The sequence below is a fragment of the Fulvimarina fulva genome, from assembly GCF_039652615.1.
GTDB lineage: Bacteria > Pseudomonadota > Alphaproteobacteria > Rhizobiales > Rhizobiaceae > Fulvimarina.
In genome coordinates this window covers 113809-161842 of record NZ_JBDJAC010000010.1, presented here as the reverse complement: position 1 = coordinate 161842, position 48034 = coordinate 113809, and the positions used below count along the sequence as shown (strand labels likewise).

39 protein-coding genes, 1 tRNA gene and 2 pseudogenes (1 of these 42 cut by a window edge) are annotated in these 48034 nt (G+C 60.7%); 22 read left to right on the top strand and 20 right to left on the bottom strand.

Annotated features, from left to right (window positions below; translation table 11 throughout):
* The 4 genes and pseudogenes from ABDX79_RS14675 to ABDX79_RS14660 all read right to left on the bottom strand — a co-directional run.
* The coding region (locus tag ABDX79_RS14675) for a beta strand repeat-containing protein (protein ID WP_346221044.1) at window positions 1-2883 on the bottom strand (2883 nt) is incomplete at its 3' end.
* A 616-nt stretch (window positions 2884-3499) separates the two neighbouring features.
* Entirely contained in the window at window positions 3500-4474 is a 975-nt protein-coding gene (gene galE, locus ABDX79_RS14670) for a UDP-glucose 4-epimerase GalE (RefSeq protein ID WP_346221043.1), read from the bottom strand.
* Between the two features lie 304 nt (window positions 4475-4778).
* Complete coding sequence (locus tag ABDX79_RS14665; protein WP_463671180.1) at window positions 4779-7256, bottom strand: YbcC family protein; 2478 nt, start codon at window positions 7254-7256, stop codon at window positions 4779-4781.
* Between the two features lie 507 nt (window positions 7257-7763).
* A pseudogene (locus tag ABDX79_RS14660) lies at window positions 7764-8780 on the bottom strand (proton-conducting transporter transmembrane domain-containing protein); the annotation flags it as partial.
* A 113-nt stretch (window positions 8781-8893) separates the two neighbouring features.
* Here ABDX79_RS14660 and ABDX79_RS14655 point away from each other — a divergent pair.
* Window positions 8894-9802, top strand: a complete 909-nt coding sequence (locus ABDX79_RS14655; protein WP_346221042.1) for a LysR family transcriptional regulator — start codon at window positions 8894-8896, stop codon at window positions 9800-9802.
* 54 nt (window positions 9803-9856) lie between these two features.
* On the opposite strand, the gene ABDX79_RS14650 is transcribed toward ABDX79_RS14655, so the two are convergent.
* The 5 genes from ABDX79_RS14650 to ABDX79_RS14630 form a co-directional block, all read right to left on the bottom strand.
* A tRNA-Arg gene (locus ABDX79_RS14650) sits at window positions 9857-9933 on the bottom strand.
* A 220-nt stretch (window positions 9934-10153) separates the two neighbouring features.
* Entirely contained in the window at window positions 10154-11335 is a 1182-nt protein-coding gene (locus ABDX79_RS14645) for a GIY-YIG nuclease family protein (RefSeq protein WP_346221041.1), read from the bottom strand.
* Window positions 11328-13388 (bottom strand): DEAD/DEAH box helicase, encoded by a 2061-nt coding sequence (locus ABDX79_RS14640; RefSeq protein ID WP_346221040.1) that lies wholly within the window; start codon window positions 13386-13388, stop codon window positions 11328-11330. The genes ABDX79_RS14645 and ABDX79_RS14640 overlap by 8 nt, the downstream gene beginning before the upstream one ends.
* A complete protein-coding gene (locus ABDX79_RS14635) occupies window positions 13381-14670 on the bottom strand; it encodes a PDDEXK-like family protein (RefSeq protein WP_346221039.1) in 1290 nt (429 codons plus the stop codon). The genes ABDX79_RS14640 and ABDX79_RS14635 overlap by 8 nt, the downstream gene beginning before the upstream one ends.
* Window positions 14667-17393, bottom strand: a complete 2727-nt coding sequence (locus ABDX79_RS14630) for a class I SAM-dependent DNA methyltransferase (protein WP_346221038.1) — start codon at window positions 17391-17393, stop codon at window positions 14667-14669. Before ABDX79_RS14630 ends, ABDX79_RS14635 begins: the two co-directional genes overlap by 4 nt.
* Before the next feature lie 133 nt (window positions 17394-17526).
* Here ABDX79_RS14630 and ABDX79_RS14625 point away from each other — a divergent pair, with 133 nt between their 5' ends.
* Both ABDX79_RS14625 and ABDX79_RS14620 read left to right on the top strand, forming a co-directional pair.
* Window positions 17527-18648, top strand: coding sequence for a hypothetical protein (locus ABDX79_RS14625; RefSeq protein ID WP_346221037.1), 1122 nt, complete (start codon window positions 17527-17529; stop codon window positions 18646-18648).
* 630 nt (window positions 18649-19278) lie between these two features.
* The gene (locus tag ABDX79_RS14620) at window positions 19279-20490 is read left to right on the top strand and encodes a hypothetical protein (RefSeq protein WP_346221036.1); all 1212 of its coding nucleotides are present in this window, start codon (window positions 19279-19281) and stop codon (window positions 20488-20490) included.
* Between the two features lie 241 nt (window positions 20491-20731).
* Here the strand turns inward: ABDX79_RS14620 and ABDX79_RS14615 are convergent.
* Both ABDX79_RS14615 and ABDX79_RS19755 read right to left on the bottom strand, forming a co-directional pair.
* A pseudogene (locus ABDX79_RS14615) lies at window positions 20732-20902 on the bottom strand (tyrosine-type recombinase/integrase); the annotation flags it as partial.
* Window positions 20896-21720, bottom strand: coding sequence for a tyrosine-type recombinase/integrase (locus ABDX79_RS19755; RefSeq protein WP_463671177.1), 825 nt, complete (start codon window positions 21718-21720; stop codon window positions 20896-20898). The gene ABDX79_RS19755 and the pseudogene ABDX79_RS14615, both read right to left, overlap by 7 nt.
* 178 nt (window positions 21721-21898) lie before the next feature.
* On the opposite strand from ABDX79_RS19755, the gene ABDX79_RS14605 reads away from it, so the two are divergent.
* From ABDX79_RS14605 to ABDX79_RS14595, 3 genes are all read left to right on the top strand, one after another.
* Complete coding sequence (locus tag ABDX79_RS14605) at window positions 21899-22306, top strand: hypothetical protein (protein WP_346221035.1); 408 nt, start codon at window positions 21899-21901, stop codon at window positions 22304-22306.
* Between the two features lie 260 nt (window positions 22307-22566).
* Complete coding sequence (locus ABDX79_RS14600; protein WP_346221034.1) at window positions 22567-23544, top strand: COG2958 family protein; 978 nt, start codon at window positions 22567-22569, stop codon at window positions 23542-23544.
* 251 nt (window positions 23545-23795) lie between these two features.
* Window positions 23796-24866 (top strand): hypothetical protein, encoded by a 1071-nt coding sequence (locus tag ABDX79_RS14595; RefSeq protein ID WP_346221033.1) that lies wholly within the window; start codon window positions 23796-23798, stop codon window positions 24864-24866.
* 163 nt (window positions 24867-25029) lie between these two features.
* Here the strand turns inward: ABDX79_RS14595 and ABDX79_RS14590 are convergent, their stop codons facing one another.
* Entirely contained in the window at window positions 25030-26022 is a 993-nt protein-coding gene (locus ABDX79_RS14590; protein WP_346221032.1) for a restriction endonuclease, read from the bottom strand.
* A 104-nt stretch (window positions 26023-26126) separates the two neighbouring features.
* Here ABDX79_RS14590 and ABDX79_RS14585 point away from each other — a divergent pair, with 104 nt between their 5' ends.
* Window positions 26127-26321 (top strand): type I restriction-modification system subunit M N-terminal domain-containing protein, encoded by a 195-nt coding sequence (locus ABDX79_RS14585; protein WP_346221050.1) that lies wholly within the window; start codon window positions 26127-26129, stop codon window positions 26319-26321.
* 214 nt (window positions 26322-26535) lie between these two features.
* On the opposite strand, the gene ABDX79_RS14580 is transcribed toward ABDX79_RS14585, so the two are convergent.
* The 3 genes from ABDX79_RS14580 to ABDX79_RS14570 form a co-directional block, all read right to left on the bottom strand.
* Window positions 26536-28068: a tripartite tricarboxylate transporter permease gene (locus tag ABDX79_RS14580; RefSeq protein ID WP_346221031.1), complete on the bottom strand. Its 1533-nt coding sequence runs from the start codon at window positions 28066-28068 to the stop codon at window positions 26536-26538.
* 13 nt (window positions 28069-28081) lie between these two features.
* Entirely contained in the window at window positions 28082-28585 is a 504-nt protein-coding gene (locus ABDX79_RS14575; RefSeq protein ID WP_346221030.1) for a tripartite tricarboxylate transporter TctB family protein, read from the bottom strand.
* 176 nt (window positions 28586-28761) lie between these two features.
* Entirely contained in the window at window positions 28762-29778 is a 1017-nt protein-coding gene (locus ABDX79_RS14570) for a Bug family tripartite tricarboxylate transporter substrate binding protein (protein WP_346221029.1), read from the bottom strand.
* 109 nt (window positions 29779-29887) lie between these two features.
* On the opposite strand from ABDX79_RS14570, the gene ABDX79_RS14565 reads away from it, so the two are divergent.
* Window positions 29888-30124: a type I restriction-modification enzyme R subunit C-terminal domain-containing protein gene (locus tag ABDX79_RS14565; protein ID WP_346221028.1), complete on the top strand. Its 237-nt coding sequence runs from the start codon at window positions 29888-29890 to the stop codon at window positions 30122-30124.
* 145 nt (window positions 30125-30269) lie between these two features.
* Complete coding sequence (locus ABDX79_RS14560; protein WP_346221027.1) at window positions 30270-30980, top strand: VIT1/CCC1 transporter family protein; 711 nt, start codon at window positions 30270-30272, stop codon at window positions 30978-30980.
* 53 nt (window positions 30981-31033) lie between these two features.
* On the opposite strand, the gene ABDX79_RS14555 is transcribed toward ABDX79_RS14560, so the two are convergent.
* From ABDX79_RS14555 to ABDX79_RS14545, 3 genes are all read right to left on the bottom strand, one after another.
* Window positions 31034-32050, bottom strand: coding sequence for a sensor histidine kinase (locus tag ABDX79_RS14555; RefSeq protein ID WP_346221026.1), 1017 nt, complete (start codon window positions 32048-32050; stop codon window positions 31034-31036).
* A 98-nt stretch (window positions 32051-32148) separates the two neighbouring features.
* Window positions 32149-32604: a response regulator gene (locus ABDX79_RS14550; RefSeq protein WP_346221025.1), complete on the bottom strand. Its 456-nt coding sequence runs from the start codon at window positions 32602-32604 to the stop codon at window positions 32149-32151.
* Window positions 32604-34070: a sensor histidine kinase gene (locus ABDX79_RS14545; RefSeq protein WP_346221024.1), complete on the bottom strand. Its 1467-nt coding sequence runs from the start codon at window positions 34068-34070 to the stop codon at window positions 32604-32606. The genes ABDX79_RS14550 and ABDX79_RS14545 overlap by 1 nt, the downstream gene beginning before the upstream one ends.
* A 374-nt stretch (window positions 34071-34444) precedes the next feature.
* Here ABDX79_RS14545 and ABDX79_RS14540 point away from each other — a divergent pair, with 374 nt between their 5' ends.
* The 4 genes from ABDX79_RS14540 (at window position 34445) to ABDX79_RS14525 (ending at window position 37348) form a co-directional block, all read left to right on the top strand.
* A complete protein-coding gene (locus tag ABDX79_RS14540) occupies window positions 34445-35239 on the top strand; it encodes a transporter substrate-binding domain-containing protein (protein WP_346221023.1) in 795 nt (264 codons plus the stop codon).
* A gap of 72 nt (window positions 35240-35311) precedes the next feature.
* On the top strand, window positions 35312-35986 hold the full coding sequence (locus tag ABDX79_RS14535; protein WP_346221022.1) for an amino acid ABC transporter permease: 675 nt from the start codon (window positions 35312-35314) through the stop codon (window positions 35984-35986).
* Window positions 35986-36645, top strand: coding sequence for an amino acid ABC transporter permease (locus ABDX79_RS14530; protein ID WP_346221021.1), 660 nt, complete (start codon window positions 35986-35988; stop codon window positions 36643-36645). The genes ABDX79_RS14535 and ABDX79_RS14530 overlap by 1 nt, the downstream gene beginning before the upstream one ends.
* Window positions 36623-37348 (top strand): amino acid ABC transporter ATP-binding protein, encoded by a 726-nt coding sequence (locus ABDX79_RS14525; protein ID WP_346221020.1) that lies wholly within the window; start codon window positions 36623-36625, stop codon window positions 37346-37348. The genes ABDX79_RS14530 and ABDX79_RS14525 overlap by 23 nt, the downstream gene beginning before the upstream one ends.
* Window positions 37349-37373: 25 nt before the next feature.
* Here ABDX79_RS14525 and ABDX79_RS14520 read toward each other — a convergent pair whose 3' ends face one another.
* A complete protein-coding gene (locus ABDX79_RS14520) occupies window positions 37374-38681 on the bottom strand; it encodes an ABC1 kinase family protein (RefSeq protein ID WP_346221019.1) in 1308 nt (435 codons plus the stop codon).
* A gap of 236 nt (window positions 38682-38917) precedes the next feature.
* Here ABDX79_RS14520 and ABDX79_RS14515 point away from each other — a divergent pair, with 236 nt between their 5' ends.
* On the top strand, window positions 38918-40099 hold the full coding sequence (locus ABDX79_RS14515) for a BaiN/RdsA family NAD(P)/FAD-dependent oxidoreductase (RefSeq protein WP_346221049.1): 1182 nt from the start codon (window positions 38918-38920) through the stop codon (window positions 40097-40099).
* Window positions 40100-40113: 14 nt separating this feature from the next.
* Here the strand turns inward: ABDX79_RS14515 and ABDX79_RS14510 are convergent, their stop codons facing one another.
* On the bottom strand, window positions 40114-41385 hold the full coding sequence (locus ABDX79_RS14510; RefSeq protein WP_346221018.1) for an ABC transporter substrate-binding protein: 1272 nt from the start codon (window positions 41383-41385) through the stop codon (window positions 40114-40116).
* 124 nt (window positions 41386-41509) lie between these two features.
* Here ABDX79_RS14510 and ABDX79_RS14505 point away from each other — a divergent pair, with 124 nt between their 5' ends.
* The 8 genes from ABDX79_RS14505 to ABDX79_RS14470 all read left to right on the top strand — a co-directional run.
* Window positions 41510-42160, top strand: a complete 651-nt coding sequence (locus ABDX79_RS14505; protein WP_346221017.1) for a DUF3280 domain-containing protein — start codon at window positions 41510-41512, stop codon at window positions 42158-42160.
* Complete coding sequence (locus tag ABDX79_RS14500) at window positions 42157-43257, top strand: (5-formylfuran-3-yl)methyl phosphate synthase (protein ID WP_346221016.1); 1101 nt, start codon at window positions 42157-42159, stop codon at window positions 43255-43257. The genes ABDX79_RS14505 and ABDX79_RS14500 overlap by 4 nt, the downstream gene beginning before the upstream one ends.
* 215 nt (window positions 43258-43472) lie before the next feature.
* Window positions 43473-44120, top strand: a complete 648-nt coding sequence (locus ABDX79_RS14495; protein WP_346221015.1) for an amino acid kinase family protein — start codon at window positions 43473-43475, stop codon at window positions 44118-44120.
* Between the two features lie 52 nt (window positions 44121-44172).
* Window positions 44173-45603 carry a DUF6513 domain-containing protein gene (locus ABDX79_RS14490; RefSeq protein ID WP_346221014.1) on the top strand — a complete coding sequence of 477 codons (1431 nt, stop codon included), beginning with the start codon at window positions 44173-44175 and terminating at the stop codon, window positions 45601-45603.
* A 36-nt stretch (window positions 45604-45639) separates the two neighbouring features.
* The gene (locus ABDX79_RS14485; protein ID WP_346221013.1) at window positions 45640-46221 is read left to right on the top strand and encodes a DUF447 domain-containing protein; all 582 of its coding nucleotides are present in this window, start codon (window positions 45640-45642) and stop codon (window positions 46219-46221) included.
* Between the two features lie 261 nt (window positions 46222-46482).
* Window positions 46483-46998 carry a 2Fe-2S iron-sulfur cluster-binding protein gene (locus tag ABDX79_RS14480; protein ID WP_463671176.1) on the top strand — a complete coding sequence of 172 codons (516 nt, stop codon included), beginning with the start codon at window positions 46483-46485 and terminating at the stop codon, window positions 46996-46998.
* Window positions 46995-47966, top strand: a complete 972-nt coding sequence (locus ABDX79_RS14475) for an FAD binding domain-containing protein (RefSeq protein WP_346221011.1) — start codon at window positions 46995-46997, stop codon at window positions 47964-47966. Before ABDX79_RS14480 ends, ABDX79_RS14475 begins: the two co-directional genes overlap by 4 nt.
* Window positions 47967-47971: 5 nt before the next feature.
* Window positions 47972-48034 carry the 5' end (the start) of a xanthine dehydrogenase family protein molybdopterin-binding subunit gene (locus ABDX79_RS14470; RefSeq protein ID WP_346221010.1) on the top strand. Its footprint extends 2163 nt past the window's final position, so 63 of the gene's 2226 nt are visible here — the first part of the coding sequence; its start codon is at window positions 47972-47974; the stop codon falls past the right edge of the window.

Here is a 48034-nt window from a genome sequence, read left to right as displayed (position 1 = left end):
GGACTGTGTGAAGGAGGCCGAGTTGACGTCGACGGTGCCGCCGGTGGTGCCGCCGGACTGGTTGAAGGCGCCGGTGACGCCGAGGGCCGCGTTGCCGTTCACCGTGCCGCCGGACTGGCCGAGGGAGGCGATGGTGTCGTTGCCATTGATCGTCAGCGTACCGGCCGAGACGGTTATCGCGGCCCCCGTCGCAAAGGCACCGCCATCGGTCTGTAGCTGGCCGCCGGCAACGCTGATGCTCGTCGAAGCGATGGAACCAGCACCGGTCAGGTCCAGCGTTCCAGCGTTGACGGTCGTCGCGCCAGTATAGGTGTTGGCGCCCGAGACGGTGAAGGTACCCGTGCCCTCCTTGGTGAGACCGCCTGTCCCGGAGGCGACGCCTGCGAAGGTGGTGGAAGCGTTACTGCCGCCGGTCGTCAGCGTGTTCGCGCCGAGGGTGACGGTGGAGCCGGTCGCGCCTGCGAGCGAGCCGATCGTCTCGCTTCCTGTGAGCGTCAGGTTGGAGGTGCCGTTAAGCGCAACAGCCGCCGTATCGGCGATGGATGCGCCGTCGACCTGGATCACGCCGGCATTGTTGGCTGTGACCGTGGCCGATGCCACCGAACCCGTGATGTCGAGCGTTCCTGCATTAACCGTGGTCGTGCCGGTATAGGTGTTGGCGCCGTTGAGCGTCCAGGTGCCAGCGCCGTCCTTTGTCAGCCCGCCTGTGTTACCTGCGTTTCCGATAACGCCGTTGACCTGGCCGTTTCCTGCGCCGCCAAGGATCAGGTTATTCGTTCCGTTCGCGATGGAGCCGCCGATCGTCAGTGTGCCGGCATCAGAGTTGATGCGCGCCACCGGGGTGGCGGGAGCCGTCGCCGTGCGAGCGAGCGTGATGTCTCCGTTGTATTGATTGTTCCCGGATATGTTTCGAAGCGCGGGTGCACTGGCGTCGCTGGTTCCGTTGAAAGTCAGCGCCTCGCCGTTGATCGCGATATCCCCCTGGAGGCCGAGAGTTGCCCCGTTCGCAACGGTCGTGCCTGTGCCTGTGCCGCCGAGTGCGCCCGCGCTGGCAGCGATTAGTGTGCCGTTGGCAACCTCGGTCGCGCCCGTATAGGTGTTCGCCCCGTCGAAGATCTGCACTGCACCACCATTTGTGATGAAGACGCGACCGGACCCGCTGATTTCACCGGAATAGGTGGAGGTCTGCGCAAAACCGGCACCGGGGCCCGTGATGGAGAGGGTATTGTCGGCCAGCTGCGTCTGCGAACCCGCAACGCCGTTCAGGGCACCAATTCCTTGCGTATAGGTCCCCGCGGTATCGGTGAGCGACAACCGCGATGTCCCGTTCAGGTTGACGATCGGGGCGTTCGGAAACGCACCGCCGTCGACCTGGATGACGCCGGCATTGTTGGCGGTGACGATCTTCGATGCAACCGAGCCCGATCCCGAAATATCGAGCGTACCGCCATTGACGGTAGTCGTGCCGGTATAGGTGTTGGCGGCGGACAGAACGAGAGTGCCATCGCCTGATTTCGTGAGGCTTCCGCTGTTCGTGCCGTTGCCAGTATCATCTGCGATGACGTTGGCGACGGTTTGCGTCTGTCCGGCTGCTTGTGTGAAGGTCACGCCGGAGTTTTGGAGATAAAGACCGGCTCCGTCAGCCGTGCCGTTCTGGCCGCCGTTCGAGCCGTTGCCAGCTGTCACCGAACCCCCGGTGATCGCACCGGCGCCGTTAATGGTCAGCGCCCCTCCATTCATGACGAAGACAGCACCGCCAAAACCAGCGCCGCCGCCGCCGCCGCGAGAGCCGCCTGCGCCTGCGCCGGCACCGAATCCGCCGGTTCCTTGCTGCCCTGAGCTGCGATCGCCGCCGCCGCCTGCTCCGAAGCCGCCGTTGCCGGCTACCCCGCTACTGTAACCGCCGCCGCCGCCGCCGCCGCCATATCCGCCGTTTCCGCCGGTGCCGTTATCCGAAGGGCCACCGCCGCCGCCGCCGAAACCGCCGGTACCACCGGCTGCGTTGGTGCCGCCCGAACCGCCGCCGCCACCACCGCCGCCGCTGAAATCGCCTCCGTTACCGGCTGCCGCACTCGTCGTGCCACCTGTTCCGCCGTTTGGTCCGCCGCCGGCGCCCCCAGTCGAGCCGGAACCATTCGCGCCGTCTGCGAAAGCGCCGCCGCCGCCACCGCCTGCCGACAGGCTCGACGTTGGCGGATTTCCGCCATTCCCGCCGAGGCCGCCGCCGCCGCCGCCGCCGCTATCGTTTGAGACCGCTCCGATGGCGCCGCCTGTCCCGCCTCGAGCCGCATTGTTGGAAAACGAGACATTTTCGATCGAGGCGGTTGCGCCGTCCCTTACGAAGAGCGCTCCGCCCGCGCCGAGACCACCGCCACCGCCACCTGTATCAGCATTATCCGCTGCGCCGCCGGTTCCACCTATTGCATTGCCGTCGACGAGCGATCCGTTCTGCACGTTGAGGGTGCCGGCATTCGCAAAGAAGATGCGTGTCGCGTTGTTGCCCGAGATGCTGTTGCCGCCAAGGTCGACGGTGAGGTTGTCGGCAGCATCGTCGCCGATGACAGGTAAAAAGCCCGATAGGGTGATATTCTGGGTGACGGTTATCGTATCCGCCTCGCCGTTCGCATTGGCGGTTTGGATCGCGTTCGCAAGTTCCGTTTCATTCGTGACGGTGAATGTCGCGGCGACAGCCGGCTGGGCCGCCATGGCGGCGGAAAAGCCGACAGCGGCTACGAACGCCAGCACGACCGGGCGACCGAAGCGGGGACCGCTCACGGAGCGCTGGCGGATGCCGGTCTGAAATGTCGAGCGGGAGACGGTGAAGGCTTTCGTGAGTCCGGCCTTAGACGCACGGTTCGCAACGACCCGCGTGACGCTTGACATAACTGACTGATTCATAATCGTCCCCTGAACGCCGATCCTGTCGGCGCCGCTTTTCAAAATCCGACCCTGCGAAACCCCCGCATCGCAGTGCTTTCCGCGTAAGGTGTAAGCGATCCAACGCAATTGGGCCTATGGCGCGCAAGCAACACAATTGACCTTTCGTTAAGCTGAATTTCGGATTCAGCTTCCGGGGTTGGAACCACAATCTGCATTAGACAGTGGCTCTAACGCCTCTTCGAACGCAATTTCAGCCAAATTCGACTTGGATCTGGACGTGAGCAGCCTCAGGAGCAGGCCTCGAGGCTCGCTCCTTTCGAGGGCCGAATGGTCATTGGACCGTCGGCCGAAAACCTCGATGATGGTTAACCTCGATTGTCACTTGAGCGTGCTCATTGCGATCAAATGATTCGCGGTCCTTAATGCCTCGAAGCCAGCGCGATTCGGGCAAGTCGATACAGTGTGCCGCGATCCTGCGGGTGGTCAGAAGCGCGACCGGTTTGGACGGCGCATGCCCGATTCCAGGGTTCTCGGAACCGCTTCGAAGAGCACTGATCCGATAGGGCAGGCCGGGTTTGCGCGGCGATCAGGAGCATGGGCGATCAGCCCGTCAAAGTTGTCAGCGCGGCGCCGTGTGCCAATTCCAGGCGCTCTGAACGATCGCGTCCAAGTCGTATTTCGGTGCCCAGTCGAGCACGTCGCGCGCCTTCCGGTTGTCGGCCACAAGAACGGGAGCGTCACCTTCCCGGCGCGGGCCGGTCCGAAGAGGAAAGGGACGTCCGCAGACGCGCTCTACCGCCTTCACCAGTTCGAAGACGGTCGTTCCGTGTCCGGTGCCGAGATTGAGGGTGACGGCGTCTCCGCCGTTCAACAGATAGCTGACCGCTCGTGAATGCGCCCGGGCGAGATCGGCCACATGGACGTAATCGCGAACAGCGCTGCCATCGCGAGTGTCGTAATCGGTGCCATTGCACACGAACTGATCGCGGCGCCCGAGAGCGACATCGATTGCGATCGGCACGACATGGGTTTCCGGATCATGCCGCTCGCCGATCCGCCCCTCGAAATCGGCGCCGGCTGCATTGAAATAGCGAAGAATGACCGGCTTCAAATCCCGATAGGCGGCGCAATCGCGAAGGATGGTCTCGACAAGTAATTTCGAGTGGCCATAGGGGTTGATCGGAGCCTGCGGGTGATCTTCCGACAGTGGAACGGTTTTCGGCAATCCGTAGGTGGCACAGGTCGAGGAAAATACGATCTTGTCGATCCCGTTTCGCTCTGCCGCAGTCAGCAGGGAGATCGTGCCGGAGACGTTGTTGCTGTAGAATGAGAGGGGGTCTTTGACGGACTGGCCAACCTCGATCAGGCCGGCGAAATGCACGATTGCTTCGGGGTGGTATTTGGCCATGACGTCGCTCAGGCGATCGGTGTCGGCGAGCTCTCCCGTCTCCAGGGGTCCCCATTGCACGAACTCCGCATGGCCGTTCGACAAGTTGTCGTAGGTCACGGGGAGACAGCCCTGCTCCGAGAGGTCGAGGCACGTATGAGACCCGATATATCCGGCGCCACCAACCACCAGAATGGCAACCGTCATTGTCATATCACCCTGTTGAGTCTTGTCGACTCCGCCTGTAGCCGTTGTGGACGGCCAAGTCACTGACAGCTTACACATCATATCAAGCGCGAAGGTCCGCTTTTTCGACTGAGGCGACCTGTGCGCCAAGGCACGCTTTATGCCGACGCTCCCATCGGAGCGCCACAAAATCTGCTGGTCCAACGCAAAGGTTTGAAGCGAAACGCCGACGCTGACTTATCGCATTTGGCTCTCGCTCAGGATGGGGCTCGCAAGCCCATCCTGAGCGCTTCATCCGCAAAGAGCGTCGCTTGGTTCTTTGGCTCTAAGCGGCCTCCTCCTGACAAACGGCGGTCGCCTCAGTATCGACAGGCTCCCAGCCGAGGTCGCCGGTATAGCGCCAGGCGAGCCGACCGGTCTCATCGATGGCGAAGAGGTGGAGCCAGCGATTGTCGAACAGCTTGCGCACACCCTCATGACGCGAAAGGATGTCACTCATCGCTTCGCGCGGCGCTTCGATGCAGACCGTCAGGCGCAATGGATCGTGAATATACCGCTCGCCGTCGTGGATCGACTGCCAGGGCAACCCAGCCCGCATGAGCCCGCCATTGCCTTCGAAGACGCCGATGCCGCCCACGACATTGTGCAGAAGCTTGTTGCCTGCGCCGAACTGGCGAGGTGCAACCGTCGAACCGTAGTATTGCAGGCTGATCCAGCTCGCGACGACAACCGGCGCGGTCATGATCAGTTCGAGCACGCCAAAGCCGCGCTCACTATCCTGGCGCCAGTCGTAGTCGTGCAGGAATGTGCGACCTTCTAGGCTGCGCCCGGCCGTGCGCGTCCGTGGTGCGGCGATGAAGGCCTTGCAGCCAGAGAGGCCCCATTCCGGGCGTACCTCCGCCCAGTTGCGGGTCCGCATGTGGATGTCACTCTCGTCCTCGGCCCCCGGCAGCCGGAGAGCACGCTCGCCGCGCGAGATCTTTCCGGCGGCCTGAAGCCACTGGCGAACGGCCTTCAGGTCCGCGCGATGGCCTTCGGCCTTCACGTCGCCCTCATAGAGCGCGACCGTATCGCCGGTCGTATCGTGAAGGGCGCCGACGAACAGCGTATCCGCCGGCACGACGATCCCGCGCTCTGCGAGCCCTTTGCGCACCTCGGCCTCGTTCAGAAGGCCTGCCAGAAGCCGGGCGTTCACATCTCCAGAATAGCCGCCGCAGGCCCCGCAATGGAGACCGCTCGCATGGGGATTGTTGACGACGCGCGCACCGTGGCCGACGAGGAGAACGATCCGCGCGAACCCGGTCGTCAGCGACATGGCCCGCAGGATGGTTTCGGCCGCCGTGATGCGGCTTTCCGGATCCAGCTCGGGGGTGAAGCGCGGCGCCGGATCGGCCGGCACGGGCGCGTGGGCGAGCCCCAACCCGTCGCGCACCAGCTTGCCGACATAAACCGGCCCCATCGCCTCCACGAAGGCGAAAGACGAAACGGCGGCCAGCTTGAACCGGCCCCAAGCCCGCTTCGCCCGCGCCTTGTAGCGCGCGGCGAGATCATCGTTCCTGCTCTCCGGCCCGCCGGACGACGAGCCCACCGCCGGATTGAGCAGAACGGGAAGGTGCCGCTCCTCGATATCGGAGGCGAACCGGCGATGGGCGGTGGACAGGCCGAAGAAGCCCGCAAAGCCAAGCGTCTGGATCGACGGATCGATGGTCTCGAGTGCGCGCCGGAAGACCTCCGAGCGCACATCGATGCAAAAGGCGGCCTGCATCGCAGGACGTCCCTCGAAGGTGATGGGCGCGACCTTCGTCAAACTGCCCGCCAGCTCGCGTTGGGCTGCCCGTTCCGCCGCTTCCTGTACGATCTCGTCGACAACCTCATCGGCTGTCGGTCGCACCGGCGTCGCGTGCCGGCGGCGCACCGCAGCCCATTCGCCACCGATCTTTGCCTCGTACTGAACCAGCAGCGCTTCTTCCCACAGGAGGCGCATCGCCAGCATATCGGTCAGCGTTGCGTCGGTCGCACCCGCAAGGTCCGCGCGCCAGAGCTCGTAGCGGGCATATTGAGCCCAGCCGCCGAGGGAGATCAGCAGCTGATGGAAGTAGCTGTCGAGGCCGGCTTCGGTGAGGCCGAGACGCGTGGCGACACGGGCGATCGCCTCTTCAGGCCTTTGCGGCGCGTTCGCGACGAAGTCCGAGAACTCGCCAAGCCCCATGATTTCGGGCGTCAGGTCATAGATGGTATGGGCACACCAGGCGGACCATGCCGATCTGCCGCGCGGGGCTGCCCACAGGGCCTGGCCCTTGTCGAAGTATCCGCTCGCCCAGATGCCGAACCGGTTCGCGATGATGCCGGGCCAGTCTATTCCGCTCGCGCCGGCCGCGAGGTCGGCAATGGTCGGCAGAGCAGAGACCCGTGGATGTTCGCGTGCGAGCGCATCCTTCAGGGACGCTAGATCGGCCGGCTTCTCCTCATGAGACGAGGCTTCGAGCGCCCCTGCGAGATCGATGTCCAGAATCTCTCCGGCTGCCATCTTGTCGCGATACCAGGATCTGGGCATCGTGACCGGAATGTCGCCCAGGCGGCCGAGGCGTGCTCCTGTTTCCGCCAGGGTCTCGTTCGTCTGGCCGAGAAACGGATTGACCGCGACGGACGAAGCCAGTGGCCAGAGCGGCGGAATTTGCCGCGCGGACTTCTTCGCGGCCTCCGTGATGACACCGTGCGCGATCTCCACGGCTGGGCCTTTATCTAAATCCTGCGGCGTTTCGGTCGTCGTCGCGGGCCGCCGGCGGATCGACCAGTTCTTCATGAGCCGGTCGACGACGGCATTGGCATAAAGGCCGTTGGTCAGATGCACGCGAAGGCCGGCTGCCGCCGGATGGTTTGACCAGAGGGGAAACAGGGCCTGCGCGTAGGCAACGAGGCCGAAGCTCAGAACGGCAAGGACGATCAGGGCCCATTCCAGCGGGCCGGGTTCCGGTGTCCGTGGCAGCATGCCGGTCGTCAGCCATTCGGTGCCGGATTGCAGCAGGAAATAGCTGACGGATGCGCCGATGGCATAGAGCGCGGTCCGCCAGGTCAATTCGCGCGGCGCTGCGTCCGCCAGTCCCTGAGCGATGAGATAGGCGACGCCGAAGATGAGAATGGCTCCGAGGGCGATCGCCTGCGGCGACTTCGTCTCGAACCCGATGGCGAAGCCGATCACCGCGTAGATCGCAAGGGCCAGCGCGAAGGCCCGCAGCACGGCCCGTCCGTTCGGGATCGCGATGGGACCGGGCCTGCGAAGCGAAGCCACCAGATCGACGGCGGTCCCCGATATCAGGAAGGCATGGGCCTTGTAGAGCGAGTGCGCCACGACATGCAAAAGCGCGAGCGAGAAGAGGCCCAGCCCGCACTGCATCGTCATGAAGCCCATCTGTGCGATCGTGGACCAGGCCAGCGAGTTCTTGACGCCCGACTGGGAGAGCATGGAAAGGCAGCCGAAAAGGGCCGTGAAGCCGCCGACGATGACGAGCACGGCAAGGACGCCCGGCGCAAGGAGCATCACATCGGCAAACCGGATCAGCAGGAAGCCGCCGCCGTTGATGACGCCGGCATGAAGCAGCGCCGAAACCGGCGTCGGCGTTTCCATGACCTCCGTCAGCCAGCCATGGGAGGGGAACTGGGCCGATTTCAGAAGGGCAGCGATGGCGAGAAGTCCCGCCGCCCAGGTCACGCCGGCCGGGGCGATGCCGTCGCTCGCGGCGGACAGGATCGCTCCGATATCCAGCGTGCCGTAGCCGACAAGAAGCGTGATGGCAGATCCGAGGAGTGCCGCATCGCCGATGCGCGCGATGATATACTTCTTGCGTGCGGCGCGCTGGGCCTGAACGCGCGTCCCGTAAAACACGAGGAGCCGGTGCAGGCAGAAGCTGCTGGCGATCCAGGAGACGACGAAGCAGGCGAGATTGCCTGACTGCACGAGGAGCAGAACCGTGGCAAGCGTCGTCGCCATCCAGCCCAGAAACGCCCCCTGCCGATCCTCGCCGTCGAGATAGGAGCCCGAATAGCGGATCACGATCCAGCCGACGAAGGACACCAGCGTCATCATAGTCGTGCTGACCACGTCGAGCCGGACCGAAAAGCCGATCGACCCAAAGCCGATCACCGGCCCGGTGCCGGCACCTTCGACGATCAGCAAAATAACGGAACCGATCGAGGCGACAAAGGCCAGAATTGCGGCTGCCTCGCTGATCTTCGCGACAAGCGGGGGGCGGCGGCCCGGCCTGATAAACGCGAACACCGCCGCTGCCAGGAGAACGGCGGGGGCAAGCAACAAAACGAAACTCTGCATCATGGTCGGCTCTCTGCTCGTTTGCGTCGACGATATGGACGGCGACATAGAGCGAGCGGTAATTTAAGAAAAATACATTGTTGTTGCGATATCATTCTGTTTTATAGAACGTTATGAACGAGCTGAACTTCCACCACCTTCGCTATTTTCAAACCGTGGCGCATGAAGGCAATCTAACCCGCGCGGCCGAACGCCTGAACGTATCCCAGTCGGCGGTCTCGACGCAGATCCGGCATCTTGAGGAGCGCCTGGGCCAGAAGCTGTTCGAACGGCAGGGTCGCGGTCTTGTCCTCACCGAGGCCGGGCATATCGCGCTGGACCATGCCGATGCGATCTTCGCTGTGGGCGATGAGCTCGTGAATACGCTTGCCGAGCGGTCTGCCGGTCAGCGCCGGGTCCTCAGGGTCGGGTCGCAAGCCACCCTCTCGCGAAATTTCCAGATTGGATATCTGCAGCCACTGCTTGGCCGTGACGATGTCGAGGTGGTCATCCGCTCGGGCGCTCTTGGCGATCTCCTGCAGAACCTTGAGGCCCACCGGCTCGACGTGGTTCTCGCCAATATCTCGCCGCCGCGTGATGCGGCGACGCCCTGGATTTCCCATGCGATCGCCGAACAGCCGGTGAGCCTGGTCGGTGTTCCCGAACGGGTCGGCAAGGGGGCGACATTCGAGGATCTCTTGTCGCGCGAGCCGCTTGTGTTGCCGACGATCGACAGCAGCATCCGGGTCGGGGTCGATGCCCTGTTCGACCGGCTGCGTATCCGTCCACGGATTGCGGCGGAGGTGGACGACATGGCGATGATCCGGCTGCTCGCGCGCGAGGGGACGGGGCTCGCGATCGTACCGCCCATTGTCGTGAAGGACGAGCTGGAGCGCGGCGAACTGCTGGAGGTCGAGCGGTTTCCGCAGCTGACCGAAACCTTCTACGCCATCACGCCGACACGCCGCTTTCCCAATCCGTTGTTAGGCGAGGTGATGGCGGATGAACGCCATCAGGCCAAGACACCAGCCCCTGCTGAATAACGCTGTCCGCCTAAGCCAGGCGAAAGCGGTTTCCATCGATGGACCTTGGGAGAATGGCGCACCCGACAGGATTCGAACCTGTGACCTCTGCCTTCGGAGGGCAGCGCTCTATCCAGCTGAGCTACGGGTGCACGAGAGCGCAAAGCGCTCTGACGTGACGCATAACGGATCGTTCGGTTCGCGGCAAGACGAGAATTATGCGCAGTTCTCCTTCGGCAGCGGTCACAGGTTCAAATCCTGCCCGGCGCGCGCGATTGCTTGAGTCGCAGGCGCAGGAAATCCGAGTGAGCGAAGCTTGATGTGGCGGCAGCGTGCCGGCTTCAGTCGCTTACCGGATAAAACAGCCGACTCTCACATCTCCAACAACCGCGCTTGCTGAGCATCATACGTGTAGCAATGAAGCTTGCCTGCCTGCAGCTTTTCAATGGTTTCACGAATGACCGGTAGGGGCACGATGAACCATTCGCGCGGTTTGATCGGGTTACCGAAACGATCATGGATCGTCAGGTCGAGCCGGCCCGGCGCGAAGAAGCGGTGGAGCAGGTTTTCCAGCGCCACGCGGTTGATGTCGATCAGCTTGAATGTCGATGCAATCTCGACCGGCGCCATCAAGAAGGTTGGGTCGAGCTCGGCGTTCGTAATGCGCTTTTCGACGGAACCGCCGGTGACGCCGATCTTGTGAAGAACCGAACGCATTTCGGCGATCTTCGAGTCGTTCGACAGGCTGCGGAGAACGTAGATCGTGCCGGTTTCGCTCCCTTCGACTTGTTCTTCCCTTTCAAAGAGCGGACCTGCCTCGGGCTCCGTTATACGTCGGCCTGTCGGGTCCTGGGTGAGGGCCTTCTGCAGCGATCGGGCGAGGAGATTGTTTTCGGTGCCGTTGTCGTAGATGACACGAAGGCGGCAATCGCGATTGCCGGAGTCGTTGAGGAATTCCGCGCCTGCTTCGGCGACATAGGTTATCAACCCTTCGACAATGAAAAAGCGGCCCTGCTCGATTTCCGACTTACGCTCGAATTTTCGCGTCTGCCGCGCACCGCTTTCGAGATCCGCCTTCATCGACCGGAACAGCGGCGCGAATGTCTCGAAGTCGGCGCAGGGCTGGCGTGTCGCGATCTCATCGGCAGCTTTCCGCTCGGACGCTGAACGAACATGCTTCAGTTCAGTCAGGCCTGCAGTGGCTTCGTCCTGGAGGCCGAGCGATGCAAGAATGGCCTCGTCGTCTTCTGGCTCGGCCTCTTCGGCTGTGACAGACGTCTCGTCGGCGAGCAGTCCTTGATGATCGAGGTCCCGCAGCAACGCAACGCAATCGGACTGCGCTCTCAACCGATCTAGACGGACGGCGTAGAGCCTTTCGAAGATGTCGCGATCCGCACCGTGCTGCGGGACGCGCCCGTGTTCTTCGACAAACTTCTGGATATCCTCAAAGCCGGCGATGATCCTTGCATCGCGCGGGGATGTTGCCGGCTTCTGCTTCTGGACCGGCTCGACCCCGAGCTCGCTCAGGATATCGAGATCGCTTTGGTCAGCCATTCGCTGCGGCCTTCATCTGTAGAAAGGCGATGCCCTCGGCCATCTTGCGCTCCCAAGCATCTGGCGAAGTCAGCGAGGGCAAGCGTCCGTGCTCCTTTTTGAACTGGATCGCGCGGGTGGCGAGCATGCGGGCCTCTTCGTGCGTGAGCTTGATCCGCTTCTTCGCAATGATCTCTGCGATTTCTCGCAACGTCTGCTCGTTCATCGACTTCGAGAGGATCGCCCGTGCGGTCTGGAACGGGTTGATCCGATCGATAAGATCGATCTGTAGATCTTTCACCTCCAGAACGAATTTGCGAACGCCATCGATGAATGCCGTGTTCGAGGTCGCGTCTTCGTTGCCAGCCTCGTGCGCTTTCGTCTGCTGTTTGGCCTGCTGCGTGATCGCAAGCGCCGCGACCGCATGCTGGCGCACCGCTTCGCGATCCTCGTCGTCGAGTTCCGGGAACTTGTCGGCGACAATCCGTCCCATGCGAAGCTGGGTCAGGTCTTCGGCCGGTGTCTCCTCGTCGAATACGCCGCGCTCGACGGTTGTCCTGTCCTGGACGAAGGCTGCCAGCACCTCGTTGATGTCCTGTTCGCAGATGCGTCTGGCTTCCTGGCTTTTCGGTTCGACGAGGCCACCGATCTCCAGATGGAACTGTCCCGTCCTGTCGTTGAAGCCGACATTCGTGCCGCCCGCTTCATAGCCGCCTTCACCATAGTCGAAGTCCGGCTTTGCGCCCGCGCTCTTCGGCGAGAAGGTGAATTTCGGAGCGAGCACCTGTTCCATCAGAAGGCTTGCGGCGATTGCCTTCAGCGTGTCGTTGACGGCCTCGTTGACCGCTTCGTCTGAGGCGTCGGGTTCGGCGATGAGGTTCGTGAAACGCGTCGAGGTCTTGCCCGGTGCATCGCGTGTCGCGCGGCCGATGATCTGGACGATCTCCGTAAGCGACGAGCGATAGCCGACGGTCAGCGCGTGCTCGCACCAAATCCAGTCGAAGCCCTCCTTGGCCATGCCGAGCGCGATGATGATGTCGACATGGTCGCGGTCGTTCGCATGGGCCGGGTCCTTCAAGGCGCCGATCACCCGGTCGCGGCGTGCGCCGTCGTCGTCGACAAGATCAGCGACTTTCAAGACGCGGCCGTCCTCGCGGGTGATCAGCTGGAAGCCGGTCGCAGGATCATTGCCAGTCCAGGTTCCAAGGGCGTGCATGATGTCCTCGGCCTCCTTGATCTTGTCGCCGAGGCTCTCGCGCGCATTCACGTTCGGTATATGGACAATCGTTTTCTTCGCCGGATCCAGCACCCCACTGATCGCATCCATGTAGCGGCCCGAATAGAAGAAGTAGCCGATGTCGAGGCTCTTCAGATAGTCGTAGCCGTTCAGCTGCTCGTAATAGGTGTAGACGACGGTCTCAAAGCGCGCCTCATCCTCGGGTGTCAGCACCGCCTCGGCATCACCGCGAAAATAGGAACCCGTCATCGCGACGATATGCACCCGATCGCGCTCGAGAAAGCCGCGCAGATGGGTGCCGAGCTTGTTGTCCGGATTGGCGCTCACATGGTGGAACTCGTCGACGGCGATGAGCCGGTCGTCGAAGGCCTCCACCCCCAGTTCGTCGACTGCAAAACGGAAAGTCGCATGGGTGCAGACGAGCGTCTTGTCGCCGGTCTCCAGGAAAGCCTTCACCGAGGCGACCTTGCCCTTGGCTGCGTGGCTGTCGTCCGCGCCCGGCGCATTGCAAAGGTTCCAGCGCGGCTCGATCCGCCAGTCCGCCCAGAAGCCGTGAGCCGAGAGCGGCGTGTCGCGGAAAGAAGCACCGATCGAGCGCTCCGGCACCACGATGATCGCCTGTCTCAGCCCCTGGTTCTCCAGCTTGTCGAGCGCGATGAACATCAGCGCGCGCGATTTGCCCGAGGCCGGTGGCGACTTGATGAGCAGATATTGCTCGCCTCGCTTGGCATAGGCCCGCGCCTGCATGGCCCGCATGCCAAGTTCATCGGAGGATTTGGAGGCGCCGGTGGCGGCGTATTGGACGGAGACTGAGGGAGCAGAGGCAATATTAGTCATCTTCAATCACACCATGATGCGCGAAGACCGACAGCGTTCCTGCAACTCCTTCAAATACGGGCTTAAAGCGTTTTAGTAAATGATGAATTGCATTCTCGATCTCTTCGATACTCTGCACCTCATTAATAACTACGTCGTTATTTTTGAGAAATTTTGAGTATTTTTTTCCAGCCTCTCCGGCTCCTCTTTGAAACTTAACGTTTTTCAGATCTAGGCCAGCTATCGTGTCGATAAGTTTTTTTCGAAAATCATGGTCTGAAAGTGGGCCGACCTCTGCAAATAGACGAAGTCTACCCGAACCGCCTTCACCGTTTGGCTGCAACTCAAACCAGCTGGCCAACGGAAATCCGGCCCACCAATTCTCACAACCTTTCCATCTTGTCTCATCGCCGCCTAGATTTTCTACCCAGCTCGCCGGAAGAAAGCTGAATAAGTTATTGCCGTGCCAGCTGAACATAAACCTTTGGTTCTCGACTAAATAGAATTGACCGTGCTCCGGGTTCTCACCCACAACGCTTTCAACTGCCATAATAAAATCAGTTGTTGCACCGTGCTCGATGATGAAATCCAAAGCTTTTCGATGCGACCTGTAAAGCTGGCGAGCAAGTGTCTCCATTTCTCTACGTTCATCGCTCATACCTGATGCCTCCCGAATTACCTCAATATAATGCTTGATAAAAACCGATACATCCGACCGAACGGTCTCGGCCTCGCTCTCCATTATATTTGATAAAATTTCACAAATCGCCGAATACTGGATAGGTGCATAAGTTTCGTCTTCTGGACTATCGCCGTATAGCGTGAGGAAAACACCTCTCACTTTCAGGCTCCCCTCGTGGGGCTCAAACAACGCACGGACGTTTCTCGCATACTTCGCGAGCTGTCCCTCATGTTGCCCGCTTTTGAACTTGTTCTCGATAATAAACGCCCACTTGAGTGTCGGTAACATTATGAAAACGTCGATATTCTGCCATTCGCGTCGAACTACAGCGTCGCGTAAATCCGATTGAGATATTTCGAGCGCTGTTGGGCTTCCCAAAGCCTTTTGGCCACGCATTGCTTCACATAGGAATGCCCGTAGGAATTTATCGCTGAAGCCATGCGTTTCACGTGGGTCGAAGAGCCACGAAAGAATTGCAGAATGGCGTATTTCCATTCCTTCCATTCGCATGGTTTTAATAGGATTAAACCGGTTGAGATATGCCTCGACGGTATTAAGTTCGCCATTGTTCACGAAGAGGCTTTCAAGCTCTTCCTCTGACGGAGAAGCTTGCTCGCTCATACCTTTTCCTCCTTCGCGGTCATCTTCGTATACATGTCGAACAGCTTTTCGAGGCGTTCGGTGTCGTTTCGGAAGCGGCGGCCGATATAGATGCGCTCGAGGGTCTCGTCGTTGCGGTCGTGGGCGGCGCGCAGGTCCGCCGGCATCGTTTCGGGGTCGTAGAGGTCGGCGATGGTCGCGGGAAAATGCGCCTCGCGGGCGAGCAGGATGTCCTCGGCGCAGCGCGTCAGATCGGCCTTGTTCTGCTCGGTGAGTTTAGGGACGGGGAAGGTGTTCCAGCCGAGGGTGTTGGAGTATGAATAGCGCATCTCCAGTCTACCGCAGACTGTCCCAATCCACGAAATATGAATGCGAGAAAGAAGAAGTGCGAGAACCCAAACGGGGGCCCGAGGCAAGTAAAAGGCCTTGTTCGTAGGAACAATATCGTCACCAGCAAGCCCATTTGGCAAGTATTCTCGTTCCTCAGATGAAACAATTGGGACAAATAGTTTCCAAGAGGTGTCGCCCTTGACTTCTCGGAATTGGTGCGGACGTTCAACAAGCCTTGTCATTGCAGCGTCGCTTGATGCCTCACGGTCAGCTCGCACGCTCTCAATACGAGCCAAAATTTCTGGAAAAGCTTGCGCCTCTTCCAGTCTATCATCCGTAATCCATAGGCAGTAACGTAAGCCTCCGTTTATGAACTCCGTCGAGCCAATAAATTTCTTGAAGAAGTCGCTAGGAACGCCTGCATCAATCAGTTGGTTACGTTCTTCTAACGTAAGCAAAAGTCCGGCTGACTTCGAATAGTAGACGCCATACTCCATTGACGGCATTTTGTTCTGTGGTCGTCGGGTGTCTTGGACTGAAACGATTTTATGATGCGTTAGATAGGGATTAATATATTCTACTTGATGAGCTGTATCGTCGCTTATAAGATGCCTGTCTCCCAAGGAATCTCTATCCGCGCAAATTATGACGACAGTGACCCCCGCATTGTGCGCAGCAAGATTTTTCCACTTGAATGGCAGATGGGCAAAGCGAATTTGAAAGCCAAGACTATATATTAAATTCCAGACTACGGTAACTTGCTGCCCTTGGCAAAAGCTATTCGTAGACACGAAGCAGAATTTTGAGGAGGAACTTTCTGAGAAGGCGACAGATTTCAAAAACCAGCCAGCAACGTAATCGGCATTCTTGAAGCTCCCCTTATAAACAGAAAAAACAATTGCGAGGTCCTTCTTATTTTCTGCAGTTTGTTTGCGCGATCCGGAGAAGGGCGGGTTCCCGCAGATATACGTCTCCCACTCCTCGCCTTCGCCGTCCAAATTCAGCCGCCCGGTCCGCCCGCCCAGATCCTCTTCCTCTACTGCAACCGCTTTTGAAGGTGGACAAACGTCCTCCCAATCGATCCGCAGCGCGTTGCCGGTGACGATCTTCCCCGTCGCATGCAGCGGCAGCACCAGCGCGCGGGCCTCGGTCTGGCCGATGAAGCGGACATCGCTTTGGAACTCGGCGATCAACAGCGAGAGGCGGGCGACCTCGGCGGCGAAGCTCTTGATCTCGATGCCGAAAAACTGAGTAAGACGGATCGCCGAGCGGTCCATGATCTCAGCCCTGCGGCGGACGATCTCGTCCTCGATCTCCCTCATGCGGATATAGGCGATGACGAGGAAGTTGCCGGAGCCGCAGGCGGGGTCGAAGACGCGGATTCGCGACAGGCGCTTTCTGAGATTCAGAAGCTTGCGGGCATTGGTGCCTGCCGCTTCCAGCTGCTCGCGAAGGTCGTCGAGAAAGAGTGGGTCGAGCACCTTCTGGATATTCGGCACGGAGGTGTAGTGCATGCCGAGCTCGCCGCGCTCGTCGTCGTCGGCGACGGCCTGGATCATCGAGCCGAAGATGTCCGGATTGATCGTCTTCCAGTCGAGCTCGCCCGCGCGCAGGAGATAGGCCCGCGAAGTGCGCGAGAAGACCGGGCAGCCGATCGCATCCTTGAAGAGGCCGCCGTTCACGAAGGGAAAGGCGTCGGCATAGGGGCGCACGCCCTTCCGCTCGCTCTTGCGTGGATCGAGGTTCATGGCGGCGAAGAGGTTGTCGATGACTTCCGCCGTGTTGGAGCCGTCCGCATCGGTCATCTGCCGGATGGTGGCGGTGAAGAGGTCGTCGCCGTTGAAGATGCCGGTGTCCTCGGCGAAGAAGCAGAAGATCAGCCGCGCCATGAAGCGGTTGAGGTCGCCGCGCTTGTCCGTCGACCCCCAGTCGGCATTGTCCTTCAAGAGCTGGAGATAGAGCCGGTTAAGGCGTCCGGTCGCCTTGATGTCGATCGGGTTGTTCTTGACCTCGCGCACCGTGGAGATGCCGGCGAGGGGCAGGAAGAAGCCGAAATTGTCCGGCAGCTCGGCGAATTTGAACGAGCGGACCTCGCCGGAGCCGAGCTCTTCGGCCTCCACCTGCTTGCCATCGGTTGCCAGCAAGAATTTCGCCTTCTGGCGTTCGGTAAATGGATCGGCCCTAAGCTCGCCGAGCTTCTCGACCGTCTTGCCTGGTTCTGCGACGGCAACATGGATATTCGAGCGCTGCAGGACGCCGCCCGACGTCGATTTGTTGGTCGAACCGGAGCGTAGGCGCTTAAGCGTCGCATCCTTGTTGCCGAACGCGGCGAGGAACTCGAAGGGGAACTCTTCTGCGTCGAACGCTTTCTCCGCCAGTTGCGAAACGGCTTCCTCGATCTCGACTGCGTTCATGATGCCCCCGTTCAGTTGGTCGCGGCGATCCACCGCGACGGGCCGGACCCTATTACGCGTCTTGCGTGTTGTGAATGGGATCGGGTTCCTTGATGAAGAAGTCCCAACTTGTTGCGATCATTTCCAGGACCCCATGCAGTCGCTCTTCCACATCGCCGTCGACGGCTCGTTCTCCGAAATGCGAGCCCATCCTTACGACAACGAAGACCATATCCAGCGCCTCCTGGCCGAATACCCCAATATTCTCGGCGGCGAGGCCTACAGCGGGGACGTGCCGAGACGCTGGGCCTTAATCGCACGGGAAGTGCCGGTTCCGGACGGCGACGCCTCGGACCGGCGGTGGTCGCTCGATCACCTCTACGTCGACCAGGACGCCATTCCGACGCTGGTCGAGGTCAAGCGCAGCCGCGATACCCGCAGCCGCCGCGAGGTGATCGGGCAGATGTTCGACTATGCCGCGAACGGCCCGTCGTTCTGGAAGCTGGACGATCTCAGATCTTCGTTCGCGCGAACCCATCAGACTTTGAGCAGTGATCCGGGAGACGCACTGAGCTTGCTGCTCGGTGAGGAGGTCGAGGTCGGCCCCTTCTGGGAGCGGGTTGAGGCTAATTTGCGGGACGGGAAGATCCGGATGATCTTTCTAGTCGATGAGATGCCAACAGAACTGCTGCGAATTGTCGAGTTCCTCGCTCGGCAGCTTAAGGACGCAGAAGTCTATGCCGTCGAGGTGCGCCGGCATGTCGGCTCTACAGGTAGCGTCCTCGCGACCAGCGTCCTTGGACAATCCCAAAACGCGGTGAGCAAAGTCGAAAGGGTTCGGGGTGCGCCAACGCCGAGCGAGGACGAATGGTTCGAGCGGTTCGGCCAAAGCTGTGGTGACCAAGCCGGGCGAACCGCAAGGAGGATCGCCGACTGGGCTAAGAACCATGGACTGACCAGCTTCACCACGTCGGCACAGACGCCTTCGCTCGGCTTCTCTCTCACAGAGGGCGGTAAGCCACGCTATCCGTTGTTCATCACCGGTAACGGCAAGGTCTACACGTCACTGAACTACATTTCCGCATCAGCCATATTCGAAAGCGAAGAGGCTCGCCAAAGGGTGGCGGATGATTTTCGATCGACTGGGATACCGTTCAAACTGACTTCGCTGAACGGTGATATTCGGATTCCGATCACGTCTCTAGCCGAGGCAGAGATGCTCCGAGCTTGGCTCGAAGTCGTCGGCCGCGTCGTTGAGCAGTTTGAAGCGGATTGATCGTCGGCTCGAATCAGCGTTCAGCAGCAGTCTTCGTCGCGCATTTTGCCGAAGATTGTGCTCGCTAGTTAGATAACGCCGCAAGGCGGTTGGTCAGGGCTCAGAGCGCCTCGCTGGCGAGCATTCTCGCTACCCATGCTAGGGAGGTGGTATAAGCCCCTCGGTGCACGCCAGTGACTCTCCATTTCGCCTAGAGCCGCGACCGACAATCTACCTTCAGGTGTTTGCACAACTGGAGGACCGGTTCCGCCGGCCGATCGAGAGTTGAGCAGAACGTCGGCGGCTCGCTTTGCACTATTTTGCCTGATCGGACCGAAGGTTTGTCGACTTAACACACGGGAAAAATCATTGGAGCGTTCGCAAATCGTAAAGTTCCGTTAAGTCAAAATACTACTTTAATACGTATTTATCTCGAATATGGTGCAGTTTGACTTAACGCCTGCATTTACAGGTTAAGCCAGGCGTTAAGGCGCTTGGAGGACCGGATCCAAACCGGAACAGGTTTCGGAACATCCTAGGCATCGCCTACGAGACAGGGAAAGTATTCTAGGACTTCGTCCTTCCCAAGCTCATGTGCTACCCGACGATCGATGATCATAAAGGCCGACATCATCGATTTAAAGGAGGAGCATGTCGTCTGAGAAAACCTCGATCGAATTTCGCAAAACCGCCCGAGAGCCGGTAGAGCTGAAGTTCGACTGTTTGCCAATCAGGCATCAGCAGAGGCGACTGATTGCTCGTGAATTTCTGAAGCCCGAGGTTGATTTAAAAGCTTTCAAGAAGCGGGCGCTCATAGACTATGTGGTCTTGGGCGCAATCCTACCTGCACCGACACAGTGGCTACACATAAAACGGGAAATCGATTCGGCGCTCGGCGTCAACTGTCGTGTAGACCTTCAGCCCGAGAACGAGACGGAGGAAGCGACGAACACCGGGAAGATCTTCACGGTGCGTTTGCAGGAGCCCTCGATCGCTCAGATCATCGAGTGCGAAGCTGCGATACTTCGAGCCCGTAGGCTCGAAATCCCGCTGGTCGTCGAGAAGCTCGAGATCAGCGTCGACTTCTATTCAACAAGCTCGAACCCCGGCGACGATCGCATTCGACTTCTCGGCGCCTTGGAGCGCTGCTTCTGGCCCGGAAGAGATCATCTTGTCAGCGTGCGGGACTGGCCGCGCTTCAGCTGGGGTGGCTCTCGCGAAACTCGCCATGTTCTTCCGCTTGGTAGGGCGAGGCGCGTAAACCCGAACCTTCTCTCCGTATCAGAGCGCGATAGACCACCGGTTGGGGACGCGACTTTCTATGTAGGCTCCCAGAGTTCACGCGCATCATGGCGAATGATGGAAAAGCTAATCGATAAACAGAACTTGGCGGCCGGAACCGTGAAGGTTCTTTCCGACGCTGAGAAGCGCGTTCGCATGGAAGTCACGCTCGGAATGTCAGAGCTACAGAAACTTGATCTGGCCACCGTCGAGGACTTTAGAAGGTTTCGCTTCGAAGACCTCCGAAAACCCTACTTCGATTTCAAGCTCCCGACGTTTCAGATCCCACGGACGGGCTCATTCGCTGCAACAAAACGCTGGCTGGAGCGAAACCGGAAGCTGAAGTTCCTGAAGGCTGGTGTGATCGGACTGAGGATGCTCGACGAGGTGACTGCCGCTAATAGGAAGAGCCGCCGTCCGGATATCATAAGAGCATTGAAGCAAGAGGGACGAAAGATCCGGTCCCTGCAGAGAAGCGGGAGCGGCGACGAACTAACGTTTCTGGCCTATGAGGAACTGAACAAGGCCTTCGAGGTCGCCCTCGCGAGTTTGAGTAAAAGGGAGAAGAGGCTTCTCTCATAGGGTGTGGGTTAAGTGGGTGAGAATGGAAGCTATAGGTTGTCTGTAGAGAAGTTATTAGAGAAACTAAAACCGCAGAGTTCGGCAATCCAAGCCGTGTAGGCCATAGGAGTCCAAACTGGCGAGCTCGGGACGCTTGGAAATGGTGGGAAAAACCTGCAGAGATCGACGCGCTCCACTGGGGTAGCTAAAGCAACTCAACTTAGGACTCTTGTCCTGCTTTGGGCGCTCATGGTTCTCAGATTTACCCTAGCCTCTCGACCAGATCGACCGCCTTGAGATGCGAATAGCGCTGGAGCATCCGCAGCTCTTTGTGGCCCGAGATCGTCGCCGTCTCGATCACATTGAACCCCCGTTCCAGAAGCCGGGTCACCGCTTCGTGGCGCAGATCATGGAACCGCAGATCAGCTATGCCCGCCCTGCCACGGAGATGCCCCCAGGCTTGCTCAACGGCGCTCTTGGTGGTGTGTCGATTACCATCGGCCCCGGACGCTCTCCAGCGAGTCCTCTGAGCGTTTCTGTGGCTCGCTGAGACAGCGGGACGTCGCGGGTGTCTCCGTTCTTCGTCATCGGCAGGTGAGCGACGCGTCGATCAAGATCGACATTATCCCATGTGAGCGACAAGATCTCGCCCTGTCGCATCGCAGTTTCGATCGCGAGGGTAATCATCGCGCGCATGAACGGATTTCGCCCGGAGTCCGCGGCGTCGAGGAGCCGTTGCTCTTCTCCTTCTTGCAGACGACGATTGCGACCGCGCGGCGGGACTGGCCGACGGATCATTCGGCAGGGGTTCTGGGCCAGATGCAGACCCCACTCCTTGCGCGCGATATCGATCGCATGCCCGAGTGTGTTCAGCTCCCGAATGACGGTCGAGGAGGCGACTTGCGCGAGGCGTTCGTCCCGGTATTTCGCAACGTCCGCCGGCGTGAGCAGAGCAAGAGTTCGATAGCAGATAGGACGGGTCAGCATGCCGCGAATGCGATAGGTCTCGGACGAGGCGCTGCGCTTGACGGGAGTGATTTCCGCGACATAGCGCTCGAGGAGCTCGCGCACTGTCATCTTCTCGGCGAGGCGTGTATCCGGCAGGCTTCCACAACGATCGAGCTCTGCTTCCAAGCTACGCGCCCACTTCTCGGCTTCGGCCTTCGTCTCGAAACTCTTTGCACGCGGCTGCAAACCCTTGCGACGGACCTGACCCTGCCACTTGCCGCGAAGTTTGCGTATCGTTGCCATGCTGTAGTTCCCTGTTTGTGCCGCTCCTTTCGCGTAGGACGCCGGTGCGGCGGTGCCAAGGACTATCCCGGTGCTACGGTGCTACGGTGCTACGGTGTTATGGCTCAAGGCGCCGTGGGCGTGCTATTACGTCACCATCATTGGCTAGTCTGGAGACCCACCAGACGAAGGGCTGATAATGCTGACGGCAAGCGTGATCCTCTACGTGCTAATCTCCCTCGGCCTGCTCGGCGTGGGGGCAAAATATGCTTTTGGACCGGCCCCTGCGCCGCATCATGAGGCAGCGTTGCATGCGGATGGAGTCACAACGAAGTCGATGATGATCGTCCTTCGTGCCGTTTACATCCCCATGGCAGCGGCCTGCGCTGCTGTCGCGTTTCTTCTCGTCGTGCTCGCACTAGGTCCCATCGCCGACGGCGATAGCTGGGCGTCCGCAGTGGCGACGTCAGCTGCACTAATTCTCGGCGTGCCGACATCAATATCATCATGGCGATTCGAGCACTTGACCGGCGTAAGAGGACCTTATCGCATCGTGGTCGTATTGACTGCGCTGAGTGTCTTAGCCCTGGCACTGACGTTGTTCTGAAAGAACAAGCCGAACAGCCTTAATCCCGCGGCCGGCGACTGCCGATCTCACTGTGCCGGGAATGTGCCGCGTCACTTACCGGGAGCTGAGCTCGAGGTGTGTGCTGGCCTTGGGAACTATATTCTACACGCGCTTGCCGCACCGGCGGACGAGCAAAGAGTGCTGCTCTGAATAGGCAGCAATGGCATACTCTCACAGAGCTTTCGCAATTTGACTCTCTTCGGTAGCATCTACGCGAAAACTGCGGAGACGAAGCACGGATGCCAGCACCTACCCTTCAGCTCACGAAGACCGTCCCGCGGCTGCTGCGAGAGAAACCCCAGCAGCGGTTCAAGGCTCGAGAGCTCGCGCTGATGATTTTCGAGCAATACCCGGAAGCATGTCGGGCAAAGATGGAGAAAAGTGCGGCGCTGAAGAACGACGATGATCTGATCCAGCAGATCGTGGCAGAGATCGGTGCGCAGCGTCCGAAAATTCAGGCTAAGCATCCGGAGGTTCGCGTCACCGAGAGCAGGCCACGGCAGTTTTTTTGGTCAGAGAAGAGCCTCGAAAATGAAGTAGAGGAGGCCGAAGCTGAGCAGCCTGCGCAAGCGGCACCAGTGATAGCCACGATCAAGCCTGAATTAGTCGAAGAGGCTCTTTCGGAACATGACCTCTACCCGCTGATCGGTGACTACCTTTCTACGGAGTTTTCCGTTGACGTTATGAGGATCGACGAGCGGCGCTCGTCCAACAAGCGCGGCTCAAATGGGAACCGCTGGCTCTATCCGGACGTCGTTGGAGTCGAGGATCTCACCTCAGGCTGGAACGACGAACTGAAACTCTGCGTGAGCCAGACTGGCGATCCTCGCGCTCGCCTGTGGTCCGCAGAAGTAAAGCGACTTATCAATCGATCCAACGTTCGTGAATCATACTTCCAAGCGGTTTCGAATTCCTCTTGGTCTAACATCGCGTATCTTGTCACTGCCGAGATCGAAGGAACTGACACGATGCAGGAACTGCGGATGCTCTATGCGCTGCACGGTGTCGGTCTCATACAGCTCGACACAAGTAACCCCTCAGAAAGCCAAGTCCTTATTCCGGCGAGGGAGAAGGCGTCTGTCGACTGGACGACCTGCAATCGCTTGGTCGACGAGAACAGCGATTTCAAGCTTTTCATCAAACGAGTCCGGCAGTTTTACCAGACTGGAGACCGACAATCCGGATGGTCACTTCGAAGCCGAGGAGTGGCCGTTTAGTGCCGAGGGCTCGTCCGGCAACGAGCGACCTGATGAAAGATCAACGAGAGCAGCAACTTAAATGCCGATAGCGGTCGATTTGCGGCAGCTTCGGAGGGCAGCGCTCTATCCAGCTGAGCTACGGGTGCACGAGGGCGCAAAGCGCTCTGACGTGACGCATAACGGATCGTTCGGTTCGCGGCAAGACGAGAATTATCCGCAGTTCTCCTTCGGCAGCGGTCACAGGTTCAAATCTTGCCCGGTGCGCGCGATTGCAGGCGACGGCGTCGAAAGAACGCCTGCTGCAACTGGATGTGCAAGAGCTGGTTGCGCGGTATCCAGAACTCATCACCGATGGTGGCGGCCACCTGCTCCTCGTTCGCAGAGAGCAGGCAATCTCTGACGGAAGCCACGGCGTAGGAAGGTGGTCTCTTGACCATCTCTTCGTGACCCGGAACGCGGTCCCTGTCCTTGTCGAGCTGAAGAGGGCCGTTGATACGCGCTTGCGGCGTGAGGTCGTCGGTCAGATGCTGGACTATGCGACGAACGCGACAGCCTATTGGCAAGCCGGAAAGATCGCAGAGCGTTTCAGACAGACGTCGATCGACGCGAGTATCAACCCTGAGGAGACACTCGCCGAATTTATTGGCGACCAGGATCCAGACGCCTTCTGGGAGCAGGTGGACTCGAACTTCAAGGCCGGCCGCATCAAGCTGGTATTCGTAGCGGACGAGATACCGAGAGAGCTTGCACGGATCGTTGAGTTCTTGAATGAGCAGATGCGTGCTGACGTGCGGGCGGTCGAGTTGAGGTGGTTCACCAGCGAAGATGGCCACGTCTCATTGAGCCCACGCATCATTGGTGAGACGGAGCGGGCGGTCGCCTCGAAAAGCCATTCGAAGTCTCTCTCTCCGATTACCGAAGATGAATGGATTGAAAAGAACGTGGCGTATCTTGGCGACGACGCGAAGAGAGGCGCTTTTGCCTTCATGCGATGTGTCCACGAGGCGGGTGGCTCCACGGGCGTAGCAAATGATCAAGGATCCATATTTGCAGTGGCGAAGGACCACGCCGGCAGAGCTTTCTATCCGTCGCATATGAAAGTCGGACGTAGCGGGGTATCGTTTTCGCTGCGCTGGCTTGCCGATCGACCGCAATTTGCGGCGGAAGATTTGAGACGAGCTCTATATGACGAGCTGGTCGAAATAGTCGGCCCTCTCTCGACGCAGAATCTCCGTGGCTTTCCCTCGTTTCAAACTGCATTGTTAGCTGACCCCTCTGTCGCCTTGAGGTTCACGACATGGCTGAAACGAGTGATCGAGCTCTCGCAAGTCAGACCTTGAGAGACGGCGCGAGCCCTTGACCACGAGAAACCGGCGCCGCTGTGCCGAAACCGTTGCTCTGGACGCACCCACTCTCTTTTCGGCAGAGAGGGATCCATATCGACCACTGACGTAAGACGATGGCTTCCTTCGGCTGACTGTGGCGCGGGCGCGCCGGCTTTTCTCAAACCGGCCAATAGATCCGCTTCATTGGCAAGAGCTGCTTAGTCTCCATATCGAGCTTGTCATAGTTTTCTATGAGCGACTCGACGAGCTCCTCGATCGTCATCAGCGCGAGTGGAATGTTAGCGCGTTCTGCCTCATAATACGCGTCCTTCGAGAAGCCGCCAGTCGAAACATAGAGCCCTTTGTCCTGCTGATGCCGCCCGCCGAGGAAGCTGCGGATCTCAGGCGCGCCGATTTGCCCCTTGCGATGCTTGACCTCGACGAAGATGCGCGGTGCCTCGAAGCCGAAGCCATCCGGCGAGGCGACGATGTCCTTTCCGCGGTCTGATCCCGCTGGCGAGACGCGCGTCTTGTAGCCGAGCGCGCGCAATAGGCCTGCGACAAGCTCCTGCATGTCATCCCATTCAAGGGCCGAAACCCGATCTTTCGCGAATTCCAGCGCCTTGGACTGGATGTTCTCGAGAACATCGCTTTCGGTTGCCTCGATGACTGCATCACTTGTCTCATCCGCCGGTTCATTGGAGCGCATGGCGCGTTCGATATCGGAGGCAACTTCGGTCGGGAGCAGGAAAAGGGTTGAAATAGCGCCGAGGCTGTTCTTGCTGGTCACGGATAGAAGATCGCGTGACACCTCTCCGCGCCATTCCACAGGTCGAAGATTGGGATCGTCCGGGTCGACGCGGTCGCTGCGCTCGTATGGCCCAGAAACTGTTCCGACAAGATAACTGCGACGCCGAGGATCATAGGTGACAACCATATCGCCAGACGCAATCTCATTCACGAAACGATAGACCTGACCGGTCGACATCGCGATTGTCTGCGCCTTCCAGTGTGGCCAGACCTCTTTCATGGCAGCGGCAATCTCATCGCGACTGCTGAAAGCATCCAGTCTGCCGATGTCCCCCCAGCCGATCGCGACCGCATTCTGTTCCTTGAACACGTCGTAGAGAACGCCGTCCTTCTCGGCGCGCACCATCCAGGCACTAGCCATATCGTACCCCTTTCGCTCTTTCGTCGCGCCAGCCTAGAGTTGGAGAAGCGAAGCGGCAATGATTCGAAGGGGATGGCAGGCTCACTGGCGAACTCCGCAGCAAGATCGATACGATCTGGAACGCCTTCTGGTCCGGCGGCATCTCCAACCCGCTCGAGGTAATCGAGCAGATCACCTATCTCCTGTTCATCCGCGGGCTCGACGACGTCCACACCCGCGAGGAGAACAAGGCAAACCGGCTGGAAAAGCCGATGGGGCAGCGGGTCTTTCGCGACACCAAGGGCGATCTCTACGAATAGCCGAGGCAGAGATGCTCCGAGCTTGGCTCGAAGTCGTCGGCCGCGTCGTTGAGCAGTTTGAAGCGGATTGATCGTCGACCGGGATCGGCGATCCAAATTGGATTGCATCCGTCCGAAATGATCGAGGCTTTCGATAACAGCGTGGTGGCTTAACGCCAGGTATCCACTGCCCGGGGCAGTTTCATCCTGATGGCTTTTGGTCCGGGGATCCGCTCTAGCCGCCCGGTCTTGCGGGGTCGATCGACGCCCTCAGCGCATCCTTGCGGGCGCGCCAGCGCTTCCAGGGCGGGGTCTGCGAGAGTAGAATGAAGACCGCGGACAGGAAGAGCGCCAGCGAAAGCGGGCTCGTCAGGATGCCGAGGAAGAAATCCGGCAGCGAGCCGCGCTCGATGATGATCGCCCGCCGCCAGTTGTCGTCGAGAAGGCGGGAAAGGATCACGCCGAGGATCACCGGGCCGAGCGGATAGCCGTAGAGCTTCATGAAATAGCCGAAGAGTCCGAAGCCGAGCATCCAGTAGACGTCGCCGATCGAATTGTTGACCGCATAGGCCCCGACGATCGACAGGAGCATAATCAGCGGAATCAGGACCGAGCGGGGCATCTCAACGATCTTCACGAAGAGCCGGATGCCGGTGAGGCCGAGCACGACCATGAAGACGTTGGCGAGGGTCAGCGCACCGACGATGAACCAGAACATCTCCGGCCGGTCGATCATCAGCATCGGGCCCGGATTGAGCCCGTGGATGAAGAGTGCGCCGATCATGATGGCGGTCACGGCATCGCCCGGAATGCCGAGGGTCATCATCGGGATGAAGGCGCCGCCGACGGCAGCGTTGTTTGCCGTTTCCGGGGCGACCAGCCCCTCGATAGCGCCGTCGCCAAAGGGGCGCTCGGGGTTTCGAGTCGACCGCTTGGCATGGTCGTAGGCCATCAGCGCGGCGATGTCGCCGCCCGTGCCGGGAAGCGCCCCGATGAAGACGCCGATCGCCGAGGTCTTGATCGAGAGCGGCAGGTGCTTCTTCACCGTCGAGAGCGCGGGGACGATGCGGGTGATCGTCTGACGGACGGAGGCGGTCGAGACGTGATGGAGCTGCGCCAGCGCTTCCGAGACGCCGAAGAGACCGATCATCACCGCGATGAAGCTGATCCCGCCCATCAGCGTGGCCGAACCGAAGGTAAAGCGCTCGGTGAAGGTGAGCGGGTCCATGCCGACCGCCCCGATTGCGACGCCGAGCGCGCCCGAAAAGATGCCCTTGAGCAGAGAGCCGCCGGAAAGCGAGCCGACGAGGAGGAGGCCGAGCACCGCGAGCAGCAGATAGTCGCGCGGCTGGAAGAGAAGCGCGAAGTCGGAGACAAAGGGCGCCGCCACCGCGAGAACGAAGATGCCGATGAAGCCGCCGATGAAGCTCATCACTGTGGTGATGCCGATGGCCGTTCCCGCCTCGCCGCGCTGGGCCATGGGATAGCCGTCAAGGGCGGTCGCGATCGCGGACGGCGCGCCGGGAATGTTGAGGAGGATCGCGGTGCGCGAGCCGCCGTAGACGCCGCCCATATAGATGCCCACCATCAGCGCGATGGCGGGATAGACGTCCCAGGAGAAGGTGAAGGAGATGAGGATCGACACCGCCATGGTGACCGACAGCCCCGGGATCGCTCCCACATAGATGCCGGCGAAGGTGCCAATGCCGACGAGCGCGAGGAGCTCCGGATCGGTGTAGGCGGTGAAGAAGCCCGAAAGTGCGTCCATCTGAAATCCCCGCTTATCCGAACAGGCCGCGCAGAACCGCGAGGATTTCGCCCTCCGGCACGATGCCCGGCGGCATCAGCACGGTGAAGACGAGACGGAACAGGCCATAGACGATGAGGAGGCTCACGAGCGAGACCGCAAGGGTGAAGAGCCAGCCGCGCCGCGCCAGAAGCTTGATCGCGACGATGAGGAACAGGGCCGAGGTCGGCAGGAAGCCGAGCGGCTTGAGAAGGAAGGCGTAGGCGACCAGCATCGCCCCGAGAACGAGAACGGCCGGCGGCAGGATGTGCCGCGCGATCGTCTCGTTTAAGGCGCGCGGCTTCCTGAGGGTGCGCGCGAGAATGATCCCGGTCGTGACGGCCATCACGGCGGTTGTTGCCATCGGAACGGCACCCGGCGCACTGAGCGACTCGAAGCCGGAAATGCCATAGGCGCTCCACAAAAGGATCAGGCTGGCGGCCGCGAGAAAGACGGAAAACGCCGCTTCACCCGGCCGACGCGTCCTCGGTTCTTGCATGATGCTCCGCTTCGAGAGATCGGGACCGGCGCGCGGCCGCCCGGATGATAGAGGCGTCGAGGGCCGGCGACCCGGCACGATCAGCCCAGCCGACGAGACGCGTCCATGCACGAGCGCCAGCGAGCGTCACTCATCGCTCGCCGGCCTGCACGGGACGGTCCGTCAGCCGGTCGCGATCACATTCCGTCGGGCTTGGGGATGCCGAACTCTTCCGGCGAGGACTTGTTGAGACCGGCATCCTGCATGAGCCAGGTTGTGGTGCTCTGCCAGTCCTTCATGAAGCTCGCGGCCTCTTCGCCGGAGATGTTCATGATGGTGTAGCCGCGATTGGTCATGAGCTCTTCGAATTCCGGCGTTGCGGCGGCCGTCTTATAGGCCTCCTGCAGCGCCGTCACTGCCTCGTCCGGCGTTCCGTTCGGCACGAAGATGCCGAAGAAGGGCCCCCAGGGCAGGAACTTTTCGAATTCCGGATTGGTCTCGGTGACCGGTGCCGTGTCGGGCAAGTCCTCGATCGGCTCGCTCGAGAAGACGGTGAGCGGCTTCATGTTTCCGGCGCGCACGCCCTCGATCGCGACACCCAGCACGGCCGGCATCACGTCGATCGCACCGCTCTGGAGAGCCGTCAGGGCCGGGCCGTCGCCGTCATAGGGAACGAAGGTGACCGGCAGATCGCCGGCGGCGTCCTCGATCATCGCGGTGACGACGGAGGGAAGCCCGCCCGGGCCCGTGGAGCCGAAGCGCACCGTGTCAGGATTGGCCTTGATGTATTCGATCATCGCCGGATAGGTGTCGAAGGGCGCGTCCGGACCCGCAACCAGGATGGGCGTTCCCCGGGCGAGGATGTTGATCGGGATGAAGTCCGCATAGTCCTTCTGGCCAAGCCCCATCACCTTGTAGAGCATCGGGTTTTCGGCACCCATCAGCAGGGTGTAGCCGTCGGCCTCGGCATTGGCGACCTGGTTCAGCGCGATGGCACCGACGCCGCCCGTGACGTTCTGCATCACGATCGACTGGCCAAGCACCTCTTCGGCCTTGGGCGTCACCGCGCGCATGACCGTGTCGGTCGAGCCACCGGCGCCCCACTGGATGATGCCTTGGATCTCTTTGGTCGGAAATTCCTGCGCGAGCGCGGGCGTCACCGCGACAAGGGCGAGCGCCGCTGCGGAAAGAGTGATGGCTGACAATGTCTTCAAGTTTACCTCCCTGCAAGACCCGGGCTTTTAATCGGAACCCCGTCGCCCGACGAACGAAGCCCTCCCGTGCCGGGTGTCTCATCACAGAGAAAATAAGGCAAACACTATCTTGCCCGACCGAGCCCACGCGCCTGACGCAGGTGGCATGGCGAGCGCGGACCAGATCGAATTCATCGGCCTCATCGTCGAGCATCTGACATCCGAAGGCGTGATGGATCCGGGCCTTCTCTACGAGAGCCCGTTCACCGACATCGCACCGCACGGACCGGAGAACGTCGTCGACATCAGGCGGACCGATCGGCTGTTCGAAGTGATCGGAAGGCTGAACGACAGCGCGGTGGCGTGATCGCGGCCGCGAACGCCCGGCGATAGTTCGGAAGCGGGTCTCGTCCACAGATCGAGCATCCACGGGTGGATCGAATTGTGCACTCGCGAATTTCCATGCCTAAGGGATGCGCAGCCTCCTTTCGTTCAAGCCGGAACAGTGACAGATGTCGGACCATGATGTGCCTTCGGCGCACGAAGAACAGCATTTCGCCAATCGTGTGGGCTGGCTGCGTGCGGCCGTGCTCGGAGCCAATGACGGGCTCTTGTCGACGGCAAGTATTATTGTCGGCGTTGCGGCCGCGGCCTCCTCGTCGGGGCAAATCCTCACTGCCGGTCTTGCGGGCCTTGCCGCAGGTGCCTTCTCGATGGCGGCAGGCGAATATGTGTCCGTCAGTTCGCAGGCCGATAGCGAGGCAGCCGATCTCGCGCGCGAATCCGCTGAGCTCGAGAAGAACCCGGATCGCGAGCTTGCGGAGCTGACCGCGATCCTGAGAACGCGCGGCCTCAGCGAAAAGACGGCGCGTCAGGCGGCAAAGGAAATGACGCAGAGTGATGCGCTCGCCTCCCATGCGCGCGAAGAGATCGGCTTGAGCGATGAAATGTCCGCCAGACCGTTCCAGGCCGCGTTCGCCTCGGCCATCGCCTTCATATCGGGCGGGCTGCCGCCCTTGCTGGCCGCGATCGTTGCGCCCCAGGGCTGGATCCTTCCGGTGGTTGCCGTGGTCGCTCTCGTGATTCTTCTGGGTCTTGGCGCGCTCGGCGCCCGGCGCGGCGGTGCGCCCGTCGTCAAGGCGTCCCTTCGGGTCGCCTTCTGGGGCATCGTCGCGATGGGGGCGACCTATCTCGTCGGCGCGGTGTTCGGAACCTATGTCTGAAACCGAGGCTCTTCGTAGGCAATGCTTTGGAAGCCCGTCGGCGAGATCGGCGCTCAGGTTCTGACGAGGATCCGGCATCCCGAGCCGTTGGTATCTTGCGACATTGTCGCGCCGAGACTGACGGCCATGGCCTTGAGAAGTTTCGTTCCCGTTCCCGTTCCCTTGGGCGCGCATCCCTCTTCGAAGCCCTGGCCCTCGTCCTCGACGCTGAGTGTGAAGCCGCTTCCGTTTGCCTTGAGATCGACGCGGATCGGACCTGACGTACCGGCTGGGTAGGCGTATTTGAAGCTGTTGGTCACGAGTTCGCTGACGAGGACGCCCATCGAGACCGCCTGATCCGTCGGAAGTCGGACCGGCTCGGACGTGAATTCTACGGGGTGCGGCGTTTTCGGATCGGACCAGGTGACCTCGACCTCCTTCAGCAGGGAGCGCAGATAGTCCGACATTTCCACCGTGCCGACATTCTCGGAACTGTAAAGGCGACGATGCACCTGCGAGACGGCGGCGATCCGCTGCTCCGTATCGCGAAGTGCCGCGCGCACATCCTCGCTTTGAGCTGACGACGCCTGCATCCGTACGAGGGACGACACGATCTGCAACGAGTTGGCAACCCGGTGATTGGCCTCCTGCAGAAGCGCTGCGAGCCGCTCATTTGATACGCGAAGCTGTTGTTCGGCGTCGGCTTTCTCGTTGGCGAGCCGGCGGCTTTCCAGAACCTGCGAGAACGTCGACTGAAGAAGGTCGATGAAATTGTCGTCCGCGCTCTTGACGATGTAGTCGGCAGCGCCCGCCTTCAGCGCGGCAACCGCGACCTGGCCTTCCTCCGAACCGGTTACGTAGACGACCGGTGGCGGATGGGAAAGCTCCCTGATGGCCTTCAGGGTGTCGAGCCCGTCCATGCCGGGCATGTAATGGTCGACGGCGACGAGATCGAAACTGTCCGATTTCAGGAGGTCGAGCCCGGCCTGTCCGCTCGACGCCGTTTCTATGGTTTCGCCGCGCCGACGCATGGCCCGTCGCATGAGCTGGCACAGGCCTTCGTCGTCGTCGATATAGAGAATTCTGGCCATGTCCAATACGGGTGTTCGGCTGATGTCAGTTAGGAGCACGGGCGGCGCGAGAGCATCCTTGAAATCCGATATCGCGGAGCGATCAAACGGATGTCGTGTTACGTGTCGTTTTCCGGTTCCTCGGGAACCTGAATCACCGAGAGGAAGAGCCCGAGCTGACGAATGGCCTGGGCGAAGCTTTCGTAGTTCACCGGCTTGGTGATGTAGACATTGGCGCCAAGATCGTAGCAACGCTGGATCTCCACGCGATCGTCCGTGGTCGTCAGGACGACGACGGGCGTGCGCCGAAGAATGCCGGACGAGACGTCCTTCAGCTGGCGCAGGATATCCGTTCCGCTCATATCCGGCAGGTTCAGGTCGAGCAGGACCAAGGCCGGCATACCCGATTTCAGCCCCTCGGTTTCGTCCATCAGAAAGTCGAGCGCGGATGTGCCGTCAGCGAAGTGCTTGATCTCGTTGCTCACGCCGGCACGACGGATGTTCTTCTCGATCAGGCGCGCATGCCCCTCGTCGTCCTCGATCATCACGATGGTTACGCTGCGAGAATTGCTCATCAGGCCGGTTTTCCTTCATATTCCGAGAGTTCGGTCGCGACCGAAAGACTGAACGTGGCGCCCTCGTCAAGCGCCGAGACGCATGTGATGACGCCGCCGAGGCGATAGGCGATAGCCCTGACATGGGCGAGGCCGATCCCCTCGCCGGGCTGGTCCTGGAGTCCGGACCGGCGGAAGAGATCGAAGATCCGGTCGTGATCCTTGGGGTCAATCCCGCGCCCATTGTCGGAAACCTCGAACACCGTTCTCGGGTCCTCGCGCCGGCCGCGCACCCTGACGATCAACGGGCGTTCGGGATGCCGGTACTTCATCGCGTTCTCAATGAGGTTGGAGAGGATCTGTTCGAGGCCCACCCGGTCGCTGCGAACTGACGGCAGGTCCTCGATCTCGACCGTACCCCCGATTTCCGAAAGGCGATGCTGCAGGCTTCCCACGATGCCCGACACCAGTTCGTTCATGTCGATGTCCTCGGGCGTCATCCGGCGCCGCCCCTCGCGCGACAGGCGCAGGATAGCGTTGATCAGCCGGTCCATCTTCTGGGTGGAGGCGCGGATGAACCGGATCGCTTCGGGGAAATCCTCGCGCAGGGCGAACTTGTCGTCGTTCGTGACGAGATCGGGCGCCTGGGCTTCGACGCGGTCGAGCATCGCTGTCAGAGAGGTGACCCCTGCGTCCATCTCCGAAGTAAATCCCATCACATTGACGAGCGGGGAGCGCAGATCGTGGCTCACAATATATGCAAAGCGCTGAATCTCGTCATTGGCGCGTCTGAGTTCGACCGTTCGATCGGCGACGGCCGTCTCCAGATGGTCGTTGAGGCGGGCGAGTTCGTCCGTTGTTTCACGCAGCGCGATAAGGTTTCTTCGCGTCACCCAGACGACGAAGATGGTCATGAAAACCAGAAGCAGGGCACAGAGCCCGACAATGACAAAGGCAATCTCGTGCGCGCCCTTGTGCATGTCGATTTCATTCTGGAGCGCGACCTGTTCGCGCGCCGCGAGCGCATCGACGATTTCGCGGACCTGAACGATCGGCTGGGTGGCGCGGTCGTAGGAATACGAAATATCCGCTGCGCCTGATTTGACCTCGTTCACGGTCTTCTGGACGAGCTGAAGCAGTTTCGCCGTCTGCGGCTCGAGGAGAGACAGTTTATCCGTCGGGACCTCGTTCTTCTCGAAGGTATTCGAGAGCGTTTTTTCGTTTTGAACGACTTTTTCCCGGAGTTTCGCGATCAGCGGCAGGTAACGATCATCCCTTGAAAGGATGTAGCCGCGCCGTGCCGTTTCGATCTGCTCTGCGGAGATGTGGTATTGGTTGATCGCAATCTGATCTTCCATCACATCCATGACCCTGTCGGAAAGATCTTGAGATCTATCGAGGGCCCAGATCGTCGTGCCGACAGACGCGATCAGGAGAACGCCGCCAGCGGTCAACGTCCGAAGGATGAGATTATTCCAGGAGCGCATCGAATTAGTAAGGACAATTTACAATATGACGAAAGATTGATCGATCCTTCAATAAGTGCGCAATTGCGCACCTGCAACATAAGTGCTGCCGTATTGCGAACATTTAAGCTTCCAGGAAAAGCACTTACGGCCAGTGTGCCTCATCATGGAGGCCGTGCGCTTCCGCGTGATGGCCTCTACGCTCCACGGTTTTCGGGTGGGCTTCTAGCTGCCTGTGCTTTCCACTGACTGATCGTTTGCGTGCACATTTTTTGCGCACGAAAGAGTTGGCCTAGGCCCCGGAAGTCAGCGATGGCCAGTCGTCGTCAACGATAAGGCACTGGCACGGGCCTTGCTTGGAGGCTTCCTGTCAAACCCCGCTTGGAGACCATGCTTTGAAACGCCGTTCATTATTCTCTGTTATCGCCGCAGCAACCATAGCACTATCGGCAGGCTTCGGCCTTTCGTCGGCGCGCGCCGATGCCGTTTCGGACATAAAGGAACGCGGCACCTTGCGCGTCGCCGTCCCGCAGGATTTCCCGCCCTTCGGCAGTGTCGGGACGGATATGACACCTCAGGGATACGACATCGATATGGCTGGCCTCATTGCGGAGAAAATGGGCGTCAAGCTGGAATTGGTTCCCGTCACCAGCGCCAATCGCATTCCCTATCTTCAGACCAACAAGGTCGATCTCGTCATTTCCAGCCTCGGCAAGAATGCCGAGCGCGAGGCCGTCATCGATTTCACCGAAGCCTATGCGCCTTTTTACAACGGCGTCTTCGGACCTGCCGATCTTGGTGTCTCCTCGGCCAAGGATCTCTCCGGCCACACGGTGGGTGTCACGCGCGGGTCCATCGAGGATCTGGAGCTGACGGAGATTGCGCCAGACGATGCGACCATCAAGCGCTACGAGGACAACAACGGCACGATTTCCGCCTTCCTGTCGGGCCAGGTCGATGTGGTTGCGACGGGCAATGTCGTTGCCGCCGCGATCCTTGAGCGCAATCCGCCGAAGAAGCCCGAGCCCCTGTTCCTGATCAAGGACTCGCCCTGCTATATCGGCCTAGCCAAGAACGAGCCTGCTCTCAAGGAAGAGGTCAATTCGATCATCGAGACGGCCAAGAGTGATGGCACCTTGAACGCGATCAGCGACAAGTGGCTCGGCATGGATCTGCCGCAAAACCTCTGAGGCAAACGCCATGCGCAGTCTTCCATTCGACCGCATCTTCGGGAGCAATCCCGGGATGCAGGGTGTCTTCTCGTGAATTATGTCTTCAATTTCGACTGGATCGCCCTTTACTGGCCGGTTCTGGTCGAGGGCGTGCTGATCACGCTGGAGCTGACCTTTATCGGCGGCATTCTTGGAATTTCGCTCGGCATTCTGTGTGCGTGGTTGCGGGCACTGGGACCCAAGCCGCTGCGGATCGTTGTCGGCATCTATGTCGAGCTGATCCGCAACACGCCCTTCCTCGTCCAGCTGTTCTTCATCTTCTTCGGCCTGCCGGCGCTCGGATTTCAACTGGGTGAGCTGCAGGCGGCCAATCTGGCGATGGTCATCAATCTCGGCGCCTATTCCTGCGAGATCGTGCGCGCCGGAATTCAGGCGACGTCGAAGGGGCAGTTCGAGGCGGGTGCGAGCCTTGCCATGAGCCCGATCGAAACCTTCCGGCATGTGGTGCTGGTGCCCGCGCTCCAGCGCATCTGGCCGGCGCTCTCCTCACAGCTCGTCATCGTCATGCTCGGTTCCGCGGTCGTTTCGCAGATCGCCGTCGAGGACCTCACATTCGCGGCGAACTTCATCCAGTCGCGCACCTTCCGGGCCTTCGAGGCCTATCTCGTTTCGACCGCCATCTATCTCCTGCTTGCCATCGCCATGCGCCAGCTGATGGCCTTGCTCGGCATTCTCATTTTTCCCCGTGGCAGGAGCGTTGCCTGATGGTCGAATTCACGCTCTGGGATATCGTTCGGAACCTCCTGCTCGCTGTGCGCTGGACGATCGTCCTGTCGCTTGTCTCGTTTATCGGCGGCGGGCTTGTGGGGCTTCTTATCCTCTTCGGCCGCATTGCCAAAAACAAGGCGATCCGGCTTCTCTCGAAAGGCTATATCGAACTCTTCCAGGGCACCCCGCTCCTGATGCAGCTGTTTCTTGCCTTTTTCGGCCTGGGCCTTTTCGGCATCAACGTTCCCGCCTGGCTCGCGGCCGGTGTCGCGTTGATCCTGTGGACGGCGGCTTTCCTCGGCGAGATCTGGCGCGGCTGCGTCCAGTCGGTCGCAAAGGGGCAATGGGAAGCTTCGGCCTCTCTCGGCATGAGTTATCTGGAACAGATGCGTCATGTCGTTCTGCCGCAGGCGCTCAGGGTCGCGGTCCCACCGACGGTCGGCTTTTCCGTGCAGGTGATCAAGGGCACCGCACTCACCTCGATCATCGGGTTCGTCGAACTGACCAAGGCCGGCACGATCGTCACCAATGCGACCTTCGAGCCCTTCACCGTCTACGGGCTCGTCGCCTTGTTCTACTTCGCACTCTGCTACCCACTCTCATATTCGAGCCAGATCCTCGAAAGGAAGCTCAATGTCGCTCATCGAAATCACTGATGTGAGGAAGAGCTTCGGCGACAACGAGGTCTTGAAGGGCATCGATCTCGACGTCGAGAAGGGCGAGGTCATCGCCATCATCGGCAAGAGCGGCTCCGGCAAGTCGACCCTGCTTCGCTGCATCAACGGGCTGGAGACGATCAATTCCGGATCGATCAGCGTGGGTGGTGCGCAATTAATGAGCGAGGAAAAGCAGCTTCGCAGACTTCGGCTGCGCGTCGGCATGATCTTCCAGCAGTTCAACCTGTTTCCCCATCTCACCGCCGGGCAAAACGTCATGCTCGCCCAGACCGTGGTGAAGAAAACGCCGAAGGAGGAGGCGCGGACAATCGCCTCCGAAATGCTGGAGCGTGTGGGTCTCGGCCATCGCTTCGACGCCTATCCGGAAGAGCTGTCAGGCGGCCAGCAGCAGCGCGTCGCCATCGCCCGCGCCCTTGCGATGAAGCCGGATGCGCTTCTTTGCGACGAGATCACCTCCGCGCTCGATCCCGAACTTGTCGCGGAAGTTCTTGCTGTCGTTCGCCAGCTCGCCTCGGAGGGCATGACGCTTTTGATGGTGACCCACGAGATGAGCTTTGCCCGCGACGTCTGCTCGCGCGTCGTCTTCATGCATCAGGGCAAGGTGCACGAAGTCGGTCCGCCGGAGATTTTCTTCACGCAGCCGAAAACGCCGGAGCTGAAACAGTTCATCGGCTTGAATTGAATGCGGGAGATCCCTCGCGGAGCGATCAGTTAACTTTCGCGTGCGCTTCGAGACACGCACGCGCATCGACACGGGCCTTGAGGCGCAGGCACATCAGATAGATGCCGCCGAACTTGCGTTGAAGGAAGAGCGTGTCGACGGGCGGCACCAGATAGACCTGCCGATCCTCGGCAAGTTTCATGCCCTCTTCGCGCATCGTTTCGAAGATCTCTTCCTCTCCGAAATCGAACCGCGTACCCCGGTTAAGGAGACCTGCGGCGAGTTCGAAAAGATCGAGGATTTTTGCGCGTTTGGGAGCCGGCACGACGTCGCTGATAAGGCCAAGCTCCCTTAGGGCGTGGTTCGCGCCTTCCCGGTCGACGGCGAGGGCGGCGCGCATCAGGGCGCGGCAGTCTTCGACCAGCTTTTCGGGAAACGACCGTGTCGCACCGAAATCGAGAAGGACGATCCGCTCGTCCCCTGGCTCTGCACCCCGTTCGACGCGAAAGTTCGCCAGATTGGGGTCGGTCTGCATCGTCCTGAAGACGAAGAGCTCCTTGAGGGAGAGTTCGATGAGGCTGGCAGCGGTGCGATCCCGTGTGGCCTGATCGGCAGTGAAGAGCGTCTCGATCGGCGCGCTGTCGATATAACTCATCGCGAGAACTTCACTGGTGGAAAAATCCTCATGCACCTTTGGCAGGAGAAAGCGCGGATCGTCCTTCAGGAACTCGCGAAAGCGGGTGAGGCATTGCGCCTCATGTTCGTAATCGGCCTCTTCATGAAGCTGGCGCTTGGCTTCGCTCAGCAACGTCGAGACATCCAGCTGGCGCGGGATGAGACCGGTCATCCTCAGAAGCGTCGCCACGTTGTCGACGTCGCTGTCGATGGAGCGGACGATACCGGGATACTGGACCTTGATCGCAAGGTCCCGGCCGTCATGGGTCAGGGCGCGGTGGACCTGCCCGATGGAGGCGGCGGCGATGGGACGATCCTGAAAATATTCGAACCGCTTGCGCCAGTCCCGGCCCCAGTTGCGCGAGAGGACGGCTTCGAGCTGATGCCCTGGCATCGGATCGGCATCGGACCGCAGCTGACCCAGGATTTCGGCGAGCTCAGGCGGAAGGAAGTCGCCGGCATCCATGGAAACCAGCTGGCCGAGCTTCATTGCGGCGCCGCGCAGTTCGGAAAGCTGGTTCGTCACCCTGCGGACATTGCCGGGGGTCAGCAGAAGATCGGAAAGGCGCGGCCGCTGTCCGCTGGCAAGCCGCCCGGCCCCTTCAAGCAGAACGTTTCCGGCGAGGCCCCCCGCCATGCCGCCGAACCGCGTCAGCCTGGAAAGCCGGCTGCTCGGCACGGGCCGCTCTCTCGAAGATCGATCTCTTGGCGCCATCAACATCGTTCCGTCGTGTAATGCCTCGCTTAGATGGCGCGTCAGCCTGCCTCTGCCATCGATCGGGTCCCACCTGCGACCCTTTGCCGGAGGCTCGGCTTCTTGGAATTCTGGCGCTGCGGGGCAGGGGGCACCTTTCGTCCTCGATGAAATTGCGCGAAGGCAGGCCGCATGACGAGACAAGACGCGATCCGGCGGCCATGAATTACGATGTCATCATTCTGGGTGCCGGGGGCGCGGGCCTCATGGCGGCCGCGACGGCGGGCCAGGCAGGGGCGCGTGTTCTCGTCCTCGACCATGCCAGAGAGGCCGGCAAGAAGATCCTCATCTCCGGCGGCGGGCGCTGCAATTTCACGAACATGAATGTCGAGCCCGGCTGTTTTCTTTCGGAAAACCGGCATTTCATGAAGTCGGCGCTGAAGCGCTACACCCAGTGGGATTTTCTGGCGCTGGTCGAAAAGCACAAGATCGCTTGGCACGAAAAGACGCTGGGCCAGCTTTTCTGCGATGGGTCGGCCCGGCAGATCGTCGACATGCTTCTTGCCGAATGCGCACGCGGCGGCGTCGAAATCAGGCTCGGCACGAAGATTGGTGAGATCGGACATGTCGACGGGCGTTTCACGCTCGGCCGCGACAATGCACCGAACCTCGTGATCGCGACGGGCGGACCGTCGATCCCGAAGATGGGCGCATCGGCGATCGCCTACGAGATCGCCGAGCGCTTTGGGCTCGATCTCGTCGCGCCGCGTCCCGCGCTCGTGCCGCTGACGCTCGGCAAGGACGAGCAGCTCTTCCGGGAGATTTCCGGCATCGCCTGTCCGGCGGTTGCGAGCGTTCGCGATGTCAGCTTCGAAGAGGCCGTGCTCTTTACCCACAAGGGCCTTTCGGGACCGGCGATCCTGCAGATTTCATCCTATTGGAAACCGGGCGAGAGGATTTCGCTCTGTCTCGACCCGGCGGCGCTCGAACGGCTGAAAGCGGCAAGACGGGCGATGCCCAAGGCCGGCCTCAAGGCAGCGCTTTCGGAATTCCTGCCGAACCGTCTCGCCGATGCCCTGGCGGTCCGGATCGATCTCGACAAGCGCCTTGGCGATTGCGCCGATACGGATCTCGAACGCGCCGCGGAGAGCCTGAGTGCGCTGACCTTCCGGCCGTCGGGCACGGAGGGGTATGCGAAAGCCGAGGTAACGGCCGGCGGGATCGACACGAACGGCCTTTCGTCGAAGACGATGGAAGCGCAATCGGTGCCCGGCCTTTATGCGGTCGGTGAAGCGGTGGACGTCACCGGCTGGCTTGGCGGCTATAATTTCCAGTGGGCCTGGGCTTCGGGCGTTGCCGCCGGAAAGGCGCTCGCGGAAAAGGCGAGGGCGGCCGCCGGATAGCGACCGCCAGATTGTCAGAACGAACAGGCGCTTTCCGGCCGGTCGAGGCCAAGCGTATCGAGGTTCGAGACCTGATGCAGGAAGCCTTCCTGCGGCGAGGCCGAGACGACGGAATCTTCGGTGGCGAGAATCACCGGCTGGCGCAGCTGCCAGTTCCAGTCGCGGAATGTCAGTCGCTGGCCCTTGAACGCGGCAACCGTGAAGTCATCGGACTTGATGAACGCGTCGAGCACGGCCGGGTCCGTGGACTGGGTGCGCGAGGCCGCTTCGCCGACGACACGGACCGCCGTCCAGGCCTGCATGTCCTTTGCTTCCATCCGCCGGCCGGACGCATCCTCGAACCGGTTCTGGATCTGCGCGCCGCCCCATTGCTCGCTGGCCGGATGCCATGATCCTGCCGTCAGGCCCGCTGTGCCGGCTACCGGACGCGGTATCCAGGTGCGCCACGGCACATAGGACCCGAAGACCTCGGATTCGTCTGCGACGAGCAGCACGTCGTGGTCCGGCAGGTCCTGCAGGAAGACCGGAAGCTGACGCTGGACAAGCGCCTGTCCGGAATCGGTGGCTCGCGCGCCGCCCGCATCTTCGAAGGTCTTCTCGCCGACGATATTGCCGCCGAACTTCGTCGCCGAACGCTTCATGGCTTCGGCGAACTGCTTGTCCTCGTCGTGTTCGCCTGCGACGAGCGCCCAGTTCCGCCACTGCTTCCACATGAGATATTGCGCGAGCCCGTCCGTCAGCATGGCGTAGGAGGGTGCGGTGTGAAGCATGTTGGCGCGGCAATCCTCGTCGCGAAGCCGCGTGTCAAGGGCGCCCGCATTGAAGACGAGGGCATTCTTCTCAGTCGCGAGATCTGCGACCTTGAGCGTATCCTCGGCGTTGAGATCGGTGACGATGTAGTGGATGCCCGCGTCCAGCATCTCCTTGGCCGCAGGCAGAACATCCTCGCCGGGCTTCAGCGTCGCGAATTCGAGCGTGAATTTCTGGCCCATGAACGAGCCGGTCGTATCGTTGTCGTCGATGCCGACCCGTGCCCCGGCAATGCCGATATCCTCGGGCGGGATATCTAGAACCGAGAGAGCCAGCGTCGGCTCGTAGGTTCTGAGATAGCCTATCTTGACCTTGGCAAGCCGCTGTTGATTGTTTGTCGCAGCCGGCTCGCTGGCCGCTGCGGGCTCGCTGCTCTCCTGCGCCGCCGCAGCTCCCGCGCCGAACGCCAGCGACAGGGCGAGGGAGGTCGAAATCAACGCGGTTCGCGTGATCTCGGTCATCGATCGTATGGCCATGGCTTTACGCGTCTTTCCACATTCTCTGATCGTCTCCGCCCGTCGCCGTTCCGGTTTGATCACCGCGCTCTGCGCGTTAAACTTATGGCACGAGGCGGTGGGCACCGCTCCGGGAGAGTTTTTCATGGTTTTCAGTCATGTTCTTGAAGCCTTGGCGCCAAGGCAAGCTGGATTTTTTCCCGTTGTCGTCGCGGCGGCGCTTCTCTCTGCCGCGCCTGCGATGGCCAATAGCGATGGTGCGAGCGAAACCAAGGCGGGTGTGGGAGCGACAGCCACAGCTACAGCGGGCGAAGCTCCCGACGCCGATGCCGAAGCGGCGTCCGCCAGCGAGACGCAGACGGTCGCGGTCTTTCCCTTCGAACTGATCGATTCCAGCCTCGAAGGCGACATGATGGGTGAAAATCCCGACGAGACCGCGCGTCTTGCCAAAATGGCGCCGATGCTGCGGGAAGACATCGCGACATTGCAGGGATACAGAATTCTGGATACGTCCGCAGCCGACGAAAAGGTGGCGGGCGTCAATCTTCAATCCTGCGGCAATTGCGGCGTGACCTTCGCGAAGGATCTCGGGGCCGACATCGCGGTTCTGGGAACGGTTCAGAAAGTGTCCAACCTCATCCTCAACATCAACGCCTATGTCTACGATGTGGAGAACGGCCAACAGATCGCGCGCGGCAGCGCGGATATCCGCTCCAATACGGATCAAAGCTGGACGCGCGGCATCGACTACCTCTTCGACAATGTCCTCAAGGAACAGCTCGAGAACCGGCCTTGATCAGATTCCTCGCCAGCGTTTCCGGTCCCGATGAAGCGCTCGTCGCGCTTCGCGGCGGGGCCGACATCATAGACCTGAAGAACCCGGCCGACGGACCGCTTGGTGCCGTGTCGCCGGCGCTGATCGAGGCAACGATCGCCGCTGTCGGCGGCCGCCGTCCGGTTTCGGCCGTCGCGGGCAATTGCCCGATGGAACCGGAAGCAGTTCGTGCCGCGATAGAGCCTCGGCTGGAAGCCGATTTCGTGAAGATCGGCCTCTTTCCGGCCGGCATAGCGGCGAGCGAAGCGGTCGTCGAAGCGGCCGCGGACTTCAGCGAGCGCAGCCTCCTGATTGCCGTTCTCTTCGCCGATCAGGACCCCGATTTCGCCATTCTGGACAAGCTGGCGCAATGCGGCTTTTCTGGCGTGATGCTCGATACGATGGAGAAAGGCGCCGGTGGCCTGACCCGCCATCTGTCCTCCGCGCGGCTTCAGGATTTCGTCGCGCGAGGAAGAGAACGGAACCTGACGGTGGGGCTCGCCGGTTCTCTCGAGGTGCCGGATATTCCGCGCCTCGGTCCTCTCGCTCCCGATTTTCTCGGCTTCCGGGGCGCGTTGACATCGGGCGGGCGGGACGCAATGCTCGACGAGCGCCGCGTGGCCGAAATCGCAGCACTCATCGCCGGCGCTTTGCAATGGGATGCGGCTGAGCAGAGCGCCTCCGCGGCAACTGGTGCGAGTTCGAGCGTAAAAACGGTCATCGGCGACCGGGTCTTCGTGAAGGATCTCGTCGTTCCCTTGGAAATCGGCGCTTATGCCCACGAATACGGACGCCGCCAGGACATCCGTTTCTCTGTGGAAGCGATCGTCGAGCCGATTCCCGCCAGCGCCGAAACCATGGCGGATGTCTATTCCTACGACGTGGTAATCGATGCCATCAACGCTCTGGCCGAACGGGGCCATACGGTCCTCGTGGAAGAGCTCGCGACACGGCTTGCCGGAACGCTGCTGAAGGATCGCCGGGTTCGTCAGGTCACCGTTCGAGTCGAAAAGCTCGGGCTTGGTCCCGGTGCCGTGGGCGTGGAGATCGTCCGGCGCGCTGAGAGCGAAATGCAATAAGCCGGAAGCGCTATTTCGCCCTAAGTCTTTGTTTTTTTGTTGATACACTTCGAGAAGTCATGCAACGGTTCGAAATCATCTCCTGGGATCCGTTGCGAAGACCGTCAAAGAATGTTTCTCTTAGCCGACTACGGTGTTGTAACAATGCCGTCATTGCCGGACACACGCGAGGCTTGCGACGTTTGTAGATCAAGATGCGTAAGGGAGAAGTTGCAATGAAACATGTTTCTTTGGTCAAGCTGGGCGGCAGCTCCGTCCGCTCTCCCAATCTTCAGCGCTGGATCGCGGCGATCGAAAACGCGACGGAGCCGACCGTCCTCGTGCCCGGTGGCGGTCCTTTTGCCGACGCCATTCGCAAAATGCAGGCGCAGCTTGGATATGACGACGCGACGGCCCATGAGATGTCGGTTCTTGCGATGGAGCAGTTTGGTTGCGTTCTCCTGAACCTTTCCAAGCGCTTCGAGGCGGCAGGAAGTATCGACGAGATTCAGGCCGCGCTCGCAAAGGGCGCGATTCCCGTCTGGCGTCCGCGTGAGATGGTGATGAATGCCAGCGAGATCCCTCAAGACTGGACGGTCACGTCCGATTCTCTTGCAGCTTGGTTGCAGCACCAGCTGGGTGCTGGGCAGCTCTGCCTCGTCAAACTCATCGACGTGCCTGAAAACGCGACGGTCGATGTCTTGTCTCGCGCGGCCATTGTCGATGACGCATTCCCGTCCATGGTGTCCTATGGCACCCGGCTCTTTGTGGCCGGTCCCGCAGATCTCCCAACGGCGGCTCGGCGCTTTGCGGTGGGTGAAGTCCCCGGTCAAGAAATTCAGTTTCCTCAAATCCCCGTCGGTCAGGTTCAGGCGGCCGAGTGAGTCGAGCCCGCAAGGCTTGGCAAACCGGTCCGTTTCGCCGACATAGCGGTTCATGGCGCGCGAACGCATTCTCTTTCTGACAGGGCATCTGGCCCGCCCCCGGCTCGAACGCCTGATCGAAGGTCTTGGTGAGACCGAATTCGACTGGGCAATCGCCGATATCGGGGTAAAGGTCGCAGCGCTCGCGACCGGCGACATCATCGAGCGCCGCCTGAAAACCCCTGTCGAAGCCGACCGCGTGATGTTGCCCGGTCGCTGCCGCGCCGATCTCGATCGGCTGTCGGACCATTTCGGAGTTCCTTTCGAGCGCGGGCCGGACGAACTCGCCGACCTGCCGGCCCATCTCGGCCGCAAGGGACCGCCGCCAGACCTCACTCAAAATGCCATGCGGATCTTCTCCGAAATCGTCGATGCCTCGGCGCTTTCGGTGGACGAGATCGTCGCCCGCGCCCGCCCGATGCGGGCGGACGGCGCCGACGTCATCGATCTCGGTTGTCTGCCGGATACACCCTTTCCCCACATGGAAGACGCGATCGTCGCGCTGAAGGCCGAAGGCTTTGCCGTCAGCGTCGATTCGGCCGATCGGGACGAATTACGCCGCGCCATCATTGCTGGCGCCGACCACGTTCTCTCTCTGACGGAAGAGACGCTCGATCTGGCGGACGGTTACGACGTGATGCCGGTGCTCGTGCCGGCGGCGCCCCATGACATGGACTCCCTTGGCCGCGCCATCGAGAAGGCGCGGGCCATGGGCATCCGTTTCATGGCGGACCCGATCCTCGATCCCATCCATTTCGGCTTTTCCGCCTCGCTGGTTCGCTATCACCAGATCCGCGAGCGCTACCCCGACATCGAAATCCTGATGGGGACCGGCAATCTCACCGAGCTGACCGATGCCGATACGTCCGGCATCACGGCGATGCTGCTCGGCATCTGCTCGGAACTCGACATCGGCCATCTGCTGATCGTCCATGTGAGTCCGCACACGCGCAGGACGATTGCCGAGCATGATCTCGCGCGCCGCATGCTGTTCGCCGCGAAACGGGACAACGCCCTGCCGCGCGGCTATGCGCCGGGTCTTCTGCAGGCCCATGATGTCCGACCCTTCACCGCGACGCCGGAAGAGGTCGCCGAAATGGCGGCCGATGTGAAGGATCGAAACTACCGCATCCAGACGAGCGAGCGCGGCATTCACCTTTATAATCGCGACGTGCATGTCATCGAGCGCGATGCCTTCGACTTTTTCCCTCATATCGATGTGGGCGAGGATATCGGCCACGCCTTCTATCTCGGCGCGGAACTGCAGAAGGCGGAGATCGCCTGGAGCCTCGGCAAGCGCTATGCCCAGGACAATCCGGTCGATTTTGGGGTCGGTGCGGTTGTCCGCGAAGAAGACCGGACCCGCCTGGAAAAGGCCGGGCATACGTTGAAGGCGAAGACGAACGCCAAGCCAGAAACGGACGACGGCAGTTCGAAGTCGTAAGGTTCGAGTTGCCGGCAAGACGGGAGAGAAACCGGTATGCCCTATATCCGCGAAAGCGTGCTGACGACGAAATCGGCCGAAGGCGACGTGCATATTGCACCGCTCGGCATCATTCAGGAGGGTGAGCACTGGATCATCGCGCCGTTCCGTCCATCGACCACACTTCAAAATATCGAGGCCTCGCGCCGCGCTGTCGTGAACTACACCGACGATGCGCTGATCTTCGCCGGCTGCCTGACCGGCCGGAAGGACTGGCCGCTGACGGAAATTGCCGGTTGCGACATTCCTCGCCTCGAGGCGGCCCTGTCCCACGATGTTCTCGAAGTCGTCGACGTCCAAGAGGACGAACAGCGCCCGCGTTATCGCTGCAAGGTGATTTCCTCGCAAACCCACGCGCCCTTCACAGGCATGAACCGCGCCAAGGCCGCGGTTCTCGAAGCCGCTATCCTCGCCTCGCGCCTGCATATGCTGCCCGCGGAAAAGATCGAGGATGAGATCGCCTATCTGAAGATTGCCGTCGACAAGACCGCCGGCCCGGCCGAGCATCAGGCATTCGGATGGCTTCTCGAAAAGATCATCGAGCATCTGGCGCGCGTGGAGATGGAAGCGGGCGGATAATTCGAGACCAGGAAAAGGTTGGCGAAGAGTTCTTTTCCGGGCCGATCGACCTGCGTTTTCAGCCCTGGAACCAAGCGTTTCGCCAGTTCCAACATCGCATTCGTGCGCCCCGGCGGCGTTTCGCCGCTCAACGAAAACTGTGTTCACCCTCGAACCTTTTCGCGTCCCCCTTAGTTTCCCTGCAACTTCGAACGATTCCAGTTTGCCGCTTCCACTGAAGCGAGCCGGGTGGAGCGTCACGAAAAGCGAAGGGAATTCTCCGTGAACGTCACACTTTCAATCAACGGCAAGGACCACACGCTCGATATCGATCCGCGTACGTCCCTGCTCGATGCCTGCCGCGACCATCTTGCACTCACCGGCTCCAAGAAGGGCTGTGACCACGGCCAGTGCGGTGCCTGCACGATGCTCGTCAACGGCCGGCGCATCAACTCCTGCCTCACCCTCGCGGTGATGCACGAGAACGACACGATCACCACCGTCGAAGGTCTCGGCACTGCCGAGAACCTGCATCCGATGCAGGCCGCCTTCGTCGAGCACGACGGATATCAGTGCGGCTACTGCACGCCGGGCCAGGTCGTCTCGGCCGTCGGCATGCTCGGCGAGCTTGGCGATGGTTGGCCGAGCCACGTCACCAAAGACATCAAGTCCGGCACCGAACTCTCCGGCGATGAAATCCGCGAGCGTATGAGCGGCAATATCTGCCGTTGCTCGGCCTATCCCAATATCGTCGACGCGATCGAGACCGCAGCCGGCAAGACGAAGGAAACCGCATGAGACCGTTTGAATATTCCCGCGCAACCAGCGTCGGCGAAGCCCGGACGCTCGGCGGACGCTACATCGCTGGCGGCACCAATCTTCTGGACCTGATGAAGCTCGAGGTGGAGACGCCGGAGAAACTCGTCGACATCACCCGGCTTCCGCTCAATGAGATCAAGGAAACCGAAGACGGTGGCCTGAAGATCGGTGCGCTGGTTACGAACTCGGTCCTCGCGGCCGACGAGCGCATCCGAAAGAACTACGAGGTTCTTTCCCGCGCGCTTCTCGCCGGTGCGTCCGGCCAGTTGCGCAACAAGGCCTCCACCGGCGGCAACCTGCTTCAGCGCACGCGCTGCGGCTATTTCTACGAGACCTCGCGCCGCTGCAACAAGCGCGAGCCGGGCTCGGGCTGCGATGCCATCGGCGGCTTCAACCGCATCCATGCGATTCTCGGCCAGTCGAGCAACTGTATCGCGACGCACCCATCCGACATGGCTGTCGCGATGATGGCGCTCGACGCCGTGGTCGAGACTCAGCAGGCGGATGGCCATGAGCGCGAAATCCCGCTCCAGGACTTCTATCGCCTGCCCGGCGATACGCCGCATATCGAGAACGAGCTGAAAGAGGGCGAGCTGATCGTCAATATTCGGCTGCCCAATCCGAAGGCCGGCTATCACGTCTATCGCAAGGTCCGCGATCGGGCATCCTATGCCTTCGCGCTGGTTTCGGTGGCGGCGATCATCAAGACGGACGGCAACGCCATTTCCGAGGCCAGCATCGCCTTTGGCGGGCTTGCCCACAAGCCGTGGCGGGATCCGAAGGTCGAGAAAATGCTGATCGGCGAAACGCCGAGGCGCAAACTCTTCGAAGACGCAGCGGATGCGCTTTTGGCGGATGCTCAGGGCCAGGGCGAAAACGACTTCAAGATCCCGCTCGCGCGGCGCACCCTCATTTCTGTGCTCGCCGAAGCAACGCAAGGAGCGTGAACGATATGAACAAGCACGTCATGGACGAAGCGATCGGCGAGACGCGCCTCGATCGCAACACGCAAGGG

Bases quoted from the DNA above. Each gene is read 5' to 3' on its own strand.
- ABDX79_RS14590 (WP_346221032.1), bottom strand. From the start codon at position 26,022: ATGGCTAGTGCCTGGATGGTGCGCGCCGAGAAGGACGGCGTTCTCTAC.
- ABDX79_RS14630 (WP_346221038.1), bottom strand. From the start codon at position 17,393: ATGAACGCAGTCGAGATCGAGGAAGCCGTTTCGCAACTGGCGGAGAAA.
- ABDX79_RS14635 (WP_346221039.1), bottom strand. From the start codon at position 14,670: ATGAGCGAGCAAGCTTCTCCGTCAGAGGAAGAGCTTGAAAGCCTCTTC.
- ABDX79_RS14495 (WP_346221015.1), top strand. From the start codon at position 43,473: ATGAAACATGTTTCTTTGGTCAAGCTGGGCGGCAGCTCCGTCCGCTCT.
- galE (WP_346221043.1), bottom strand. From the start codon at position 4,474: ATGACGGTTGCCATTCTGGTGGTTGGTGGCGCCGGATATATCGGGTCT.
- ABDX79_RS14530 (WP_346221021.1), top strand. From the start codon at position 35,986: ATGGTCGAATTCACGCTCTGGGATATCGTTCGGAACCTCCTGCTCGCT.
- ABDX79_RS14655 (WP_346221042.1), top strand. From the start codon at position 8,894: ATGAACGAGCTGAACTTCCACCACCTTCGCTATTTTCAAACCGTGGCG.
- ABDX79_RS14620 (WP_346221036.1), top strand. From the start codon at position 19,279: ATGTCGTCTGAGAAAACCTCGATCGAATTTCGCAAAACCGCCCGAGAG.
- ABDX79_RS14505 (WP_346221017.1), top strand. From the start codon at position 41,510: ATGGTTTTCAGTCATGTTCTTGAAGCCTTGGCGCCAAGGCAAGCTGGA.
- ABDX79_RS14550 (WP_346221025.1), bottom strand. From the start codon at position 32,604: ATGAGCAATTCTCGCAGCGTAACCATCGTGATGATCGAGGACGACGAG.
- ABDX79_RS14475 (WP_346221011.1), top strand. From the start codon at position 46,995: ATGAGACCGTTTGAATATTCCCGCGCAACCAGCGTCGGCGAAGCCCGG.
- ABDX79_RS14545 (WP_346221024.1), bottom strand. From the start codon at position 34,070: ATGCGCTCCTGGAATAATCTCATCCTTCGGACGTTGACCGCTGGCGGC.
- ABDX79_RS14515 (WP_346221049.1), top strand. From the start codon at position 38,918: ATGAATTACGATGTCATCATTCTGGGTGCCGGGGGCGCGGGCCTCATG.
- ABDX79_RS14640 (WP_346221040.1), bottom strand. From the start codon at position 13,388: ATGACTAATATTGCCTCTGCTCCCTCAGTCTCCGTCCAATACGCCGCC.
- ABDX79_RS14625 (WP_346221037.1), top strand. From the start codon at position 17,527: ATGCAGTCGCTCTTCCACATCGCCGTCGACGGCTCGTTCTCCGAAATG.
- ABDX79_RS14560 (WP_346221027.1), top strand. From the start codon at position 30,270: ATGTCGGACCATGATGTGCCTTCGGCGCACGAAGAACAGCATTTCGCC.
- ABDX79_RS14510 (WP_346221018.1), bottom strand. From the start codon at position 41,385: ATGGCCATACGATCGATGACCGAGATCACGCGAACCGCGTTGATTTCG.
- ABDX79_RS14605 (WP_346221035.1), top strand. From the start codon at position 21,899: ATGCTGACGGCAAGCGTGATCCTCTACGTGCTAATCTCCCTCGGCCTG.
- ABDX79_RS14555 (WP_346221026.1), bottom strand. From the start codon at position 32,050: ATGGCCAGAATTCTCTATATCGACGACGACGAAGGCCTGTGCCAGCTC.
- ABDX79_RS14525 (WP_346221020.1), top strand. From the start codon at position 36,623: ATGTCGCTCATCGAAATCACTGATGTGAGGAAGAGCTTCGGCGACAAC.
- ABDX79_RS14645 (WP_346221041.1), bottom strand. From the start codon at position 11,335: ATGGCTGACCAAAGCGATCTCGATATCCTGAGCGAGCTCGGGGTCGAG.
- ABDX79_RS14580 (WP_346221031.1), bottom strand. From the start codon at position 28,068: ATGGACGCACTTTCGGGCTTCTTCACCGCCTACACCGATCCGGAGCTC.
- ABDX79_RS19755 (WP_463671177.1), bottom strand. From the start codon at position 21,720: ATGGCAACGATACGCAAACTTCGCGGCAAGTGGCAGGGTCAGGTCCGT.
- ABDX79_RS14490 (WP_346221014.1), top strand. From the start codon at position 44,173: ATGGCGCGCGAACGCATTCTCTTTCTGACAGGGCATCTGGCCCGCCCC.
- ABDX79_RS14665 (WP_463671180.1), bottom strand. From the start codon at position 7,256: ATGAAGAACTGGTCGATCCGCCGGCGGCCCGCGACGACGACCGAAACG.
- ABDX79_RS14575 (WP_346221030.1), bottom strand. From the start codon at position 28,585: ATGCAAGAACCGAGGACGCGTCGGCCGGGTGAAGCGGCGTTTTCCGTC.
- ABDX79_RS14485 (WP_346221013.1), top strand. From the start codon at position 45,640: ATGCCCTATATCCGCGAAAGCGTGCTGACGACGAAATCGGCCGAAGGC.
- ABDX79_RS14600 (WP_346221034.1), top strand. From the start codon at position 22,567: ATGCCAGCACCTACCCTTCAGCTCACGAAGACCGTCCCGCGGCTGCTG.